The sequence below is a fragment of the Nocardioides flavus (ex Wang et al. 2016) genome (genome assembly GCF_014653115.1).
Lineage (GTDB): Bacteria > Actinomycetota > Actinomycetes > Propionibacteriales > Nocardioidaceae > Nocardioides > Nocardioides flavus.
Genome location: NZ_BNAD01000019.1, coordinates 1 through 50,964 on the forward strand (window position 1 = coordinate 1; position 50,964 = coordinate 50,964).

Consider the following 50,964-nt stretch of genomic DNA (forward strand, 5'->3'; position numbering starts at 1 on the left):
CGTGATGGTCCTCGAGGATTCGGTAGAAGGTTGACTCGAAGGATCACGCGGTGGCCGCGCCTACGTCCGACGTACACGCCGGTGACGATCTCGGCGACCGCGCTACACCACTATCGGGGACTCAACTACGACGAGCGGTCAGCCCCGCTTGCCCGCCCGCCCGCTTGACACGAGCAGACCGTTACTCAGGATTGCTCGCCACTCCGCGCTGCGGGATGACCGAGCCCGGGATGGCGGCCAGTCCCAGGAGTCAGAGCAAGAGTACGGCGGTTCGCATCGAGGTGAGCGTGCGCCAGATCCACCTGGGCTGACGGTGACCCGAGCGGCCCGACCGGGCCGAGGGTGTCCTGCGTTCATGAGCCCCTGTCGGTAGCCAACTACTATCTAGAATCGTAGGTGGTGGATCGCAGTCGCCGAGCGGCGCCCCCTGCCAGGCCAACGAAGGCGAGGGCCACGGCTGCGCGTCCGGGCCACGGCCCCCATCGCACTGCGGGCGTGAAGGTGCGGGCGAGTGGGACTTCCACGACCGCACTGGCGGTCCCTCTGATAGCCAACCTGGCGATCACCTTCCCGTCGGGACCGATGGCTCCCGAGACGCCGTTGACGGAAGCGACCACCACCGCACGGCCGGACTCAATGGCCCGAACGCGGCTGATGTCCCACTGCTGCTCCAGCTGCGTGGTGCCCAGGAACATCGCATTGCTCGTCTGGACGGTAACCAGCGATGCGCCCCGACGTACCTGTGGAGCAATGACGTCGTCGTAGGCCACATCGAAGCACAGCGCGTCGGCGACGGGGATGCCAGCCACGTCGAGGGGCGCACCTACCGTGCCCGCGACCATGTCGCGAGGGATCTCGGTCAGACGGTTCGAGAACCGAGTCGCAAGACTTCGCCACGGCACGTACTCACCGAATGGCACCAGGTGGCGTTTGGTGTAGCGCTGACCTGGTGCGCCACTGGATGACCAGACGATGCCTTGGTTGCGGGCGCCATCCGCGCCCGGCCCGTCCGTGACGGACCCGGCCAGAAGCGGTACACCCGTCGCGCGCGCGGTCTCCCGGATCGCGCGATTGGCTCGCTCGTCCGTCACCGGGTCCACGGCCGTCGCGTTCTCCGGCCAGAGCACGAAGTCAGGTGCAGGTTGGCCAGAGGCGTCACGTCGCGCGAACAGAGCCAACGTCTCGCGGGCGTGGTTGTCAGTGACCTCGCGGTGGTAGTCCACCAGCCGGTTGCCGGCACCGGGAACTCCGCCTTGCACGATTGCCACGCGCGCGTTGTCGTCGGTCCGAGGCTGCTTCGCGGCCATGGTGGCCGGCGCCATCGATGCGGCCGCCACGAGCCCTGCCACCCCGAGGGGCGCGGCGCGTGGGCCGCGAGACACGACCAGACGCCCGGTCGCGGCGCCTACCAGGGCCAGGACAAAGGTGGTGATGGTCACCCCGCCCCACTGCAACCACCCCTGCCACACGGTGTCCAGTGCGGAGAATCCGAGACGCCCCCACGGCAACCCTCCCAATGGCCACGCTGAACGCAACACCTCCACCGCCGTCCACAGAACGGCCGTCCACCACGCCACCCCTGGCAAGGAACGCACGGTCGCGATAGCGCTGCCCAGCAAGGCGAACCAGCCAGCCTGCACAGCAACCAGCGCCAGCCATGCGCCAGGGCTGATCGAACCCGAGAGCCACCAGAGCAGCGGGCCAAGGAAGCCGAGGCCGAAAGCGGCTCCGGCCAGGGCTCCGGCCCGCCACGTGCCCGACCAGGCCACCGCGCTGAATACGGCTACTGCGGGGATCGACAGCGCCGGCAGGTCCACAGGCTGGTAGGCGCCCGCAAGGAGAGCGCCCGACCCCAGGGCGAGGAGCGGCCGCACGGCGGTCCGGCCGGGTTCCGCGCCGCTCACCGTCCGTCCCGGTCGTCGGCCTCTTCGAGCACCGACTCGAGCAATGCCCTCAGGGTTGCGGCCGTCACTGCGCCGATGACACGAGCAGCAACCCGTCGCTCAGGGTCAACCACGACGGTCATCGGGACGGCGGCGGTGGTGAGCAGCCCGCCGAACGCGAGCGACACCCGGGGGGAGTCCGACGTGGTCACGCTGTCGTACGAGATCTTGAACCGTCTCTCGAAGGCGAGGGCAGCGGCGTCGTTGTCGCGCACGTTGAGACCCAGGAACTCGACGCCGCGATCGTCGTACTGCTGGGAAACCTCGCGAAGGACGGGTGCCTCGACGCGACAGGGGCCGCACCAGGAACCCCAGACGTTGACGACTGTGACCACACCGTCGAGGCGCGAGGAGCTGACCTCCGAACCGTCAAGGAGGACGGCCTCGAAGTCGTCGACCACGACACGGTCGGGCTCTGCGATTTCGACGATCGCGGGATCGGGAGACCCGGTCCGGTCGGTCGCCTCGCCGCCTGAGCAACCGGCGAGTGCACCAGCGATCACCACCACACCCACCAGGGTCACGAGAAGGCCGGGCGTTGCTCGTCGCGTCACGGCACCAGCTCGCCGGTCGATCCACGAGCTTCGACCGCATGTGCCCGCCGAGTGGCAATGGAGAAGGCCACAGCCGCAGCGACAAACACGGCGATGCTGGTCCACACGTTGAGGCGGACCCCGAGGACATGGTTGACGGTGTCGATGCGCAGGTATTCGATCCAACTGCGTGCGGCGGTGTAGCCCATGACGTACACCGCGAAGAGCTGTCCGCCGGTCATCCGGAACCGTCCTCCGACCCAGATCAGCAGTCCGGCCAGTCCGAGATTCCACATTGACTCGTACAGGAAGGTCGGGTGGAACGTCGTCTGTGCTTCGTAGCCGACCGGACGATGCTCGGGGTCTATGCGAAGACCCCACGGCAGGTCCGTGGGTCTACCGAACAGCTCCTGGTTGAACCAGTTTCCCCAGCGCCCAATGGCCTGGGCGAGCGGGATGGCGGGTGCGAGCGCCCACGCCAGCTCGGAGAAGGAGATGCCCGCGCGGCGTGCTCCGATCCACGCACCCACGGCACCCAGAGCGATTGCCCCCCAGATGCCCAGGCCTCCGCGCCAGACAGCAAAGGCGTTCCACGGGTTCTGTCCGTCAGCGAAGTACAGCTGGGGGTCGGTGATGACGTGGTAGAGGCGACCACCGACGATGCCGAAGGGAATGGCCCACAGGGAGACGTCCGAGACTGCGCCCGGCTCGCCTCCTCGTGATACCCAGCGACGCTCGGCGAGCCAGATGGCAGCGATGATGCCGATGATGATGCAGAGCGCGTACGCGCGCAGGGGCAGAGGACCGAGGTACCAGACGCCTTGCGCAGGACTTGGCAACGACAGAGGAAGCACCTGGGGCCCTCAGATCCTCGGGTTGGGGTCCAGGGCGATGGCACCTGCCACGGCGAGAACGGCCGCCATCGGGTAGCCCACCAGGAGATCCTGCCAGCCCATCGACAAGGGGAGTGGCTGGAACCCGCCATGGGCGACCACGTGCTGGACCGCGATGACCCCAGCAAGCACGAACAACGACCACGAAAGCACCCGCCGTCGCGTCCAGTTCGACAACTGTCTGTCGGCCGCGCTCTTCTGCGCTCGCCACCTCATACGTGCCATCTTGGTCCTATCCTCGGCGTCTCCTAGGGAGGATAGTAGATGGACGTCAAAGGGCGCGGACGATCCCGGTCGATTCAGAATTCTGGCGGTCGTGCTGATGCGTGTTGTCGCGGGGACTGGCTAACCGATGAGGCACATGCCTTCCCACGCCATCGCAACGACAGGCGCGGCGACCAGGGCGAGTGGCACGACGACGAGCCCTGCGATGGTCACACCGGCGACAACCGCGCGGCGTCGCGGCAAGCCGGCCTTCTGATCGGTCAGGCGTACGAGGCGGGTCTCGACGTCACTGGCGCTCGCGGCGAGCGTCCCCGACGGAGCAGGAATGCGGGCGAGGTGGAGGAGCGCCGACCGCAGAGGTGCGACTCCGACGCGCTTCCGAGCGGAGTCATCGGCGGAAAGCTCTGCGAAGAGCCGTACGTGTGGCAACGCGGTTCGGAACGCAGGGAAGAAGGGCGCGAGCGTCCCGAAAGTGATGCGACAGATCATGAGGGCCGCGTGGTGGCGCTGGCGCAGGTGAGCTGCCTCATGGGCGAGGACGGCATCGAGCTCGCACGGGTCGAGTGAGTCCAGGAGCGCACTTGTCACGACAACTCGGTGCCGCCGACCGCCGATGCAGAACGCATAAGGAGCGTGATGGTCAAGAACGAGCACCCCAGGAACGATGCCGGCGTGGCCAACCAGGTCGAGCATGGCGACGCGAGCCCGACGCTCGTTTGCATCCTGACGCCAGATCGAGAGGGTGCACCACAGGGTACGCGTCGCCAGGATGCTCAGGCTGGCCAGCCCGAGGGTCGCAACAACCGTGCCCCCGGGAGAGGCGTAACCGTGCTTGAGGTTTTCGACGCACACGTTGAAGAGCTGCGCCAGGTCGCCGCGAACATGCTGGAAACCGATCGCCAGAGCGGCGCCGGCGGCGGCGATGCTCAACAGCACCGAAGTCGCCAGCGCCTGCCACGCTGCGATCGCCAACCGTGGGGCTCGTGCGGTCCATCGTGCCTGAGTCAGCGCCGAAACTCCCCATGTACCCGCGGTTACTGCGAAGGCAACGAGGACCAGAGCGCTAGTCACCGATGGCCCGTTTCAAGCGCTCGACCTCGGCGGGCGACATCCGGTCCAGGAATCGCAACAGGGTGACCGAGCTGTCCCCACTGTCGCTGAGAAGCTCATGCATGAGATCCGCGGTGTGTTCCGCTCGACCTTTGGTCGGTCGGTAGAGGTAGGCGCGCCCCGCCTTGTCCCTGGCCAGGAAGCCCTTGCGGTGCAAGTTGTCCAGGACGGTGAGCACTGTGGTGTAGGCCAGTGGCGGCTCGCGATCCATGCGTTCCAGGACGTCGCGGACCGCTAAGGGTCGGTCGGCGGACCAGACATGCTCCATGACGACGGCTTCGAGTTCGCCCAGTGGACGCATACCGACCCCTCCTACGTGTAAGACCTCAGGTGAGGAGATCCCATTCCCCGTTCACAGACGTGTAGAGCTGCGCGCGTTCGCCAGACAGTACCGCCACGACGAGCTCGCCGTCCGAAGTGTAGGTGGCAGCGCTGGCCCCAGCGGGTACTTCGAGCAGTGTCCAGGTGGCTCCGCTGTCGTTGCTGGACTCAGACCCATCCATGCCAATCGTCACCATCCGCTGGCCGGAGGCGTCGACAGCTGCCGCCATCGAGCCCGAGGACGTGCCCATCGACGCCCACGTGGCACCGCCGTCGGTGGTCTTCACCACGCCAGATTGCATGGACGGGGCAACGGCCACGTCGGGGTTGGACGGATCGACCCATATGGTCCCCATGAAGTCCAGGCCGGCGGCGCTGGCCGACTCGAAGGTCGTTCCGCCGTCATCCGACACGACGACACCGAACTCCGGTGACGTGACGTACACGCGCTCGCCGACTGCTCCGACCGCGTGGACGTCGCTCCCGGGGAGGTCCTGGACCACATCGAACGTCGACCCGTTGTCGAGAGAGCGATAGAGCCCACCATGAGCGCCGGCCAGAAGCGACGCGCCTGCCTGCGCCCACGCCATGACGTCTTTGTCGTCCAGGGCATCGATCTGCGTCCACGCGCCGCTCGTTGCACGGTAACCGGCACCGTTGTGGCCGGCGGCAAACAGCCGATCGCCCACCTCGCCCACGGCGTGGAGGTCACCGCCGACGCGGGGCCCGTCCTCCGCTGCGCTCCCACGCGTCGCGAGCGTGCCCACAACGATCACGACCACGGTAACTGCCAGCAGGGGGTAGACGAGCCGGCGCGCCTTGGCGGACAGGCCAAGTACGCGATCACGCGGCTGAGTGGGCATGAGGCACGTCCTTCACTGCCTCCGGGTTTCGAAAGACGGAGGCTATCGGTCTAGTATCAACTACTAACGATAGTAGATGGGTGATGCTGTGGCTGGGCGCGCGAGGTCGTCAAGGGGGCCCATGGTGGCGGTGATCGTGGTCGGCCTGGTGTCGCTCGCGCTGTGGCAGGCCAGTCAGCTCAGCGGTGCGTCTTCGCGAGCAGGTTCCCCGAGCTTCGGGACGGGCACGACGCTCTATCCCGGTGAACGAGGAATCCCGCTGCCGAAGCTCGAGGGGCCGACCCTGGGGGAGGACACCACTCTCTCCGTGGCCGATCAGCTCGGACATGTCCTGGTCATCAATGTGTGGGGATCGTGGTGCGGCCCCTGTCGAGCCGAGGCCCCGGACTTGGCCGCGATCTCGCAGGAGACGGCGCGGCGGGGCGTGCGTTTCCTGGGCATCGACGTGCGCGACGAGCCGGCTGCCGCGATCAAGTTCGAGCGCACCTACGGGATCACCTATCCCAGCTTCGACGACCGGGACGGATCTCTGCTCGCCAAATTCAACGGAATAGTTCCGGTCAGCGCGGTTCCGTCGACGCTGGTGGTCGACGAAGCCGGCGTGGTCCGCGCACGGGTGATCGGTCGTGTCGATCGATCCACGTTGCGCTCGTTGATCGCGGACACGGAGAAGATCCAGTGACTCTCGCGTCTCTCGGAGAGGCTGTCGCCTACGGTCCGCTGCTGCTTGCCATTCCGATCGCAATGGTGGCGGGGCTCGTCTCCTTCGCAAGCCCGTGCTGCCTTCCCCTCGTCCCGGGCTACCTCGCCTACGTCAGCGGAGCATCAGGTGCCGACGTGGCAGCAGGGTCCGGCAGGCAAGGACGCTCGCTCACGATCATCGGCTCAGTGATGTTCGTGCTCGGATTCTCGGCCGTGTTCACCAGCTACGGGACGCTGTTCGGCGCCGCTGGCTCGACCTTGATCCAGTACCAGGACGCGATCGTGCGCGCGTTGGGGGTCGTCACGATCATGCTTGGGCTCGTCTTCGCCGGTGTGCTCGGCTTCATCCCCGGGACAGCTCGGACGTTTCGCCTTGGCTATCAACCTCAGGTGGGGATCGCGGGTGCGCCGCTGCTAGGGGTGATGTTCGGTATCGGCTGGACTCCGTGCATCGGGCCGACGCTGGCGGCCGTGCTGTCGCTCGCCACCACGAGTGGAACGGCAGGACGGGGCGCGCTGTTGTCCTTTGCCTACAGCCTGGGACTTGGCGTCCCGTTCGTGCTCGCCGCCTTCGGTGTCTCTCACGTCTTCAGGGCCTTCGCGTTCGCCCGCCGACATGCCGCAGTTGTCACGCGGGGGGGGCGGTGCGCTCTTGGTCCTGCTCGGGATCTTGCAGGTGACCGGAGTGTGGGGAGACTGGTTGGCCAGGATGAGCACTCTCATCGGCACCTGGCAAGTCCCGCTGTGAATGCCCCGGGGTGCGCGGGCTGCACCGGACCCGAGATGTCGCTCGCCCGCGTCGTTGAGCGTCGGCGAGGTGGGGCTCATGATCGCCCCGGTTGCTGACTTCGACCAGATGTTCTTGCCATGATGATCGAGCACCACTGCAGAGCCGTAGAGATGGCCAAGGCGGAGCAACAGGCTGGGCACTATCCCGACGCCGTCGCTCTCGCCGGGGACACCGAGACTGCGCAGACCAAGGAGATCGCCACAATGCAAGGGCTGTTCGACTGATGCCCGTCATGTCGTCCATCGAGCGCGCATTTTGCCGGAGCGGTCCGTGGCGGTGGGTAGCGGAGCGCTACGTGCTTTCGTGGGCATTGGACGGCGTTCGACCCACGGGCCGCGTTCTCGAGATCGGTGGCGGGAGCGGTGCAATGGCCCAAGCCATGGCGCGCGGGTTCCCGGAGGCAACGATCATCGTCACCGACGTGGATGACGTCATGGTGAGGTCCGCCTCGCAGCTGCTGCGTGGGATGTCCAACGTGAGAGTCGAACGCGCTGATGTGACGGGCCTTCCGTACGACTCGGCGTCGTTCGACGTTGTGACGTCATACCTCATGCTTCACCACGTCATAGACTGGGAGAAGGCCCTGGTGGAGGCCGCTCGGACGCTCCGGCAAGGTGGCCTGCTTGTCGGCTACGACCTCACCAGCACAGCGCTCGCTCGGCTCGTGCACCGGCTTGACGGCTCACCGCACCGAATCATCTCGCCAGTCGAGCTGACGCAGGGTTTGGATGCTGCCGGCTTGAAGGACGTGGCGGTGCGCGTTTCGGCGCAGGGCCACGTGATGCGCTTCAGCGCAGCGAAGTAGGACCCTCAGTCACGACACCGTCCCAATCCAGGTGAAGAGGCTGCCGACTTCGGTAGACGGCCGTTCAACCCTCCAGAAGGCGGAGGGCTGATCAAGAGCCGAGCACGTCCGAACCTCCGTCGAGCTAGAGAAGGCCCTTCGCCGCGAAGACGGTGAATGGATCAACCGGATCGCCGCCGCCGGGCCGGACCTCCAGATGGAGGTGGGAGCCGGTCACGTTGCCGGTCGAGCCGATCGTCCCGATCTGTTCTCCGCCACGCACCGCTTCGCCCAGGCCGACAAAGACCGCGCTCTGGTGGCCGTACCAGATTTCGGTGCCGTCCTCGAGCGTGACGACCGTCTTGTTGCCGTAGGAGCCGTCGTACCCGACCGCGGTGACCGTACCGTTGGCCACTGAGTAGATCGGATCGCCCTCATCGCCGTTGAAGTCGAGACCGGTGTGGAGGTTCGCCCATAATCCAGAGTCGCCGAAGCGAGCTGTGAGGGCGACGTAGGCGGTGGGCAATGTCCACTGATCGCGCTCAATCCTCGCCGATTGCGCAGCGGCTTGGATGGCGTACGTCTTCAAGGTCCTTGCACGCTCGAGGGACTGCTGCTCGGCAGCAGCGAGCAACGAGTTTGAGGCTGGAGCGTCGCCGCGGAGGCGACGTGAGCTGCGACTCACGACGGGCCGACGCCCGGTCGGGGCAGCCGGCATGTCGGTGGAAGGTTCTGGGCCCGCGGCGTCGAATGTCGAGTGGCCAGTCGGCGCGACATCGGCGTCTATCCCGTAGAGGACACCCACTGAAGAGGCGGTGAGAGCTATGACACCCATTGCCGCAGGGCGGAGGGCGAGACTGAGGAATCGGTAGCCCGTGCGAGATGCTCGCGGGGGAGTGGATCGCCGCCTGCCGGCGGTCGGTGTGATCGCACGGTGTCGGTTCGCCTGTGGCGCCGGCGCCTTCGCCGGTCGCCTGCGACTTCCCCGATGGCTACCCATGCAGCTGGTCCGATGCTCGTGCAGGCATGACTTCCTTGGGGTAGACGACAGGTCCCCGTGTTGATGCTCCCGCTGTTCGGGTCACGCCCATGGCTGGGCGTGACCGCGAACCACCGGAGGCTTGTCCCCGAAGAACTACTATTCAACATAGTTGCCAGCGTCTTAGCAAGTCGCATGAATGGTCCGATGCTGGCCGGTTCCGCGGCTCGGTCCGGCTTGGGCCGCGATCGACTAGGGCGTCGTAGTCCGGGCCGGGCGCTCGTAGGGCACGGATGGGTAGCCGGTGTCGAAGTGCATGTAGTCGGGGACCTTGATGTTCTGCCAGATCCAGCCCTCGGCCTCAAACAGTCGCACTACCTCGTCGCCCGGAAGGATCTTGCCGGGGCCTGGCGTACGGGCGCTGTTGCGCTTGCCCGGCACCCAGCAGTCACAGCGCAGGTCCATCCACGGGTTCTGCACCGGGTTGATGTCGACGGCCCTGCCGTTCGCGTGGGGTGATTCCAGGGGCGGGGCGTTGATCTGGTCCAACCGCCGGCAGTTGTACGCCGAGGTGTTGTTTGCTCTCAGGCTTGCGTTTGTGTCCCCGCCGAACGACTCCACGCCGGTCATCGAGGCGATGGGGAACCGTGCGTCAAAGAGGGCCGTGAAGATGCGCACGAAGGACCGTGCCGTGTCCCGGTTCACGATCAGGTGCCCGCGCTGCGCGGTGCCGTCGAAGTCGATGAAGCCGATGTCGATGCGTCGCAGCTGGCCCCGCCGCTGGACCGGACACCCTGGTCGCACCATCCCCACCGAAACCATTGCGTCCCATTGGTCGGGGGGCACCGGGCTGATGGTCGGATCTGCGCTCGGCTGTACCGGTTCGGCGGCGGTCTCGTCCGGAGAGCCTTGAACGGTCGGGGCATCCGGTTCGACATCTGTGCGCTGCGCAGAACCCGTACAGGCAGCAGTCAGAGCAACGACGAGAAGGAGGGCTGCGACCACCCGCGCCCTCATCGAACCGCGGTTACGTCGAGGTCGTACAATTCGATGCGCCTGCCGTCAAAAGTGTCTCGTTCGCGGGTGAGCTTCCATCCCAGCTGCCGATACAACTCCCCGGCCCCTGCTGTGCCGGCGCGGGTGGCCACCGAGACGGTCTGTGCCCCTGAATTCTGTGCCCGTTCTACGAATTGCAGGATCATTGAGGTGCCTAGGCCGAGCCCACGGGCCTCGGCCCTTACGGCCACATGCGAGAGCACGGCTATGGCTTCCGAACCATTACCGTTCGCTCCCGCGCGGCTCCGCAACGCGGTGAGTCGCACCGAGATTCGCCTGCGCACAAGACCGGCTGCCATGCGCGGCCGTCGTGCGAGTGCGGCGGTGGCGTGCCATGCGAGGCGGCGGGAGTGGAACTTGCGCACCAGGCGACGATGCTCCCGAACGTCCAGGATGCCGACCAGGTAGCCCACTCGTGAACCTTCCGCCACGGTGACCACCGCTTCCGCGTGCGGCCCGTCGAGGAAGGTTCGGTAGTACTCGGTGAGGAAGCGGCGCCCCATCTGGCCGAACACGTTGTCAGGAAAGTGTGCGAGGTGCTCGTCAACGACGAACTCGAGATCGGCCAGGCCCATACGTCTGATCAGTACCTGGCTGGCGGGGAGGGCGGTTGAGGCGCTCATTCCTCTACGTTACGACGCAATGTAGAAATAATGTAGACGCCTCGCCGTTACACGGACGTGCCTGCGTCCAGCATGGGATGTGTTGGCGTGTCCACGACGCGTGGTACAAGAAGGTATGCGATCTTTCGGGGACCTCGAAGCCAGGATCATGGACGCCATCTGGCGCGCCGATGAGCCACTCACTGTCCAACAGGTCGTCGACGCATTGGCCGCCGCACATCACGAAGTGGCGTACACCACCGCCATCACCGTCATCGAGCGCCTCAGGGCGAAGGGATGGCTTGATCGCGAACGCAAGGGGCGGTCATTCCTTTACGGAGCAACCCGCGACGAGGCTCAGTACACCGCCTGGCTCATGGAGCAGGCTCTCGACACCACCTCCGACCGCTCGGCTGCGCTGCTCATGTTCACCGGGACTTTGAACGAGGCCGAGGTTGAGGCGCTCCGGACCGCTCTGCACGGGATGGACGAATCGAACCGAGGTAGCCTATGAGTCTCGTCATCGCTGCCGCGCTCCTGGTGCTTCTGCTGGCAGCCGGTCTGGGTGGAGACCGCTTTCTCGCGTCCGTCGAGTGGGCAGTGCGGCATCCGGGGCTTGCCCTTCGCGCCTGGATGGGACTCGCTCTCACGTGCTATCTCGCCGTCCCCGCTGCCCTGCTCGTCCTCGCGCACGACGTCCTTGAGCGCGCCCTCATGTGGGCCTTGCACGCGGACAAGGAACAACTCCACAGTCAGTACGCCAGTGGTGCAGTCAGTGTTGCTTGGAACGGAACCGCCCTCGTGGCAGTGGGTCTGGCGACGGTGGTCATGGGCGTAGTGGTGACGGAACAAGCACGAGTGGTTCGCGACCGGCGGGCCCTGCGCGGCGCACCGACGGCGCGAGAGATTGACCACGCCGGCTGCTCGGGTGCGCCGCTCTTGGTGGTGCCTGGTCCGCGCCCGGCGGCGTGGTGCTGTCCGGGGCGTTACCGCGCGGTGTATGTCACTGAGAGTGCTGCGACTTCACTACCCGGCGCTGCTCTTGATGCGCTCATTGCACACGAGTCCGCTCATCTGGAGCGCCGCCATCACCGCTACATCTTTGGCGCAGACGTCGCTGGCAGGCTGGCAGTCCGTGTTGGTTTGCTGCGTAACATGCGTGCGCAGGTCCGACTCCTCGTCGAGCTCGAGGCCGACGACGTGGCCGTGGGTAGGCACGGTCGAAAGGCCGTCATGCGAGCGCTGCTCGCAGTGTCGAGCCCGGGTGGGTCGGTCCCCGTTCCGCGCGGTGCCATCCTGTTGATGGCGGGATCTGTTGGGCCGCGCGTGCACCGGCTGGTTTTCGATCCGCTGGTGGGTGAGCGTCAACTCGCGTGGTGGCAGCGCCAGCTCGCGCAGTCGCTGGTCGTCACGATGGCTGCGTCGCCGGTCGTCGCATTGCTGCTGCCAGGCCTGCTTGTGGCCGGGACGGCGCACTGACCCACGTCGTCGGGATCGGGGGGCGGGCGCCGGATCCGGGGGAAAATCGGGCGCCCGCCCGGTGACTACTATGCATCATAGTCTCAATCTATGCACCCTCGGACTCGGCGGTTCTCCAGGGAACGGCTCGCGCACCCGTTCGACCCGGCTGATGGCCTGCGCGTGCGTGCGCGCAGTGTTCGAGTCCGATGGTGAAACGATGAGAGGCGGTCGTGTCACCGGATTTCAACGCGTGAGCGCGAGGCGGAGGGCGGGACCAGGTCGGTGCCCGCGTAGCGCACGATCAACGGCTCGGTGCCGGGCCTGAGATTCCGGACGACCAGTCGTGCGAGCCCGTCGATGAGCTGGCCCTCAACGGTTCGGTTGCCGACCGTGACGGTGATGCCGCCCGTCGGGGCGGGCACTCCGGGTGCCTTCACCCTGACCTCCACCGCAACGCGCCCCCGGGCGGCTTCGGTGCGGACTCTCATGGTCGCGACACTGGTGACCGGGCCCGCCACCGGAACGGTCTCGGTGACGTCGCGGAAGTTGGTGTGGGTCAGCGTGACCTGGACAGACAGGCTGCGGCCGATGTCCTTCCGCCGGACGGTGTAGGCTTGGTTGGTCGCCTTGGCGATGGGCTTGCCGTCACGCAACCACGTGTAGGCCGCCGAGGCGTTGCTCGGCCGGACGTCGCCCGCCTTGGCAACGAGGACGCTTGCCAGGCGGGGTCGGCCCTGGATCGCGAAGGATCGTGTGACCCTGATGGCCTTGGCGAGGACGGGTTCGGTGTCCGGCGCTGATGCTGTGAGCTTGCGGTAGGCCTTCGCGCTGCCGGTGATGCGTGCACTGATGCGCCTGCCGATGTGGTCTCGGCCGAGCACGAGGGTCGTGCCTGTCGCTCCGTCGATCGGTACGCCGTCGGCGTACCACTGCGTGGTCGTCCTCGAGGGTTGCGGCGACCACGTGGCGTCGCTGAGCGTCAGGGTCTGGCCGACCTCCGGGGTGCCTTGGATGGTCGGCGGCGCGGTGGCTTGGAGGGTTCCGGGCGCCACCGGTGCGGTGGCGAGAGCCGCCCGGCCGGGGGTGTAGTTGTCTCGCTCAGCCGTGACCTCCGCGGTGAGGGTCTTGCCCTTGACCTCGGGGGTGGGCACGTAACCAGCGGTAGTGGCACCGGGGATGGCGACACCGTCGGCCAGCCAGCGGACGGTCACGCTCGTGGGGGTGGGAGTCCACGCCCCTACTCCGACCTCCAGCGCGGAGCCCACCGCGGGAGTGCCGGAGATAACGGGAGGTGTCGTGGGCTCGATCGCAGCATCATTGAAGTGGATGAAGCCGCTCGGCCAGCCGCCCCCGGTCTTGGTTATCCGGCGCCAGTGGAAGTCCCCGCCCCAATAGGCCTCCGAAACAATGATCTCGGTGTCAGAGACCACCTCTTCCACGTACGCGACGTGTCCGGCCGAACCTGCGGGAGTGACGTGGGGCTTGTACCAAGCCGCAGCACCGACGCGGGGGGTCTGGTCGGTGATCGACGCCATCTCGACTCCCCAGTTCGAGGCGTTGCCGCTGCCCTCCCAAGGGCGGGTATCGGGCATGCCGTTCCGGATGAGCCGGTACGCCACGTAATTGGTGCAGTTGTACCCCGTGAACATCCGCCAGTAAGACGTGGATGCAGCCGACCGGTATCCGCCATTCCCGTAGCCAGCGGCTTGGCAACTCGCGTAGCCGGTGCACAAGTATGTAGAGGTAGTCAGTCGAAACGCGCCGGCGGAGTTCGGCATCGCCAGCCCGAACAGAGCAACCAGCACGGTGAGCAAGCGTGCCGTTCGGCTGGCGCGCCATAGGGCGCTCCGCAGCGTCATCGGGCGGACTGGCGGCGTGTGTGACAGGAGTGACCACTGGTGCTGTTGTTCCACGATGGAAGATAGTAGAAGGCTCCTGTCAAGCGCGCCACGCTGATGGTAGAAGAACAATTGTGTAATTCGATTGGCGTTACCCCGCCTGTGGATCGGATAAGCAGGCGTGTGGCCGCGCTTGTGCCCCCCTCGGACTGGTCCCTGGGGCGTGCCCATCGCAGCGACGGGGGACGTTGCCAGTCGACACTCTCCCGCCCGCGGTCTGTCGTCCGAACCTTCATGGAACGTTGACCGGGACCGCATCAGCTCTCCACCGAGGCGTCGCAGTGTTGAACGTGAGGGAGCACAGGCGGCACGCCAGATGCCCCACATTCAGGAGGGAAGACGATGTTGGAGTTCCTCAGCAACAACTGGCTCTGGATCCTGCTCATCGGAGGCATGCTGTTCATGCATCTGGGCCACGGTGGCCACGGCGGAGGCGGCGGACAGTCCGGTCACACCGGCCACGGCGGTTGCGGGGGTCACCAGCACTCGGGTGACCACGACCAGGCCCCGGCCGATCAGACGCCCGGGCAACCTCACGAGCACCGGACGGACGACTCGTCGTCGCGGTGATCTGACCTGCGCCCGACGCGACGAGCCGTTCCGGGGAGTGGTTGATCTATCGCGACGTGGTGGGGACAGTCGTGCACTCCCAGGGTGCAGATCAGGCGGCACCGAAGCGACACGCAGCCAGGCAGTCCCGGGGCGTCGACCCACCGGCCGAACCCGGAGGACCACAGCACGGTGGCGATCTCTTGGAGTCGCCTCCACTGCACGATCGGAGTTAGCGCGGTGCTGATCGGCGACGTGCTTGACCGCCACGATGTCGTCACGACCTCCCACCCGTCGATTTCGTGTGAGAGAGGATGCCGCGCAGCTGGTCCATCACGGCCGCCGTCATCCGGCCGAGCGAGGCCGGCTCTGCGCCATCGACCGCGGGTGTCGAGCCGTGGAAGCGCGAGACGTCGCCGAGGGCGCCCCAGTCGGCGAAGTTCAGTAACGGAACGTGGTGGAGCGCGGTTACTTCGGCGTGGTTGACCGAGCCGGTCAGGACGGGATCGGTGGACCAGGCCAGGACGGGATACACGAGGAAGCCGCTGCGGGGCAGCGCCATGGGCTCCATGAGTCCGATCAGCTCCACGCTGTGGGGGTCGAGGCCGATCTCTTCGTGGGCCTCGCGGAGGGCGGCAGCCACCGGGCCGCTGTCACAGGCGTCCACTGCGCCGCCCGGAAACACGAGCTGGCTGGGGTAGTCGGTCAGGTCGGCTGCGCGCTCGGGGAGAAGCACACCCGGTCCGCTGGGTCCGCCGGTGAGCAGGACAAGGACCGCGGCGGGCCGGAGTTGGACGGTCTCTCCGGATCCAGAGGGATGTGCGCCCGGGATGTGGGTCCGTCGCTCGAGTGCGGCCAGCCAAGGGGGTCGCGAGCCCGGTGTGGGTGAACTGCTACGCGGAGCTGCGGCCGGCGGCATTCGTGTGGGACGAGTCCGGGGTAGCCACGTGATCGCCGCGGAACGCACTGTCAGAAGTGCAACGCCGGGGCCGGGGTCGGGGGTTTGCACCAGTCGGCTCTGCTGGCCCAGCCCGGGATGCCCGAACAGCGCCCGCGCCGGTCGTCCGGAAACGCCATGAGCCTCGTCGGCCCATTCGCCGGGGTTGTTCGCGACGGCGACCAGTGCCTGGCGGGTCCCGACCAGGTGGGCGACCGGGCCGCCGAAGGGCATCAGGGTCTCACTCATGGCGGGGACGAGAACAAGATTCGCGCCTGCTTCGGAGAGCGCGTTGACTGCCTGAGGGTTGAGCAGGTCGCGGCAGATCGCGAGGGTCAGGTGCCAGCCGTCGGCGGTGACGTAGACGCGCAGCTCGGGCCAGCCGTCGGGTTGGATGTCCTCGACCACTGGCCGATCGGCCGGCGAGTACTTGTCGTGGGTCAGCGGGTAGTCGTGGCCGCGGACCCACGCGATCGCGGTGTTGCGCCGCCGGCTGGACGCGTCGTCGACAGGAGTCTGTTGGTGGTAGCTGCCGGCGACCAGGACCCGGGGACCGTCGGGTCGTCGTACCCACTCGTGCAGTCCCTCGGCCAGCACCTCGGTGACGCTCAGCTCAGGAAGCACCACGATCGAGGCCCCGGCGCCCGTCGCCTGCTCGATCAGGTGGTCGATCTCGGTGCGTTGCCGACCCGCCTCGCGCGGGCGAACCGGGAAGGTGCGATCCGAGGTGCCACCGGTCAGGTTGAACTCCCTGAGGTCGCGGTTGGGGTGGCAGGTGGCGATCACGGTGTCCGCATTGACGGCCCCGGACAGGATGTCGAACAGGCTGTAGTCGAATACCACCCGGAACTGGACGACCCATTCACCCGCGAGACGGACATGGCGGGTCTCATCGAGTCGGTGGGCCAGCCGCCAGGGCGGTGAGGTGGAGCGCATCGCCGTCACCTGACGCAGGTCGGGGGTGTCGAGTGGCACCGGGTCCCCGACGGCGGGTTGGTACGGGCTGCGGCGACGAAACCAGGGGGCGAAGGTGTGGCCGTAGCGTTCGTCGATGAGCCCGGCGAGGGCTCGCGCGATGAGGACCGGCGGGATGCCGTCGGCCTGCTCCAGCGCAGCGACCAGCGCTTCCCGGACCGACGGCTCAAGAACGGTGGCCGTCCCTGGCGGCGGCAGCTTGTCGGCCACCTTGCTCACCAGCGCCATAACCACGCCCGCGCTGTGGGGATCACCCGATCGCTCCCACAGGACCCGGTGCTCGTCGCGACACAGGTGCAGAAGATGGGTCAGGGTGACGACCGGCTCGGTTTCGTGTGCGACCGCGGCCAGCATCGCAGCCATCCGGTCGGCCGGTACCGCCAGCTGAGCCACGCATGGCGCACACCCCTCACCTTCAGGTGCACATGACGCGTCCGGTAATCCAAGGAGGTCGCCCCCGACTTGTCCCTCCTTGTTTCCCTCCTGGTTCGACGTCCGCCCCAGTGTCGCGCCTGCGTTCACGCCACGCCTCCGATGCTGACCAGACCCATATTCCTGATGGTGGGAGATTCGGTGCGTCGCGTGACAGCGGCGAGGACCGCTGGTGCCAGCACGTCAGCGATCCGGGAGTAACCGGCCCCGGACGGGTGAAAGCGGTCGCGGCTCATCAGCTCGGAATTGGTCAGGAACTCGCGGCCCACCAGCCCCCTCACGTCCACAAGGTCAACACCACTTCCCGCGTCGAGGACCGCACGCACGTGAACTCTCCGGACCACGCCAGCTCGGAGCCGCAGGACCGCCCGCAGAACAGCCGGCACTGATCGCATGGCTCCGAACTCCGGCAAGCTGCTCATCACCACCGGCGCGCCGAGCTGGTGCAGTCGTGCCAGCAGATTGGCCGTGTCCTCGGCGAGCTGACGGGTCCGCGTCAGGTGCGTCACATCGTTCGCGCCGACAAGGAGGACGACTACATCGGGCAGTCCGAGTCCCGGCGTCAGCTGCTTGGTGAGCACGTCGTAGGTGCGCGCGCCGGGTTGAGCGTGGCTGACCACGTGCACGGGTCGACCCGTGCGCGCCGCCACCCGTTGCGCGATCTGGGCCGGCAAGGCTGCGGCTGGCTGTGTGACTCCGACCCCGGCCATGCCCGAGTCGCCGAGTGCCAGCAGCTCGAGGGGCTTGCCGTCGGCCAGGGTGGGGTCTGGCGGCGCAACAGTGAGGTCGATGGTCCCCGGATAGCTTGCTTGACTCCCGTAGCGCCGGCGCGCCTCGTGCAGCTGCAGCGCACTCACCGCAGCCGCTGCCGCGGCCATGCCTGCGAGGGAGAGCACGAAATTGCTGACGAGCACCGGACGAGGACCGGGCCGGCGTGCACCGCTGTGTTCATGGGGTGCGCACGCATGGAGGTGCTGGTCGCTCATGTGTCCACGGTCGCGCTGGCAGATGGCGGTTCTGGTGTGCTCAGGTCAAGTTCACATGAAGATCGTTGGTCCGCCGTCCTGGGCGCCAGCAGGCCCACGGATCAGGGTCTAGGGTCGAAGCGGATCCGGGAAATCTATCGATCGAGAAGGTGAGCGTCGATGACATCCGACCTCGACCGCGCGCGACCTGCAGCTGACCTGGTGGAGCGGCTGGCCCGTCCCGTCCCCAGTGAGGTGGCGTCGATGGACGCCTGGTGGCGTGCCAACAACTACCTGACCATCGGACAGATCTACCTCCTGGACAATCCGCTGCTGCGAGAACCGCTGACCTCTGACCACATCAAGCCCCGCTTGCTGGGCCATTGGGGCACCAGCCCCGGTCTGTCGTTCATCTACACCCCACGCTAGCCGTCTGATCCAGCACACGGGCCAGGAGATGGTCTACCTTGCCGGGCCCGGACACGGAGGCCCCGCGCTGGTCGCAGCCGGGTACCTCGAGGGCACCTACTCCGAGGTGTATCCCCGTGTCGGTCAGGACGAACGGGGCCTACGTCAGCTGTTCCGGCAGTTCTCGGCCCCGGGTGGGATCCCCAGCCACGTGTCGGTGACGACGCCAGGTTCGATCCACGAGGGCGGAGAGCTCGGTTACGTGCTCGTCCACGCCTTCGGCGCGGTGATGGACAACCCGGACCTCATCGCTCTGGCTGTGGTCGGTGACGGTGAGGCGGAGACCGCTCCTCTCGAGGGGTCGTGGAAGGGCATCTCGTTCCTCAACCCCGAGCGCGACGGCGCCGTACTCCCGATCCTGCACCTCAACGGCGCGAAGATCTCCGGACCGACGGTGCTGGCGCGCAAGGACCCGGGCGAGGTCCGCGCGTTGCTCACCGGGCACGGGTACGAGGTGATCGAGGTCGAGGGTGATGACCTGCCGGGGATGCACCACCGATTCGCCGCGGCCCTCGCCCATGCCTGGGGCAAGATCCGCGCGATCCAGGCAGCGGCGCGCGGCGGGGAGTGGGACGGATCCCGGCCGCGGTGGCCACTGATCATTCTGCGGACCCCGAAGGGATGGACCGGCCCCGAGAGCGTCGACGGCGTACGGGTGACCGGGACCTGGCGTTCTCACCAGGTTCCGTTGTCGGGTGTGAAGGGGAACGAGGAGCATCTGCGGGTGCTCGAGACCTGGCTGCGGTCCTACCGCCCCGAGGAGCTGTTCGACGACGACGGCGCCCCGACCGCAATCGTCCGGAGCGCCAACCCCGACGGTGCGCTGCGGATGAGCGCAAACCTCCACGCCAACGGGGGACTGTTGACCCGGGACCTCGACGTCCCCGATTTCCGCGACTACGCCATTGCCGTCTCGCACCCGGGTGCTGGCCGTGCCGAGTCCACCAGGAAGCTCGGCGAGCTGATGCGCGACCTGTACCGGGACAATCCCGACCGGTTCCGCCTGTTCTGCCCGGACGAGACCAACAGCAACCGGCTCGGTGCGGTCTTCGAGGCCTCCGACCGCGGCTTCGCCGAGCGAACCGATCCCGACGATGTCGGCATCTCTCGCAACGGACGCGTCATGGAAGTGCTCTCGGAGCACAACTGCCACGGCTGGCTCGAGGGGTACACGCTGACCGGGCGGCATGGCTGGTTCGCCACCTACGAAGCCTTCGCCATGGTCAGCGCCTCACAGACAGTTCAGCACGCCAAGTGGCTGGAAGAGGCCGAGAAGATACCGTGGCGTGCCAAGGTACCCAGCCTCAACATCCTGCTGACCTCCACGGCCTGGCGCAACGACCACAACGGCTTCAGCCACCAGGGCCCGGGACTGATCCAGAACGTCATCACCCAACGCGGCACCGTGGGGCGTGTCTACTTCCCACCCGACGCCAACTGTCTGCTGTCCGTGGCCGACCACTGCCTGCGGTCCCGCTCGTACCTGAACCTAGTCGTGATCGACAAACAACCGCAGCTGCAATGGCTGCCGATCGAGCAGGCCATCGACCACTGTGCCCGCGGTGCCGGCGTCTGGTCGTGGGCGGGCACCGACGACGGGAGCGCCGACCCCGACATCGTCCTGGCCTGCGCGGGCGACGTCGTCACCATGGAGACCGTCGCCGCCGCCGCGATCTTGCGAGAACACCTCCCGCACTTCCGCACCCGCGTCGTCAACGTGGTCGACCTCATGACGCTGACACGTCGAAAGGACCACCCACACGGGATGGACGAGACCCGTTTCAAGGAGCTGTTCACCGACCACGTGGACGTGGTCTTCGCCTTCCACGGATACCCCGGGGCCGTGCACCAGCTCGTCCACGGCCGTCCGGATGCCGACCGGTTCCGCGTCCGCGGCTTCATCGAGGAGGGCACCACCACGACACCCTTCGACATGGTCGTGCGCAACAGGGCATCGCGCTACCACCTCGTGATGGACGCCCTCAACAACGCCCGACGCACACCTCCGGGAGCCAGCGACCTCAAGGCATGGTGCCAGCAGAGACTGGCAGAGCACGAGACCTACGTCATAGAGCACCTCGAGGACATGCCCGACATCCGCGAGTGGGTCCTGGGCGACTGGGCAGACCAAGGCTGAGGCGCGCGCCGGAAGCGTCCAAGTGCGCGCATCGTGCGTGGTTGGGGTCGTCCGACTCTGCTGCGGACACGGTGGGTTGCGCCATGCTGAGGACCAAAGCACCCCGATGGTTGACCTGAGGAGATATTTCCGTGCCCATCTCACCGCGCCCTCCCAGTGAGCTGGCGACGGGCACCCACCGGCTTCACCCGGACCCTTCGATCAACTTCCAGCTCGACCGGTGGATTGCTTGGACCCGGGGGACGCGCGCTGGGCGACATCCGCAGGATCGCTCCGCAGCTCACGGACTACGAGACGAATCGGCGCCTGTCCCTGGAGCTGGCCCACACTGCATACGGCGAGGGTGACCTGCTCCGGGCCGCATTCACGTGCGGGCGGCCGAGTTCTTCGTTCGTGGTGACGATCCTGACAAGCTGCCGTTGAGGGCGCGGTTCGTCGACCTGGTCCTACGCAGCCGGTCGATGGCGGCCGGGGACCGCGACCGCATCCCCTACGGTGATGGGTGGTTGCCGGCCTACCGGTTCCTGGAACCAGCACACGGGCAGCCTCGGCCTTCGCATCGACCCTTGCCGCCACGTCGCCCTCAACATCGTCAGTGAGCACGCCGAGCGGGAGACGTTGCAACAGGCTGCGGTGGCGTCGCTTGGCCCTAGTCGTGTTGCGAACAACGTTGTGCGCAACGCCGAACACCCATGCAAGACCCGCGGACTCGGCGCGCAGCGTCGCGCGCAGCCGCCAAGCCTCAAGAAACACCAGCGAGGTGCAGTCTTGCGCCGTTTCCCACTCGCCGGTGCGTCTCAAACAGAACCCGAACACGGGATCAGACAGCTCGGCGTAGAGCGTCTCGAAAGCAATCGCGTCGCCAGCACGCACGCCGGACCACAGTTCGCACCCGTCGATCTGTCGCTCGGTCACATCAGTTAGTGTCCGCGCCTCGGCAAGGGTTCCAGAAACCGGCCGCAGATCTTGAAGCGATCAGGCAGTCAAGCAGGCGCTCATGCTCGCATCGGTAGCGGGGCCCACCTCTAATCTTGAGCTGGACGAATCTGGCCTCCATGGCGGCGCCACTGGTCCACCCCACAGGAATGCCGCAACTGAAGGGGCCTTGGGATAACTCCCTGGTGCCAAGTCAGACCGTCACACCGGGGCCAGTTGCGGTTGACAAACTCACCCAGCGGCGTTCCTGAAGATGGCGACACGCTTCCAGACCGCGTCGTACTCTCCCCGCGTAGCCGCCGACTGCCTCCTGTTGGCAGCGGCGGAGGACCACTATGTCCCCCCTGACCCAGTTCCATCAGCAGTTCGCCACCCTGACCGGTGCCCGGTCAGTGACCGGTCATGTCCTCACCCGAGCCGACAACGCCCAGGCCCACTGCCACGTCGGCAACATCGATCTCTCCGTGGCGCTGATCAGCAGCTGGCTGGACCAGATGGCCGGACTGGACCAGGCACGAGATCAGTCAGCTCGGCGGGCTGACCCGGACCGTCCGGCGGGCCTCACGGACAGTACCGACGGAACTTCATAGAACCTTCACCGGCGCCATGCAGAACCCTCATCGGGCCGCGGTTACCTGAAAGACACCAAGGCATACCACACCCCGGTACGGTCCACGTATCCGACGGGATGCGGGTTGCCCCCACCGATGGGAGGAGAACCGCCATGGCGAGCGGCAGCAGCGTGCAGCGAGAGCTGATCAATCGGCTGAGCCGCATCGAGGGTCAGGTGCGGGGCATCTCGCGGATGGTGGATGAGGACAAGTACTGCATCGACATCCTCACCCAGGTGTCGGCGGCGTCTCGTGCCCTGCAGTGTGTGGCCCTGCAGCTGTTGGAGGACCACATGCAGCATTGCCTGATCGACGCGGCACGGGCAGGCGGCCCGGAGCGCGACGACAAGCTCAAGGAGGCCTCGGCAGCGATCGGCCGGCTCGTTCGCAGTTAGCGGACCGCCGGCGTGAGCACGATCCGCTCCACCAAGCCCAACAGCCCACGCACACCAACCGATCAGAACGAAGGAGAGCTCTCGTGACTCAGGACGTGATTCGCGTGGCGGTCAACGGCTACGGGGTGATCGGCAAACGGGTCGTGGACGCGGTCTGCACCATGCCGGACATGGAGCTGGTCGGCGTCGCCGATGTAGTCGGGGACTGGCGCATTCGCGCCGCGGTCGGGCAGAACATCGCGGTCTTCGCCTCGACCGGTCAGGCCGACGCCGCGATGCGTGCCGCCGGCGTGCCGGTGGCGGGGAGCCTGGAGGACCTGCTTGCCACGGTCGATGTGGTGGTGGACACCACCCCGAAGAAGATCGCGACGGCCAACGTGCCTGCCTACCGGGCGGCTGGGGTGAAGGCGGTGTTCCAGGGTGGTGAGGCTCATGCCACCACTGGGCACTCCTTCGTTGCGCAGGCCAACTACGCCACCGCGGTCGGGCGGGACATGACCCGGGTCGTGTCGTGCAACACCACCAGTGTGGTCCGGGTGCTGGGCGCGTTGCAGGACGCCAGCCTGCTGGCACGCGCCCGGGGCGTGCTGATCCGGCGTGCCACCGACCCGGGGGAGTCCCACCTGGGCGGGGTGATGAACACCGTCGTGCCTGAGGCGTCCATTCCTTCCCACCAAGGCCCGGACGCACTTACGGTACGACCAGACCTGGACGTGGTGACCATGGCCGCAAAGGCGGCGCATACCCAGACCCACAACCACTACTGGACCCTGCAGCTGACGCGTCGCGCCAGTCGGGAAGAGGTGCTGGAGGCGTTGCGAGCCGCCCCGCGGATCGCCTTCATCAAGATGGCGGACGGACTGACCGGGTTGAACACCACCGTCGAGCTCATGCGGGACCTCGGCCGTCCCCGCGGCGACATGTGGGAGGTCGCGATCTGGGAGGACGTGCTGGCGGTGCAGGATGACGAGGCGTTCTTGACCTACCAGGTCTACAACGAGGCAATCGTGATCCCAGAGACGATCGACGCGATCCGAGCCTTGACCGGCAGCGTGCCCGACGGAGCGACGTCGATCGCGATGACCGACCAGGCCCTGGGCATGCGCAGAGAGTTCCTCCCGCAGCCGGTGCGGGCACTCACCGACGGCTGATCACCAGCACGGCGGCGCGACCATCGGTCGCCCCGGGACAGGCACAGCGGCTGAGCCGCAGAAGGAGACGACATGAACAGCCAGACCACCGTCCTCGAAGTGGGCGGACTGCACTGGGCCACCTCACAATCGGTGGTCGAGAAGGCGCTCGCGCGCCGCCCCGGCGTGCTTGGAGTGGAGGCGAACGCGGTCAGTCAGACCGCGACCATCACCTACGACCCGACCCGAACCTCGCTCGCCGAGCTCACGGGCTGGGTCCGCGACTGCGGCTACCACTGCGCGGGCCGTGCGGTGCCGGAGCACGTGTGCGACCCCATGGACGAACCGGACGGGAGCCACTCCACGCACCACCCGACCCGCAAGCACCACCCCGCCGGCCACGAGACGCAGCTGGTGGACGAACCGCAGACCGGTGACCAGCCAGGGCATGAAGGTCACGAGGGACGGTCGGCGCAGGAGGTCATGGGCCACGGCGGGCACCACGGCGCCATGTCGATGGAGGACATGACCAGGGACATGCGCAACCGTTTCGCCTTGGCTGCGCTGCTGTCGATCCCGATCACCATGTGGTCACCGATCGGCCGGGACCTCCTCGGATTCACCGCGTCGGCACCGTTCGGGCTGCGCGACGACGTGTTCACGCTGATCTTGTCGTTGCCGGTGATCCTCTACTCGGCGTGGATCTTCTTCGACGGCGCCTACCGGGCCCTGCGGGCCAAGACGCTGGACATGATGGTGCTGGTCGCCGTCGCGGTCGGCACCGGCTGGTTGTACAGCCTCGCGGTCACGTTGACCGGCGGTGGGGAGGTCTTCTACGAGGCAGCCACGGTCCTGACCAGCTTCGTGCTGCTCGGCCACTGGTTCGAGATGCGGGCCCGCGGCGGGGCGAACGAGGCAGTGCGCACCCTGTTGGAGCTGGCACCGCCCATGGCGGTGGTGCTCCGCGACGGGACCGAGGTGGAGGTGCCCACCGCCGAGGTCGTCGTCGGCGACCTGCTACTGGTGAGGCCGGGTTCGAAGATCCCCGTGGACGCCGTCGTCGAGGACGGCGAGTCCGAGGTCGATGAGTCGATGGTCACCGGTGAGAGCCTGCCGGTGAGCAAGGCGCCGGGCGACGAGATCATCGGCGCGTCGATCAACACCACCGGCACGCTGCGGGCCCGGGCGACGAAGGTCGGTTCGGACACCGCGCTGGCCCAGATCGTCGCCATGGTCCAAGAGGCACAGAACTCCAAGGCGCCGGGCCAACGGCTCGCCGACAAGGCCGCGTTCTGGTTGGTGTTCGTGGCCCTCATCGGCGGCACCGGCACGTTTCTGGTGTGGTGGCTGGCAGGGGCCAGCGTGCCGACCGCAGTGTTGTATGCCATCACCGTGGTGGTGATCACCTGCCCGGACGCCCTCGGGCTGGCCACCCCGACCGCGATCATGGTCGGCACCGGGCTGGGTGCCAAGCGCGGTGTTCTCTTCAAGAATGCGACCGCCCTGGAGACCTCGGCCCGGATCGACACCGTCGTGATGGACAAGACCGGCACCCTGACCAAGGGCGAGCCGGAGGTCACCGACGTGGTGGTCCACGGGCTGAGCGAGGACGACGTCCTCGCGCTGACGGCCGCGGTGGAGCGCGAGTCGGAGCACCCGCTGGCGGCTGCGGTGGTCAGGTACGCCGAGGCCCGACAGGTCCCGCGCCTGGAGGTTGCTGGTTTCCGCAACGTGCCCGGACACGGCGCCGGCGCGCAGGTGGCGGGCCGCCGGGTGCTGGTGGGCAACCGCAAGCTGATGGTCGACGAGGGCATCGACATAGCCGCACTGGTGGCCCGCCGTGACGAGCTGGCGGCGACCGGCCGGACCGCGGTGATGGTGGCGGTGGACGGCACCGCGGCCGCGGTGATCGCCCTGGCCGATGCCGTCCGGGACACTGCAGCGCCGGCGGTGGCGGCGCTGCACGAGGCCGGCATTGAGGTGGTGATGCTCACTGGCGACAACGAGGCCACCGCCAAGCGGATCGCCGGCCAGCTCGGCATCGACACCGTGATCGCCGACGTGCTGCCCGGGGACAAGGCGGACAAGGTCGCCGAACTCCAGAGGGCCGGCAAGAAGGTGGCCATGGTGGGCGACGGCGTCAACGACGCGCCGGCGTTGGCCACCGCAGACATCGGGATCGCGATCGGTGCGGGCACGGACGTGGCGATCGAGACCGCGGACGTGGTGTTGATGCGCTCGGATCCCCTCGACGTGCCGATCGCGCTGCGGATCGGCAAGGGCACGCTTCGCAAGATGCGACAGAATCTGGGTTGGGCGATCGGCTACAACGTGATCGCGCTGCCGATCGCGGCCGGAGTCTTCGAGCCCTCCCTCGGGATCTCGTTGAGCCCCGAGCTCGCGGCCCTGTCGATGTCGGGGTCCTCGTTCATCGTCGCGGTCAACGCCCTGCATCTCAAGCGGCTTCACCTGCCTTCGGCGCCGCCGGCCGCGGCGACCGGCGCCCCGGGCCGGCGGGTGCCGGCACCGGCTGGCACGTCCTGACGCATGTCATCCTCGAGTGCCACGGATCTTCCCGCCTTGCTACCCAGTGCGGGGCGGCCCCGCCCGGGACGGATGCTGTTCGTCACCGCGGCATGGGGCGCCTGCTTCCTGGCCATCGAGTGGGGGCTGCGGGACGCACCGGTGCTCTGGTTCGCCGCACTCCGCGGACTCGTGGCGGGCGTGGCACTGTTGCTGCTCGCCGGCGCCCAGCGGCGCCCAGCGCCGCCGGGGCTCCGGGTCTGGGGACAGATCACGCTGCTGGGCCTGGTCAACGTCACGATCGCCTTCGCCGCGATGTTCGCCGGTGTCGCAGGACTGGCCACGGGCACCGCCGCGGTGCTGGCGAACGCCCAGCCGTTGCTCATCCTTCTCCCGGCGTGGTGGCTGTACGGGGAGGCGCTGTCGCGGCGGACCGTGATGGCGATGGTGTTCGGGTTCGCCGGCCTGGTGCTGGTCGCGGTGCCCGGCGGGGGTGGGGAAGGGGCGGTGTTGTCACTGACTGCGGCGACGGCGATCACAGCCGGAACGCTGCTGTCCCGCCGACTGGGTGGGCTGGACGTGATCGTGACGACCGGTTGGCACTTCGTGATCGGGGGAGTGGCCGGCGCGGCGCTCGCGGCCGCGGTGGAGGGTGCACCGCTGATCGCGTGGACGCCGCGGTTCGTCGCGGTGCTCGGATTCCTGTCCCTGATCGGCACAGCCGCCGCGTTCGTGGTGTGGTTCACCGAGGTCCAGCGTTCCAGGCTGGACCAGCTGAGCGCCTGGACCTTCCTGACCCCCGTGTTCGGCATCGCCCTCGCCGCGCTGGTGCTGGGGGAGAGGCCGGACGGCTGGACCGCGATCGGGCTGTTCACGGTGCTGGTCGCGCTCTGGATCATCCTGCGGCCGCAATCGGCCGGTTCCGCCGACGCCGACGAGGCGCTGTGAGGATGGAGAAGTGATGAAGGACCTGACGCCCACCGGTGCCGTGCCGCCCCAGGATGCGGTGATCTTCGACATGGACGGGGTGGTCACCGACACCGCTTCGGTCCACGCGCAGGCGTGGAAGAGGCTGTTCGACGCGGTGCTGAACGACGACCGGGCGCAGGCAGGCGCCGGAGGTACGCCGCGGCCCTTCGACGCCGACGCCGACTATCGCCGCTACGTGGACGGACGGTCGCGGAAGGACGGGGTCGCGGCCTTCCTGGCCGCCCGCGGTATCGACATCCCGACCGGGTCACCGCTGGACCCGCCCGGTGGCTGGACCGTGCACGGGCTTGCCGCGTCGAAGAACGAGATCTACCGCGAGCTCCTCGCCGAACACGGGGTGAGGGTGTTCGCCGGCACTGTGGAGCTGCTGGAGCGGCTGCGGGCCGGGGGTGTGCCGGTCGCCCTGGTCACCGCGAGCCGCAACGCGGAGGCGTTGCTCGCTGCGGCCGACCTCGGTGGGGTCTTCGATGTCGTGGTGGACGGCGAGGTGGCCATCGAGGCCGGGCTGCCGGGCAAACCGGACCCGGCCACTTTCTTGGAGGCCGCGCGCCGCCTGGGCGTGGCTCCAGACAGGGCCGCGGTGGTCGAGGATGCCGTGGCGGGGGTGCAGGCGGCCCGCCTCGGCGGTTTCGGGCTGGTGGTGGGTGTGGACCGGTCCGGGCACCGGGAGGCGCTGGAAGCCGCCGGTGCGGACCTGGTGGTGGAGGACGTCTCCCAGCTGGACCTCGGCGCGCTACGGGTCGACCCGTGGCTGCTGGTCTACCAGGGGTTCGACCCGGCTCATGAGGGGCACCGAGAAGCGCTGACCACACTCGGCAACGGCTACATGGGAACCCGGGGTGCGGCCCCGGAGCGGTCCGCGGACGGCGTGCACTACCCCGGTACCTACCTGGCCGGGGTCTACAACCGGCTCACCTCCACCGTGCACGGCCGGGAGGTGGAGGACGAGCACCTGGTCAACGCCCCGAACTGGCTGTGCCTGGACATTCGTCCCGGTGAAGGATCGTGGTGGTCGCAGGGCGGCCTGTCGGTGTCGGACGAGCGCCGGGAGCTCGACCTGCGAAGGGCGGTGCTGACCCGGCACGCGGTGCTCACCGACCCTGCCGGTCGGCGACTGCGGTTGACCCAGCGGCGGTTGGTCTCAATGGCCCGGCCCCACCTGGCCGCCCTGGAGACCACCCTGGTCGCCGACGGTTGGAGCGGCACGGTGAGCATCGTCTGTGGCATCGACGGCGGGGTACGCAACGGCAACGTAGCGGAGTACCGGCCTCTGGCCGATCAGCACCTGCGCACGGTCTCCGACGAGGAGGTCGATCCGGGCACCCTGCTGGTGGAGGTCGAGACGATCCAGAGCCGGATCGGCATCGCCACCGCAGCCCGCACCACCGTGACCACGACGGGAGTGACCCGTACCGGTGCCGTCGGCTCAACCACCACGAACGAGTCGCGGGCGGGGCACGGCTTCGAGCTGACGTTGAGAGACGGGGTACCGGTGACGGTGGACAAGACCGTCGCGGTGTTCACTTCTCGCGACCGGGCGAGCGCCTCGCCGCGGCTCGCGGCGCTCGCGGAGCTGGCCTGGGCACCGAACGGACTCGGTGACCTGCTGCCCGCCCATGAGGCGGCATGGCAACGGCTGTGGGACCGGTTCGCCATCGAGCTGGATGCTGACCGGCAGACCCAGCTGACGCTCAACCTGCACCTGTTCCACCTGCTGCAGTCGCTCTCCCCGCACACAGCCGGCCTGGATGCCGGAGTGCCGGCCCGAGGCCTGCACGGGGAGGGCTACCGGGGGCACGTGTTCTGGGACGAGCTGTTCGTGCTGCCGGTGCTCAGCTCGCACCTGCCCTCGGTGACCCGCGCGCTGCTCGACTACCGGCACCTCCGTCTCGACGCAGCCCGCCGCGCTGCCACCGCCGCAGGTCTGGCCGGCGCAATGTTCCCGTGGCAGAGCGGCAGTGACGGCCGCGAGGAGACGCCCGACCAGCTGTTCAACCTGCTTTCGGGTCGGTGGATGGCCGACAACTCCCGACGTCAACGCCACGTCGGGCTCGCGGTCGCCTACAACGCCTGGCAGTACTACCAGGCCACCGGCGACGTCGACTGGCTGTCCCACCGTGGCGCCGACCTGATCATCGAGGTGGCCCGCCTGTTCACCAGCCTGGCCACCTACGATGTTGACGAGGACCGGTTCCACATCGTCGGGGTGATGGGGCCCGACGAGTACCACGACGGCTACCCCGGCGCCCCCGGCGAGGGGCTGCGGGACAACGCCTACACGAACGTCCTCACCGCCTGGGTCTGCCAACGTGCCGTGGACGTTCTGGGCCTGGCAGTCGGACACGACTGCGACGCACTGCACTCGCGCCTCAGCATCGGGCCCGACGAGCCGGCCCGCTGGGAGCACCTGAGCCGCCGCCTCGCGGTGCCCTTCCACGACGGGGTGATCAGCCAGTTCGCCGGCTACGAGTCGTTGGCGGAGCTGGACTGGGACCGCTACCGGGTCACCTACGGCAACGTCGGGCGGCTCGACCTGATCCTGGAGGCTGAGGGTGACACCACCAACCGGTACAAGCTCGCCAAGCAGGCTGACGTCCTCATGCTGGTCTACCTCTTCGGCCCCGACGGGCTCGCCGAGATGCTGCGCCGCCTCGGCTACCCCGACCGCCCAGGCCTCGTCGAGGACACCGTGGAGTACTACTTGGGACGGACCGCGCACGGCTCGACGCTGAGCCGCGTCGTGCACGCCTCGGTGCTCGCGCGTATGGACCCTGCGCGCGGGTGGCGCACCTTCCGGGAGGCGCTGGCCGCCGATCTGGACGACACTCAGGGCGGAACCACCCGCGAAGGCATCCACCTGGGGGCGATGGCCGGGACCATCGACATCATCACCCGCGCCTTCGCCGGGATCCGCAGCGAGGACGATGTGGTGGTGTTCGAGCCGCGCCTGCCAGAAGGATTGCGGTCGGCTCGGTTCACCATCGTGCACCGGGGCCAACGACTGCGGGTGGTGGTCACCCCAGACGTGCTGGAGGTGCACGCCCAGCTCTGCGCCACCAGAACGGAGGTCCGGATCCGGGTTGGAGGTGAGAACCTGGCCGTGGCCCCAGGGGAGCGCGTGGTGCTTCGGTGGACGCCGCGAACAGGTGCGCGGCCGGGCCGGATGCGCTGATCACGATGGTCGGGTCCGAACACGACCTGATCGTGCCGACCTTCACGGGATCTTCACCCAACGTCCAGTGGGGTTATACCTCTCGCTTGTTGAGTGGATACCAGTTACCCGCACGGGGTATGAGAGCGGTTGCCGCGGCAGCCGGGAGGTGTGAACAAGTCATGAGCGTGCAAGATTGGCTCGTCGTGGGGGCAGCGGCTGCGTTGACTGCCCTTCTCGGCTGGTACTTCTTCGGCCCGAAGAGCAGCCGACGGGCAGACCTCAGCGATGGCGTACAAGTCGCCACCGTCACCGTGAAGGGCGGCTACAGCCCCAGCTTGGTCGAGGTGCAGGCCGGAACGCCGGTGCGGCTACTCTTCGACCGGCAGGAGAGCGGCGACTGCTCCTCCCGCGTGGTGTTTGCGGACTTCAAGATCAACCAGACCTTGCCCGCCTACGCCACCACTGCAGTGGAGTTCACGCCGACCGAACCTGGTGAATTCGAGTTCGCCTGCGGTATGAACATGCTGCACGGCCGCCTCCGCGTCGCGGCAGCGTCGAGCGCCACCTCTCCTAGCGCCGACCCCTTGGGCGTCACGGCTGTCCTGGTCCGGTCGGATCCAACGGCCGATAGTGTCGAGCCAGCCGTCAGCACCGTTGGTCCGGCAACTTCGGCGACCGGAGTTCCGCGAGCTGGTGACGGGTCGGTCGGCTCCATGCATGGGTCGTCGACGCAGCCGGAGTCGGAGGGGGACGCTGAGGAGCGGGAGCGCGCAGCCGAGATCACGGATCTGCGGCGCGCCGGGTGGTCTTCGGTGCGGTTCTCACTGTTCCAGTGCTCCTGGCGGTAATGCTCACCGAGTTCTTCGACGTCACCTGGGTGCCGGACCTGCTGATGAACCCGTGGCTCCAGCTGGCGCTCATCAGCCCGGTGATGGGTTACACCGGCTGGCCGATCCACAAGACAGGCTGGCTGGCACTGGCGCACCGCAGCGCCGACATGAATTCCCTGATCACGTTGGGCACCATCGCGGCCTTCGGCTACAGCCTGGTGGTGACGTTCGTCCCCGGCGTCCTGCCTCTGGACGTCCGCGAGGTCTACTACGAGGCCGTCGGGGTGATCATCACCCTGATCCTGCTCGGCAGGCTCCTGGAGACCAAGGCCAAGGCCGGCACCGGCGAGGCGATCAGGACCCTGATCGGCCTGCAACCGCGGACCGCGCGGATCGTCCGAGATGGCGTGGAGCTGGAGGTGGCCATCGACGACGTCAGGCTCGCCGACGTCGTGGTGGTTCGACCGGGCGAGAAGCTGCCCGTGGACGGGGAGGTCCTCGAGGGCAGCTCGTCGGTCGACGAGTCGATGGTCACCGGAGAACCGATCCCGGTCACCAAGAAGCCCGGCGACGCCGTCATCGGGGCCACGATCAATCAGACCGGAACCTTCCGGTACAACGCCACCAAGGTCGGGGCCGACACCATGCTGGCTCAGATCATCAACCTGGTGCGCCAGGCCCAGGGGTCCAAGGCGCCCATCCAGCGTCTGGTGGACAGGGTGTCCAGCTACTTCGTCCCTGCCGTCATCGGCATCGCGATCTGGACCTTCGTCATCTGGGCGCTCGTTGGGCCGCCGCCCGCCTTCGTCTTCGCCCTCGTCGCCGCCGTCTCCGTCCTGATCATCGCCTGCCCGTGCGCACTCGGACTGGCCACACCGCTGTCGATCACCGTGGGCACTGGCAAGGGGGCCACCGCAGGGATCCTGATCCGATCCGCGGAGGCCTTGGAAACCGCCCACAAGCTCGACACGGTCGTGCTCGACAAGACCGGAACGATCACCAAGGGCACGCCCGCGCTGACCGACGTTCGCCCCACAGGTGGGTGCACGGAGGACCAGCTCCTCGCTCTCGTCGCTGCAGTTGAGCGCTCCTCAGAGCACCCACTGGCCGCAGCCATCGTCGCGGGCGCCCACGCCCGGGACTTGGACCTTCCCGAAGTCATAGCTTTCGACTCGGTGACAGGGCAAGGCGTGCGCGCGCTCGTCGAGGGCCGCGAGGTGCTGGTCGGCAACCACCGCCTGCTCGCGGGGGCCGGCATCGACATCCAAGCCCTCCAGCGCGACGTCCAGCTCCTCGCCGCCGACGGCAAGACCCCGATGTTGGCGGCCGTGGATGGTGAAGCGGCGGGTGTAATTGGGGTCGCGGACACGCTCAAGGACGGCTCAGCAGCGGCGGTGGCGGCGCTCGTGCAGCGCGGCATCGAGGTCGTCATGATGACCGGCGACAACCGCGCGACAGCCGCCGCGATCGCCCGTCAGGTGGGAATCAACCGGGTGGTGGCCGAGGTCATGCCCGAGCACAAGGCTCGGGAGGTCAAGCGCCTCCAAGGAGAAGGCCGCATCGTCGGCATGGTCGGCGACGGGATCAACGACGCCCCGGCACTGGCGCAGGCAGACGTCGGCTCCGCCATCGGCACCGGTACCGACGTGGCGATCGAGTCCTCCGACATCACCTTGATCTCCGGGGCCCTGTCTGGGCTCGTCACGGCAGTGGACCTCTCGCGCGCCACCATGCGCAACATCCGGCAGAACCTGGTGTTCGCATTCCTCTACAACGGCTTGGGGATCCCGATCGCCGCGGGGGCTCTGTACCCGACCTTCGGCTGGACACTGAGCCCGATGATCGCGGCTGGGGCCATGGCGCTGTCTTCGCTGTCCGTCGTGGCCAACGCCAACCGGCTGCGCGGATTCACCCCACAACCAGTCCACGACGTCGCCGACATTCCAGCCACCGACCCGGTGGTGGAGGTGGGAGGCGACGGAGAAGAGGAGATCACCATGTCCGAGAGCGCCACCGACCCCGTCTGTGGGATGAGCATCGATCCGACGTCCGCGGCAGCGTCCGCCGAGCACGGCGGCCGCACGTTCTACTTCTGCTCCACCCACTGCGCGGACCAGTTCCGCGCCGAGCCCGACACGTACGCCACCGCCGCCAACTAGGGAAGCAGTCGGACCCGCCACCTTTGGCCGGGTGGGGCCTGCAACACGACGGAGCGCTTCTCTGAGCAGCCGACGGTCTCCCACCGAACCTGCTCCATTCCTGCTCGCGGTCGAAGCATGCGATCCGGAGCCGAGTCCCGACTGCCGTCGCCGCCCATCCTCGCCTGAACGAGGCCGGCCGAGGGCGCCGCGGGCTAATGCCTCTCTTCGAGTGACTTGGTGCCTGTCGGCGGCACAGTGGTAGCGACTAGCCTCGCTGAGGCGCGGTCCGCGACGCCGCGGGGAGCGAGAGGAGCACCGAATGGCGCACACCACCGCCACTATCGAAACCGGGACCGGACCGCTCGACGGCGACGAGCTGCGCCATATCGACACGTGGTGGCGGGCAGCCGACGACCTCAGCGTCGGACAGATCTACCCCTGGGAGACGAGTTGCGAGCCGATCGTCGCCTTGCACGGCAAGCGACGACTGCTCTACCACTGCGGCACGACGCCGGGCACGAACGCTGTCTACGCTCACCTCAATGTGGCGGACATAGCTCGGGACATGGAAGTGGTGCAGGTCATCGGGCCGGACACGGCGATGCGGGCCAGGTGGCGTGCGCCGGGTTGCAGGGCACCCAACAGTGAGGTCCGTGCTCCCATCAGCTTGGAGGCGGTGCTACCGATGCTGCACCTCAACGGCTGCAAGATCGCCAACCCCACAATTCTTGAGCGACTTCCCAACGACGTCGACGCGCTACTGCGGGGCTGCTGGCACACCCCGCGCGTTGTGTCCGTCGACAACCCAGCCGAAGCGCACCAGGTGTTAGCGGCGACGCTCGAGCTCTGCCCGGGCGGGATCCGTGACGTCCCGGCGGCAGCTCACCCCGGCGAAATCACGGAGTTGGCGTCCGCGCGTGCCCGGTGGGCGACGATTGTGCTGCGGTCACCGCACGGCGACCGCCCCGAGCGCGTGACCGACAGCGTCCCGCGGCTGAGTGTCGTCTCTGCGCACGCCCACAAGCTGATGGAGCACAAGCGCCACGTCCGCGAGCAAGGCGAGGACCTGCCAAGGATGCGCGAGTGGCAGTGGCTATCAGAGGAGCACCCGGTCATGGTGACACCGAGGCCGAGACCGAAGTTTTCGAGGGTTGAGGTACGGTGATCTCCGACCGGGTGTTGGTGGTCAACGCTGGCTCGTCGAGCCTGAAGCTCACCGTGCTGGACGGGCACAATCATCGCGTGGCAGGCACGACCGTCGAACGCTGGCAAGGCGCCGGCCACGTCGAGCCGATCGCCGACTTCCTCGAGGGTTGCGAGGAGATCTCCGCGGTCGGCCATCGAGTGGTCCACGGTGGTCCCCGGTTCGCTGGGCCGGTGGTCCTCGATCCGGAAGTGGTTGAGTACCTGGCCTCGATCACCGACTTGGCCCCGCTTCACCAGCCGCGAGCGGTCGCCGGCATCCGCGAGGTGTCCCGGCTCCTCGACGTACCAGAGGTCGCCGCGTTCGACACCGCCTTTCATGCCACGCTAAGCCCCGCTGCGCGCACCTACGCTCTGCCCCGGGAGTGGAACCATCGGTGGCATCTGCGACGCTACGGCTTCCACGGGCTGTCCCACGCGTGGGCGGTCCGTCGGGCCGCGAACCTCGTCGGTCGTCCCCTCGACGAGCTGCGGATCGTGAGCTGCCATCTGGGCGCCGGCGCCTCGCTGGCAGCGGTGAGGGCCGGCCGCTCGGTCGACACCACGATGGGCTTCACACCGCTCGCCGGCTTGGTGATGGCCACCCGTTCGGGTTCGATCGACCCCGGCTTGGTGACGTGGCTCCTCGAGCGTGGCAGCCTCGACGTGAACACGCTCACCGCGGCGCTCGAGCAGGAGTCGGGCCTGCGGGGTCTGTCCGGCACCTCCGGCGACCTGCGTGAGGTGCTCAGCGGCCGGGCTCGCGGCGATCCCGATTGTGCCCTCGCCTTCGACGTCTACGTGCACACGCTGGTGCGCGAGATCGGCGCGATGGCCGCGAGCGCCGGCGGGCTCGACGTCCTGGTCTTCACTGGCGGTGTGGGCGAGCACTCCGCTCAGGTCCGCGCCGCGGCTGCCGAGCGACTCAGCCATCTCGGCGTGGTGCTCGACGCCGGTGCGAACGACGCAGCGCGGGCAGACGCGATCATTGGGGGTGAGACTTCAACAGCCTCAACGGTAGTCGTGACCGCCGCCGAGGACGTAGAGATCGCCCGGCTTGTGCGTGAAGTTCTGGGTGCAGGCGTCTGAGCCGAGCACCGCACCAAGCGTGTTGCCGCGAACTTCATTCGTGCGGTTCTGGACGGCAGCCTTTATGCCGGGGTCGAGAAAATGGAACCGGAGAACGATGAACCCCCATTATCCCGCCCCGCGACGGGCCGATGTGTCCACGTGAACGTCGACACGAGGACAGGCCATGGTGACCACGCAGATTGGCTTGTCCCCAGGCTTGGGTCGGTGACCCAGCTGCGGTCGCTCTTCAGTCGTCAACTCCGCACCTTGGGCGCGAGCGGCCGACAGCGAGCAAGACCGAGCAATGCCACCCGCCAGCATTCGTGCAGGTCGGCGCCAGTTTCCGCATCAAAGCCCACGACTCCGCTGCGTGCTTGGTGAGTGTCGCGGGCTGAAATCGTGTCAGCCCGACCCCGCTCGGCCATACGCCTCGTCGCAACAACTGACATTATGTGGATGTGACCAAGACCCCATCTCGAGTGAACAAGGGACGAGTTCTTGATGGCCGCTGATGACGACAAGCGGCCAAGCGGGAGGACGGTTCACGACGACGACGTACCTCCGAAGATGCCGCCCTGGGTCAAGTACCTCCTCCTGGGACTGCTCGCTGCGGTCGTCGTTGCTGTGCTGACCATGCTCGGGGTGGGTGGGGAGCACGGGCCCGGGCGCCATGGTGCCTCACACTCCGCACCCGCTGGGATGGCTGGGTCGCAGGAGTGGCAGTGACCCTCGCACGGCTCTTCCGGCAACTGCTGCTAGCGGTGCACCTAGGTGCTCGATCGGCTGGATCGGCGCCGTCTGCGCGTACCTCGCGCTGGCGTTCGCTGTACCCGCGACAGGAGACCCCCAGGTAGTCCGTGCGGCGTGGATCGCGATGGCCCTGGTGGGCTGGTACGCGGTAGTGCCGCTCGCGGCAGGCGCGCTGCTCACCGGAGTGGTGATGGGTGCGGTGACGAAGTGGGGCTTGCTTCGGCACTACTGGGTCGTGATCTCGCTGGTCGGCACGATCGTATTGACCGCGGTGCTGGTCTTTCACATGCCCGACGTCAGCGCCCGAGCTGACATCGCCCGCGTCGCGGACGACGAGCACCTGCTGATGATGGGCAGCGATATCGCTCATGCCGTCATTGGGCTCGTGCTGTTGATAGGCATCTTGGTGCTGAACATCTACAAGCCCAACGGGTTGACCCGCTACGGCTGGCGGAAGGAGCGTGCGGAGCGGGCGCACGCGCCGGGACGCCGGACCGCGGCCAGCACTTGATCAACGCGGCCTTCAGCCGCCGCTCTCTCACGCGCTGGTGCACCCGGTTAGCGCGGTCGGATCCACCGCGTTGGTGCGACGCTCGGCTTCCCCATCCTCCCGCGACCCTTTTACAGCACCCGGGACCATGTTTCGCCGTCATCGCTGGACTGGAAGACGGCCGTCTCGGTTGCGGCGTACCAGCCCTGGTCGCTGATGGTGAACGCGGCCGGTTGACCATCGATCGAGCCGACCTCTCGCCAGGTTCGACCGGTGTCGGTGCTGACCTGGACGACGCCGTTGGGGTCGATACCGGCCAGGGTCCCGTCCGCAGTGGTGTCGAGGTACATCATGGGCGGTCCGCCGAGCTCACGGGTCTCGCCGGACCCGGCGTCGATGCTGACGAGTCGGCCGTTGCCGTTGGTCGCGGTCAGCGGGACGCTCTCGTCGACGGCCGCGACGCTGATCAGGGGGCCCTGGAACACCTCGTCAAAGCTCTTCCGATCCTCCGTTCGCAGCAGGCGGCCTGAGGTGGCGTCGTATGCGTAGAGGGCATCACCGGCGGGCTCGAGGATGTGGAAGTCCGCCTCGCCTTGGAGGGCGAGCGGCGTCCAGGTCTCTCCGGCATCGGTGGACTCGATCAGGCCCAGATGAGCGGGCAGGTCCTCAGTGAGGTCCGGGTGCCCGCTTCCGAGGAAGTGGCCGGGGCCGACGACGGTAAACGCCATCGTGTCCTGGTACCGGTCGGCGACGCGGCTCGGCCGACCGCTCTCGTCAATGTGGAAGAGGCCGAAGTGGGTGGCGACGTAGAGGCTGTCGTCGGCCGGGTCGACGCCGAGACCATGGATGTGGCCGACGCTCGTGTCCTCATCGGCGGTGGGCGCTGTCGTTGTGGTGCCCTTAGCGCAGGCGCCCGTTAGAAGAGCGGCGCCGAGGAGGACGGCAGTGAGGGCGGCGTTGGGTCGTTTCATGACGGCGGCTCCGGGGGAGATGTGGTGCCGGGCGGGCGGATTGGCTCCGCCCTGCCCGGCTCCAGGAACGAGATCAGGAGTTCAGCAGGTCCTGCATTGTCTGGATCTCTTCTGCCTGCGTCGCTTCAATCTCCTCGGCCATGGCGACCGCCTCGGGGAACTCACCCTCAGACTGCTCGGTCTGGGCCATCTCGATCGCACCCTCGTGGTGCTCGATCATCATGGTCAGGAACATCTGGTCGAACTCGGCGCCGGATGTCGCCTCAAGGTCGGCCATCTCGTCGTCGGTCATCATCCCAGTCATGTCGTCGGACGACATGTCGCCGTGATCCATGCCCGACATGCCCTCGTCGGGGACGTCCTCGCCCCATGACTCCAGCCACCCGGTCAGTGTCTCGATCTCAGGACCCTGCGCTGCCTCGATGTCGGCGGCGAGCTCCCTGACCTCCTCGCTTTCCGCGCGTGACTCGGCGAGTCCTGCCATCTCGATGGCCTGCTGGTGGTGGGGGATCATCTCCTGGGCGAATGTGACGTCGGCGTCGTTGTACCCGCCGGCGGTATCAGCCTCATCCTCGTTGCCACAGGCAGCGAGGATGAACAACGACGCCGCCAGGACGGCGGTAATCAGCGACTTGCGCATGAGTGTTTCTCCATCTGTGTGATCGGGTGTCTGGGTAGGCGAAACTCGAGCCGCTCAAAGGATGGGCGCCTCGTGGCGGAGGCCTGTCAGCAGCGGATCACACACAGCATGCCGAGGTCGGGCGGGTCGCGGTCGCGCCCGATGAACAGTGGGAACTGCCACGTGGGCTGCAGGGTGCGAGGGATGCGGACGCCCCTACGTTCGAGCAGAAGGGCGATTCCCAACAGCAGGCCGGCCAGCACGGCTAGGCAGAGGCCAAAAGCCCCAACTCCGCTCTCGCTGACGGGCTCCCCGGAATCCCATCCCGCTACGTGACCAGCGACGATCTGTTCGGAGATATCCGGGGCACTGGCGTCCCGTCCGGAGTGGTCATGCCAGATGGGGTCGCTCGCGGCGATCATGACGTTCGCGCTCTCGGGCATCGCTCTCATGGAGTGAGTGCCGGTATGGGAACCCCAGCCGTGCATGGACAGAAGGCCGAACAGCGCGATGGCCACCGCGGCGAGCGCGTAACTCGGGCCGCGGACCGAGGCCGGTCTTCGAAGCTCCAGCATGGGCACCATCTTAGGCAGCCACCTGGTCACGAGTTCCAAGGCACTTCAGGTGTTACGACAGAGCCCCGTGGGCGCGGACCAGAATGTCTGGCTGGATGAGGCCCACGCGAGCTACGGCTGGAGTTCTTCGATTCCATGGGCCCGCGCTGAGCACGATCGCGCTAGAGGCGAAGTGTGGTGAGAGCACGCAACTTGGAGCGGCGCGCTGGCGCGCCTCCGCCGAGCTCGCGAGAGACCTCTGATTCAGTCAGCCATCCCGGCGACGTACGACAGTAACCGGGGACCAGCGGCAAGGCACACGGCGTGAAAGAAGGACAGCAGGCCAGCAGCGAACGCGATGAGAAGTGCGATCAACATCCACCAGTCGAGGTGGCGTTCTGCGCGCCGCCCATCATGGTCGGCCTCTCGTAGCAGGGTGGACTAGTTGTGATGCCTAGTCAGGTTGTTCAACCTGGTGATGGGTGCGGCCTTCCCGATAGCTGAGTGGGGCCGGTGGTGGTTGTACTCGTGGACCCATGCTGGCAGAGCCGCGAGTCGGGCTCACTCGGAGTTGTAGAACTTCTTGAACGCCCACCCCTCGGCGAGGGTGCGCTGGAAGCGCTCGCTCTTGCCGTTGGTCTGCGGTCGGTAGGGCCGGGTCTTCTTCGGCGTGATGCCCAGGTCGCTACAGGTCTGCTTCCAGAGGTTCGACTTGTAGCAGCTGCCGTTGTCGCTGATCACCCGCTGGACGGTCACGCCCCGGTCGGCAAACCACGCGACCGCGTTGCGCAGCACCTCGGTCGCGGTCTCCTTGGTCTCATCGTCATGGGCCTCCACGTACGCGACACGTGAGTGGTCGTCGATGACGGTGTGCAGGTAGCAGGTAGCAGGTAGCAGGTAGCAGGTCCCGGTCAGCGGATTGCGCCACCTGTTGCGGGGAAGGTCGGGTGTCGCCGCCCGGTTCCGGTTGCCCTGCTTGCGGCCGACGTAGCGCCAGCCGCCGCCGTCGGGCACCCGGCCGAGCTTCTTGACGTCGACGTGGATCAAGTCGCCCGGCTTTTCGTGCTCGTAGCGGCGGATCGGCTCCCCGGTGGCGCGGTCGATGTGAGAGAGCCGGTTGAGCCGGCAGCGGACCAGCACCGCGTGCACCGTCGAGGACGGCATGCCGAGCCGGTCGCCGATCTCGACCGGACCCAGCCGCTGCTTCCACCGCAGGTGGACGATCTTCCGCACCACCGGCGCGGGAGTCCGGTTCGGCTCCTGGCGCGGCGCCGAGGACCGGTCCACCATCCCTGGTGGCCCCTCGGCCCGGTAGCGGTCAGCCCATTTCTTCGCGGTCCGCCACGACACGTCGTAGCGCTCCACGGCTCGAGCCGGTTTCCAGCCGTGATCGACGATCAGGCGCGCCAGCTTGAGCCGGGCGCGTGGGGTCAGAGCAGCGTTTGCATGGGTAGCGTGGGACACGAAGGCCTCCTGGGTGTGAAGCGGTTCCTTAGACAGCTCCACTCCACATCGGGAGGCCTTCACCCATCTACGACATCAGATCGTGTCGTCACACGTTCTCGACCAACGTGACTGGGCATCACAACTAGTAGGACCAGAAGCGTTGGGCGATCAGCCCCGCTAGCACCAGGTACGGCAGCACCACGAGGGCGCGATCGAGACGGCGCAGGCCGAGCGGGCAGACGCCGAAATCCGGACGCGACGCCGGCCGATAGGCGCGGGCGGAACCCCTGCGCGGGTTGCCGCCGACAAGCACGGGAGTCGCAACCGACGGTCGGGGTACGTACGTATCCCCGATGAGAGGAGTCCCAGCATGACCAGAAGTCTGATCAGAACCAGTCCTCCGAGCACGAGCAGCACAAGAAGCACGAGCGCAAGATGTACCTCATCTTCGCGGCTATGATCACCAACGTCGACGGTGACGATGTTCATGCTCACCGACACCAACGCGTTCATCTGGTCGCACCTGACGTTCAGCGAGGAGCGGGTCTATATGGCGATGCTCATGGGGTCGGTGATGGCGATCATCATGCTCGGCTTCATGTGGGGGATGATGTACAAGAACGTCAAGGTCAACGTCGCCATCATCGTGGCCGCGCTCGTCGTGGGAGGCTCCGCGTTGTGGCTGTCCCGGCCGCAGACGTTTGTGCAGGACGAGTTCTACATGAAGGGCATGATCCCGCACCGCTCGATCGCGATCCTCACCAGCGAGCGGTCCGAGATCGAAGACGTGCGTGTGCGCAAGCTGGCCGACGAGGTCATCAAGGCTCAGCGCATCGAGATCGACGAGATGAAGTGGCTGATCGAGGACATCGAGAAGAACGGTGCCGGCACCACCGAGGAAGAGGCCAAGCAGCGCCCCGTCCCGGACTTCGAGGCCGGCCCCTGAGCACGGATCCCCGTCCATAGCCAGCCGGTGGCGACGATCTGAACGCGAGAGGAGAGTCATGTACGCAGGGGTTGTCGCCATGGCGGGCGCCGTTGGGGTGCTCGTACTCGGGCTGTACGCGCTGCACAGGCTCACCGCCGTAGCGCCAGACTCGCTGGACGTACTTCCGTTCGAGTCGGGCTGGGCCCCCGAGCAGCACGCACTGTCGCGGTACCACGTGCGGTGGTACCTCGCCACGCTGCTCTTCCTCGCCTTCGACGTCGAGATGCTGTTCATGTACCCCTGGGCGGTCGTCGTCGCACAGGTCGGCGTAACCGCGGTCGTCGAGATGTTCCTTTTCCTGGCTGCCTTGTTCGTCGCCGTGCTCTGGGCATGGCGGGAGGGGGCACTGCGTTGGGTCTGAGTGACGCGCTCGCACGGAGCGCTTCCCGGCACGCTCACGCTCTGGTCGTCGAGGTGCCGGGCTCGTGGCGCACGCGAATGGCGGCGGAGCGCAGCCTGTTCGCGCGAGGATGGCGTCTCGCCGACTCACCCGCGGACGCCGACGTACTCGTCGTGTGCGGCGAACCCGGGCCGGAGCTCGCGGAAGCGATCGAGGGCGTCTGGCACCAGATGCCAGGACCACGGGTCCGCGTGGACGTGCACGCGGGCGACGAAGTGGGTGCTCGACTGGACGAAGCACACACCGGCCTGATCGACACCGACCACCACCGCCGCGACGCGCAGCAGCGACCCACCGCCTCCGAACTCCTCTCCGAGCAGGCCGGACCTGGAGCCGAAAGTCATGGCGGCCATGGAGACACGGACCACGGTTCAGCCGGCGGCCACGAGGGCCACGAGGGCATGGACCACGGTTCAGCCGGCGGCCACGAGGGCCACGAGGGCATGGACCACGGCGGCCACGAGGGCCACGAAGGCATGGACCACGGCGGCCACCAAGGCATGGGCCACGGTGGCCACGAAGGCATGGACCACGGCGGCCACGAGGGCATGGACCACGGCGGCCACGAGGGCATGGACCACGGCGGCCACGAAGGCCATGGCGACATGGAGATGTCCCCGGGAGGGATCCCGCTCGCGGAGGGCGGTGAGGACCGCGACGGCCTCGAGATGGACGTCTTGCAGGTGCGTTTCGGGCCTGTTCTGCCGCATTGGCCGGCCGGTCTGGTGTTGCGCTGCTCGCTGCAGGGCGATGTCCTCGTCGAGGCACAGGCCGAGCTCGTCGACGGGCCTGCCCGGCACGAGGGCGACGTCGTCGGGCCAGCGCGCGGTATCGACAACATCGCCTCGCTCCTGGCGTTGGCGGGGTGGGACGACGCCGCGGCAGAGGCCCGAAGGATCCGCGACACCGCTCTGGAGCCTGGGGACGGAGCGGCGGGGTCGGAACTCGAGCGTCTGCGCCGGAGGGTCCGTCGTTCTTGGACGTTGCGCTGGTCGCTCCGGGGCGTCAGGCGGCTGAGCGACGAGGACGCGCACGCCCGGGGGTTGCCGGCCGACGTGGTCGGTGACTCCTATGACCGGCTGATCAGGATGCTGGACCGGGCGGTCGCCGGTGTTGCCGCGACCGCCGCCGGTGACACCGGCACTCGGACGAACGACGCCGGCCGGACACTCTCGACCGACCACTTGGCACATCTGGTCATGGGTTTGGATCTGGCCACGGCACGTCTGGTCCTCGCCAGCCTCGACATCCACGAGCTGCTCGCCGGACAGGCGGAGCACGAGGTGTCCCATGGCTGACCCGATGCCGATGACGGACTCGCCGATCACCACCGTGGCACCCGGCTGGGCGATCGTCGGCTTGGCCATTCTCGGTGTGTTGGCCCTAACCGCTGCCATGTTGGACGGCGCCCTCGCCGCGCGTGCGGGGGGCGGGCCGGGCGGGACGATGGGCGGGCTGGTCCGGCCGTTCGGTGAGGCGGCCCGGCTGATGCGGCAGCGACGTCGTACCACCGTCGAGGCCGACGGGCTGTTGTGGCGCATCGGGGGGGCGGGGCTGCTGGTGACGGCGGCGCTGATGGTGACGGTCGTGCCGCTGGGGGAGTGGACCATCTTCGATCTCGACGTAGGCGTCATGTGGTTCAACGCCATGGACGTGATGGTCTGGGCGCTGGTGTGGCTGACCGGGTGGGGCGCGAACTCGGCGCACTCGCTCGTCGGCGGCTACCGGTTCCTGGCACACGGGCTGGGCTACGAGCTTCCGTTGATGTTCGCCCTGGTCGCTCCGGCGATCGCCGCCGAGAGCCTGAACGTCGGCAGGGTCGCGGCGGCACAGGACGGACTCTGGTTTGCCGTCTGGATGCCGGTGGCGTTCCTCGTCTACCTGCTCGGGGTCGCCGCCTTCGCGGTGTGGGGACCGTTCTCCCCGGCCATCGGCACGGACGTCGCCGGCGGCGCACGGGCGGAGCTGTCGGGCGTGGACCGGCTGGTGTTCGAGGTGGGGCGTTATGCGTTGCTGGCTGCCGGCGCGGCGTTCGCGGTGCCGATGTTCCTCGGGGGCGGTGCGGGCCCGCTGCTGCCGGACTGGGCCTGGGTGTTGGTGAAGACCGTTGCCTTGCTCGCGGTTCTGGTCTGGCTGCGGCGGCGGCTGCCGGTCTTCCGGCCGGACAAGTTCATGGAGGTGGGCTGGGTGGTGCTGCTTCCGGCCGTGCTGGTGCAGGATCTGGTCGTCGCCGTCATCGCTGTCGGGAGGTCTTGAACGTGCTCACCGACATCGCCTTCTGGGGGTTCGGGCTCGCCGCGGTGCTCGGCGGCGCTGCGGTCTTCTACGTCGACTCGATGGCGCGCGCGACGTACGCCCTCGCCCTGTCGTTCGTCGCGGTCGGGCTGCAGGTGCTCTTCCTGCAGCAGAACTACGTCGGCGTGGTGACGATCCTGATGATGGTCATGGAGATGGCGATCATGGCCGTCTACATGGTCATGTTCATGGGGATGAACCCGGCACTGATGCCGATGAGCATGGTGCACGGCAACAGGACCGCCGTCGCCGTCGCAGTGACCACGTTCCTGGTGCTCGCGACAGGCATCCTGATGGTGGACTGGCCTGCCCGCCGGGGCAGCCCACCGTCGGACGTCACGATGGCGTTGGGGGAGTCGTTGATGGGTCCGAAGATGCTGGTGATGGCGGTGATCAGTCCGGTGATGGTGGCCACGATCGTGGCTGGCGTCGTGCTGGCCGCGCACCGCACGCGCTACGACCGGTTGGGCGATGACCTGAAGCAGCGTCCGGCAGACGATCCTCAGCCGGGAGGTGTCGGTCGATGACCTTGGAGGCGACCCTTCTCATCGCCGCGGCGATCTTCAGCGTCGGGCTGTACGGCGCGATCTCTCAGCAGGTGGTGGTGATGGTGATGATGGGTTTGGAGCTCATGATCAACGCTGTCATCCTCGCCGCTGCCGGCGTCTGGTGGTTCCTTGCGCCCGACCCGACCGGGCAGGTCCTCCTCATGGTGATCATCGCCGCGATGACCGTGGAGATGGCGATGGGCTTCGCGGTCGCCACGTTGCTGCATCGTGAGCGTGGTGCCGACATTACCGACATGGCCACGGACCTGTCGGGGTGACCGGGCCCATGTCCGAGAGCGCTCTCTGGCTGCTCGTTCTGCTGCCCGCCGTGGTGGGCGGAGGGCTCGCCCTCTCACGGCTCGAGCGGGCGGCGGCTGCCGTGTCGCTGGCCACGGCCTTCACCACAGCCGCACTGTCGGTGGTGGTCGCCCTCGAACGGCCGAGGGTGTCGGTTCCGTTCATGGCCGGCAGCGATCTCGCCCTCGGGGTGGATGCGCTGTCGGCCTTGGTCGCACCGACGGTGGCGGTCGTGACCCTGCTCGTGTTGGTGTTCTCGGCTGGCGAGATCCGGGAGTCACAGGCCCGGTTCCACGGGCTGATGCTGCTCTTTGCCTCCGCCGCGCTCCTGACGGCGACTGCCGAGACGCTGCCCGCGCTGCTGTTCGCCTGGGAGGTGATGGGCGCGACGTCTTTCGCGCTGATCGGGTTCTGGTGGCGCGATGACCACCGAGTGTCCGCGGGCATCACGGCGTTCGTGACCACGCGCACGGCGGACGTCGGGCTGTACGTCGCGGCCGGTGCGGCGCTGGCCGGTGGAGCCGGCCTGGCGCTGGGCGACCTGCCGGTGAGCAGCGAGGGGTGGCGCCACGTGGTCGCGGCGGGTGTCCTGGTCGCAGCGCTCGGCAAGGCGGCCCAGCTGCCGTTCTCGTTCTGGCTCTCGCGCGCGATGGAGGGTCCGAGCCCGGTCAGTGCGCTGTTGCACTCCGCGGCGATGGTCGCGATGGGTGGCTACCTGCTGCTGCGCACCGAGCCGCTGTTGGCCTCGACGGGCTGGGCTGCGCCGGCTGCTGCGTGGGTGGGCGCGCTCACCGCGCTGCTGCTCGGCGCCGTCGCCGTGGCGCAGCAGGACCTCAAGCAACTCCTCGCCGCCTCCACCTCCGCCCAGCTCGGGTTCGTGGTCATGGGCGCCGGGCTGGCCTCGGTGAGCGGGGGAGCGGCACACCTCGTCGCACACGCCTCGACCAAGGCGCTGCTCTTCCTCGCCGCCGGGGCCTGGCTCACCGCGCTCGGCACCAAGCAGCTCTCCGGCCTGCGCGGCGTAGCTCGGAGGTGGCGACTGGTCGGCTGGGCCGCCACCGCCGGAGCGCTGTCCCTCGCGGGCGTAGCCCCGCTGGCACTGTGGGCGACCAAGGACGCGGTCCTCGCCGCGGCGCTGGCGGAGTCACCGTGGCTCTACGCCATCGGCCTCGCCGCGGCCGCGCTGTCGGCGGCCTACGCCGGCAAAATCCTGGTGATCCTGTGGCGACAGCTGCCCGAGCGGGAGCATGCCGAGGTCGAGGCGCATCTCGACAAGGAGGAGCCGGGCACCCGCCACGTCGGCATGCTGGAGCAGGCGCCGCTGGTCGCCCTCGCGCTCGGCGCAGTGGTCCTCGGAGTGCTCGCGCTGCCGCCGTTCGGCGACACGATCGCCCGTGCACTCGGCGAGGAGCCGCTCCACCCGACGCCCCTGGAGATGGCCGCGTCGGTCGTGATCGCACTGGGGGTGCTGGCGCTCGTGTGGTGGCGTCCGGTGCCGGAGCCGGGCTGGGCCCTGTCCTGGCTGGGCCTCGAGCGCGCAACACAGGCCCTCGTCGTACGCCCGACCCTCGCGCTGGCAGAGGCGCTGGCGCGCTTCGACGACCGCGTCCTGGACCGTGGCGTGGCCGGGTCCGCCGCGGCCGCGCTCGGTCTGGCGCGTCGGGCAGCGACCTTCGACGACCGGGTGCTGGACGGTGCGGTCGAGGCAACGTCCCGGGCGTCCTTGTGGGCCGCGGCTGGTGCGGCACGAAACGACGACCGGTGGTTCGATGGGGCGGTCGAGGGGCTCGCTGCGCAGCTGCGCCGCCTTGGCCGGCTCGCACGTCGTCCGCAGACCGGCCAGCTGCACCACTACTACATCCAGGCCGTCGCGGTGCTCGCGATCGGCGTCCTGCTCCTTGTCACGGTGAGGTGAACGTGCTCAGTCTGATCGTCTTCCTGCCCCTGGCTGCCGCTCTGGCCCTGCTCGCGCTTCCGCGGCTCGGCGCCGCGGCCGCACGGTGGACCTGGGTCGCGGTCGCAGCCGCCGACCTCGCCCTCGTGGTCGCGGCGTGGCTGCGCTACGAGACGCCCACGGCCGGACGACTCGCCTTCGAGGAGCAGGCCGAGTGGATCCCCGGCGTGAACAGCAGCTACCACCTCGGCGTCGACGGGCTGTCCCTGCCGCTGATCGCGATGACCGCGGTGATCTTCCTGGCCTGCGCGATCTTCGCGCTGCGCGAGACCGACCGCCCGCGTCTCCAGGCTGCGCTGTTCCTCTTCCTGCAGAGCGTCAGCATGGGCCTGTTCGTCGCCGCCGACCTGATCCTCTTCTTCGTCTTCTTCGACCTCTCGATCGTCGGCATGTACTTCGTGATCGCCGGCTGGGGACACGGCAACGCCGCCCGGTCGGCGATGAAGTTCTTCCTCTACACGTTTCTGGGCTCCCTGGCCCTGCTCGTCGGGTTCATCGGCCTCTACATCGCCGCCGACCCGCACACCTTCGACATGGTCGAGCTGGCCGAGCAGACCCCGCTCGCCGGGTCGTCGCTGGCCGGTGGGCTGGTGCTGGCCGCGATCCTGATCGGGCTGGCGGTGAAGACACCGACCGTGCCGTTCCACACCTGGCTGCCGCCGGCCCACACGGACGCGCCGGCGATCGGCTCGGCGGTCCTGGCGGGCGTGCTGCTGAAGATGGGCACCTACGGGTTCGTGCGGATCGCGATGCCGATGCTGCCCGAGGCGTGGCGGGACTGGGCGTGGGTGATCATCGTCGTCGGCATCGTCTCTGTCGTGTACGGCGCGCTGGTGGCGCTGGCCCAGACGAACTTCAAGCGGATGGTCGCCTACACGTCGGTGAACCACATGGGCTACATCGTCCTCGCCGTCGGCGCCGCGGGGCTCGTAGCCGACGACACCGCGCAGGCCCGGTCCGTCGCGGTCACCGGTGCCGTCACGCAGATGGTCAGCCACGGCCTGATCACCGGTGCGCTGTTCCTCCTCGCCGGGGTTCTCCAGGACCGGGCAGCGACCTATGACATGGACTCCTACGGCGGCCTGGCCGGACCCGCGCCCCGGCTCGCCGCGTTCTTCGCCGTCGGCGCATTCGCCTCCCTGGGCCTTCCTGGGCTGTCCGGCTTCATCGCGGAGTTCCAGATCTTCACCGGCAGCATCGCCGCCGCCCCCGTCACGGCCATCGCGCTCGTGGGCATCCTCCTCACCGCGGCGCTTTTCCTCCGCGCGCTGCAGCGGATCTTCACCGGCGAGACCCGCGGCCGCTCGGTCGGCTTCACCGACCTGCGCGCCGCCGAGGTCTGGTCGGTCGGCCCGCTGCTGGTGCTCTCCCTGCTCATCGGAGTGTTCCCCCGACCGCTGCTCGCCGTGATCGAGCCCGCGGCCGAGGTCGTCGTCGAGCTCGTCGGAAGGTAGGGCCGTGGGCTCCGACATGGCCATGCGGCCGCTCCTACTCCTGCCGGAGATCGTGCTGTTCCTCGGCGGGCTCGCGGTCCTGGTCAGTGGGTCCTTCCTCCCGCGGACGCGCCAGTGGGTCACCCGCGTCATCGCCGCGGTCGCGCTGGTCGCCGCCGCCATCCTGGCCGTGGTCGACCTCCCCGGCCCGGCCCAGCCGGCGATGGAGGGCACCTTCACCGTCGACACCGCCACCGGGGTGGCGCGGATCGTCGCCGCCCTCGGCACGCTGATCGTCCTCGCGCTGGCCTCCGACGAGATCGCCGGCTCGCCACGGGAGAGCGAGACCTACGCACTGCTGCTGTTCTCGACCACCGGCACGCTCGTCCTCGCCGGCGCCGACGACCTGCTCGTCGTAGTGGTCGGGTTCCTGCTCGCGAGCATCCCGCTCTACGGCCTGATCGGCATCGCGCGCACCCCCCGCGGGGCCGAGGCGGCCATGAAGACCTACCTGCTCGGTGCCCTGTTCGGCATCCTCCTGCTGCTCGGGGTCACGCTGCTCTACGGAGTCTCCGCGACCACGTCGTACGCAGACCTCACCGACCGACTTGCTGAGGCGCCGCAGGGCGTGGTCGCGGCGGGCGTCGTGGCGGTGCTGGGTGGCTTGATGTTCAAGGCCGGCGGTGTCCCGGGGCACTTCTGGGTCCCCGATGCCGCCGAGGGTGCGGGCGGGGCGGTCGCGGCCTTCCTCACCACCGTGCCCAAGATCGGCGCGATGCTCGCCGCCTACAGGCTCATCGCCATGCTCCCCGACACCCTCGCCTGGCCGCTGCTGGTCGCCGTCCTCGCGGTCGCCAGCATGACGCTCGGCAACCTTGCCGCCTACTGGCAAACCGACCCCCGGCGCCTGCTCGGCTGGTCCACGGTCAGCCAGGTCGGCTACCTCCTCGTGCCGGTCGCCGTCGCCGGGCGCAGCGACCTAGCCCTGCCCTCCCTGCTGCTCTACCTCGCCGGCTACACCGTCACGAACCTCGCGGCTTTCGCGGTGACGACCACCTTCCCTGACCGGCGCGACCTCGACTCCTACCGCGGCATGGGCCGAGCCCGGCCGTGGCTGGGCGCATCCCTCGTGGTGGCGCTGCTCGGCCTCGTCGGCACCCCGCCGACCGTGGTCTTCGCTGGCAAGCTCACCACCACCGCCGCCGCCTGGGACGGCGGACTTGCCTGGCTGGCCGTGCTGGTTTTCGTCAACACCGTGATCAGCCTCTTCTACTACCTCCGGTGGATCGCACCCGTCTACGGCCGAGTGGAGCCACCCGCGCCAACCCCGCCAGGGGCGTTCGTCGCTGCTACCTGGTCGCCGACGACGGCGGTGGTGACCGCCGGTCTAAGCCTTGCGCTCGGCATCGGAGCCGGCGCCCTCTGGAGTGTCTTCTCGGTCTGACCGGCATCCGCAGATGGAGAACCAGCTGCCACGCGCCGGAGCGTCAGCCTGGCCCTGGTCATCCTGCGTGGGGAACGAATCCGTGGTCGGCGCTGTACGACGCAAGCACATCCGGTGCCGCGGACCCGGTCTTGAGGTAGGCATGGTCCAGACGCAAGGCGAGGCTGTCGACGGCTGCCGCGAGCATGGCCGCCGACAGGCGTACCTCTTGTGAAGGTGACCTCTTTCCGGCGTCCGCGAGTTCCAAGGCGTAGGGGAGGGTTGCCGCCAGCGACAGTTCTTCCTCTTCCTCCACGAAGTAGTAGGACTCGGCGTACTGCATGAGGTCCGTCTCGGCTTGGATCACGCCTTCAGTCACGGCGTCGAGCATGCGGCTGACGATGGACGGTTCTCCACCTGCTACGACGTCCGTGGAGTGGCTTGACTGCAGAATGTCCAGACGCTTCGCAATGGACCGCCGCCTACCCAGAGCGGGATACACCTGCAGGATCCAGGAGATGGCGGCGGTCAAGAGGACGAACCCGAGCAGCGCCTCGAACGGTGTCAGCAGTCGCAGGGCGGGGTCGGCGGGGGTGATGTCGCCGAAGCCGAGCGTGGCGACGGTGACCAAGGACAGATATAGCGCAGCCAAGACATCGGACGACTCCTCGGGCCGCAATGCAGACCCGAAGTAGAAACCCTGCTGCATGTGAGGCAGATACACCAGCGTCCAACCGACGACCACCAAGCCAGTCCACAACATGACGGTTCCGAGGATTCCGAACGGCCCGGCGAGATGCCGCGTGTGACTGGGCAGCACACGCTTGGTGGCCCCCCAGACGACCTGGAACACCGAATGAGCGATGCGGCCGAATCCGCCCGGGTGCCACAGCGTGTGGAATATGTCCCACAGCGCCACCAAGACAACGAGGAGGCCTGCCGAGCTAATGATCCATCCCATCCGGGCGACTTTAGTGCCAACGGCGGGGGGCTCGGATCGGCGGTGTAGTGGGACGCCGGCCACGATCGGTCCGACTTCACCGTGCGTGACGCCGCAGTCACCGTGTCCGCGTCGGTGCCCGAAGTTGAGTCCCCGATAGTGGTGTAGCGCGGTCGTCGAGGTCGTCCCCGGCGTGTACGTCGGACGCAGGCGCGGCCACCGCGTGATCCTTCGAGTCAACCTTCTACCGAATCCTCGAGGACCATCACG

General features: G+C 68.0%; 48 protein-coding genes and 1 pseudogene. 28 read left to right on the forward strand and 21 right to left on the reverse strand.

The genetic code is table 11. From position 1 onward, the window contains the following. Positions 1-380: 380 nt before the first annotated feature. The 7 genes from lnt to IE200_RS18950 form a co-directional block, all read right to left on the reverse strand. The gene (gene lnt, locus IE200_RS18925; protein ID WP_191281049.1) at positions 381-1,904 is read right to left on the reverse strand and encodes an apolipoprotein N-acyltransferase; all 1,524 of its coding nucleotides are present in this window, start codon (positions 1,902-1,904) and stop codon (positions 381-383) included. Continuing rightward, positions 1,901-2,452: a TlpA family protein disulfide reductase gene (locus IE200_RS18930; RefSeq protein ID WP_191281050.1), complete on the reverse strand. Its 552-nt coding sequence runs from the start codon at positions 2,450-2,452 to the stop codon at positions 1,901-1,903. Before IE200_RS18930 ends, lnt begins: the two co-directional genes overlap by 4 nt. A gap of 41 nt (positions 2,453-2,493) precedes the next feature. Then, the gene (gene lgt / locus IE200_RS18935; protein ID WP_191281051.1) at positions 2,494-3,330 is read right to left on the reverse strand and encodes a prolipoprotein diacylglyceryl transferase; all 837 of its coding nucleotides are present in this window, start codon (positions 3,328-3,330) and stop codon (positions 2,494-2,496) included. Between the two features lie 9 nt (positions 3,331-3,339). Then, positions 3,340-3,594 carry a hypothetical protein gene (locus tag IE200_RS20920; protein ID WP_229856817.1) on the reverse strand — a complete coding sequence of 85 codons (255 nt, stop codon included), beginning with the start codon at positions 3,592-3,594 and terminating at the stop codon, positions 3,340-3,342. Between the two features lie 120 nt (positions 3,595-3,714). Beyond that, positions 3,715-4,566, reverse strand: a complete 852-nt coding sequence (locus tag IE200_RS18940) for a M56 family metallopeptidase (protein WP_191281052.1) — start codon at positions 4,564-4,566, stop codon at positions 3,715-3,717. 91 nt (positions 4,567-4,657) lie between these two features. After that, positions 4,658-5,005, reverse strand: coding sequence for a BlaI/MecI/CopY family transcriptional regulator (locus IE200_RS18945; protein ID WP_191281053.1), 348 nt, complete (start codon positions 5,003-5,005; stop codon positions 4,658-4,660). A 25-nt stretch (positions 5,006-5,030) separates the two neighbouring features. Next, entirely contained in the window at positions 5,031-5,888 is an 858-nt protein-coding gene (locus IE200_RS18950; protein ID WP_191281054.1) for a WD40/YVTN/BNR-like repeat-containing protein, read from the reverse strand. Positions 5,889-6,009: 121 nt separating this feature from the next. Here IE200_RS18950 and IE200_RS18955 point away from each other — a divergent pair, with 121 nt between their 5' ends. Genes IE200_RS18955 through IE200_RS18970 form a run of 4 tightly spaced genes read left to right on the forward strand, consistent with a single transcriptional unit; the run spans position 6,010 to position 8,185 of the window. Further along, positions 6,010-6,570, forward strand: a complete 561-nt coding sequence (locus IE200_RS18955) for a TlpA family protein disulfide reductase (RefSeq protein WP_191281055.1) — start codon at positions 6,010-6,012, stop codon at positions 6,568-6,570. Further along, a complete protein-coding gene (locus tag IE200_RS18960; RefSeq protein ID WP_308433033.1) occupies positions 6,567-7,436 on the forward strand; it encodes a cytochrome c biogenesis CcdA family protein in 870 nt (289 codons plus the stop codon). The genes IE200_RS18955 and IE200_RS18960 overlap by 4 nt, the downstream gene beginning before the upstream one ends. A gap of 21 nt (positions 7,437-7,457) precedes the next feature. Next, on the forward strand, positions 7,458-7,604 hold the full coding sequence (locus IE200_RS20925) for a DUF305 domain-containing protein (protein WP_229856819.1): 147 nt from the start codon (positions 7,458-7,460) through the stop codon (positions 7,602-7,604). 8 nt (positions 7,605-7,612) lie between these two features. Further along, positions 7,613-8,185 carry a class I SAM-dependent methyltransferase gene (locus IE200_RS18970; protein ID WP_229856820.1) on the forward strand — a complete coding sequence of 191 codons (573 nt, stop codon included), beginning with the start codon at positions 7,613-7,615 and terminating at the stop codon, positions 8,183-8,185. 124 nt (positions 8,186-8,309) lie between these two features. Here IE200_RS18970 and IE200_RS18975 read toward each other — a convergent pair whose 3' ends face one another. The 3 genes from IE200_RS18975 to IE200_RS18985 all read right to left on the reverse strand — a co-directional run bounded on the left by IE200_RS18975 (position 8,310) and on the right by IE200_RS18985 (position 10,822). Continuing rightward, positions 8,310-8,798, reverse strand: coding sequence for a M23 family metallopeptidase (locus tag IE200_RS18975; protein ID WP_191281057.1), 489 nt, complete (start codon positions 8,796-8,798; stop codon positions 8,310-8,312). A gap of 597 nt (positions 8,799-9,395) precedes the next feature. Next, positions 9,396-10,148 (reverse strand): M15 family metallopeptidase, encoded by a 753-nt coding sequence (locus tag IE200_RS18980; RefSeq protein ID WP_229856821.1) that lies wholly within the window; start codon positions 10,146-10,148, stop codon positions 9,396-9,398. A gap of 8 nt (positions 10,149-10,156) precedes the next feature. Further along, positions 10,157-10,822: a GNAT family N-acetyltransferase gene (locus IE200_RS18985; RefSeq protein WP_191281059.1), complete on the reverse strand. Its 666-nt coding sequence runs from the start codon at positions 10,820-10,822 to the stop codon at positions 10,157-10,159. 115 nt (positions 10,823-10,937) lie between these two features. Between IE200_RS18985 and IE200_RS18990 the strand changes: the two genes are divergently transcribed. Beyond that, the gene (locus IE200_RS18990; RefSeq protein ID WP_191281060.1) at positions 10,938-11,315 is read left to right on the forward strand and encodes a BlaI/MecI/CopY family transcriptional regulator; all 378 of its coding nucleotides are present in this window, start codon (positions 10,938-10,940) and stop codon (positions 11,313-11,315) included. Beyond that, positions 11,312-12,280, forward strand: a complete 969-nt coding sequence (locus tag IE200_RS18995; protein ID WP_191281061.1) for a M56 family metallopeptidase — start codon at positions 11,312-11,314, stop codon at positions 12,278-12,280. Before IE200_RS18990 ends, IE200_RS18995 begins: the two co-directional genes overlap by 4 nt. Positions 12,281-12,495: 215 nt before the next feature. Here the strand turns inward: IE200_RS18995 and IE200_RS19000 are convergent, their stop codons facing one another. The 3 genes from IE200_RS19000 to IE200_RS19010 all read right to left on the reverse strand — a co-directional run bounded on the left by IE200_RS19000 (position 12,496) and on the right by IE200_RS19010 (position 18,039). Further along, entirely contained in the window at positions 12,496-14,175 is a 1,680-nt protein-coding gene (locus IE200_RS19000) for a CHAP domain-containing protein (protein WP_191281062.1), read from the reverse strand. 811 nt (positions 14,176-14,986) lie between these two features. Further along, complete coding sequence (locus IE200_RS19005) at positions 14,987-16,984, reverse strand: NUDIX domain-containing protein (protein WP_191281063.1); 1,998 nt, start codon at positions 16,982-16,984, stop codon at positions 14,987-14,989. A 155-nt stretch (positions 16,985-17,139) separates the two neighbouring features. After that, complete coding sequence (locus tag IE200_RS19010; protein ID WP_191281064.1) at positions 17,140-18,039, reverse strand: SGNH/GDSL hydrolase family protein; 900 nt, start codon at positions 18,037-18,039, stop codon at positions 17,140-17,142. A 159-nt stretch (positions 18,040-18,198) separates the two neighbouring features. Here IE200_RS19010 and IE200_RS21075 point away from each other — a divergent pair, with 159 nt between their 5' ends. Next, positions 18,199-18,447, forward strand: coding sequence for a phosphoketolase family protein (locus IE200_RS21075; RefSeq protein WP_268245565.1), 249 nt, complete (start codon positions 18,199-18,201; stop codon positions 18,445-18,447). 28 nt (positions 18,448-18,475) lie between these two features. Next, a complete protein-coding gene (locus tag IE200_RS19015) occupies positions 18,476-20,623 on the forward strand; it encodes a phosphoketolase family protein (RefSeq protein WP_268245566.1) in 2,148 nt (715 codons plus the stop codon). Positions 20,624-20,824: 201 nt separating this feature from the next. Here IE200_RS19015 and IE200_RS21250 read toward each other — a convergent pair whose 3' ends face one another. Next, the gene (locus IE200_RS21250; RefSeq protein ID WP_191281065.1) at positions 20,825-21,538 is read right to left on the reverse strand and encodes an RNA polymerase sigma factor; all 714 of its coding nucleotides are present in this window, start codon (positions 21,536-21,538) and stop codon (positions 20,825-20,827) included. A gap of 356 nt (positions 21,539-21,894) precedes the next feature. Here IE200_RS21250 and IE200_RS19025 point away from each other — a divergent pair, with 356 nt between their 5' ends. The 11 genes from IE200_RS19025 (at position 21,895) to IE200_RS19070 (ending at position 36,847) form a co-directional block, all read left to right on the forward strand. After that, positions 21,895-22,149 (forward strand): hypothetical protein, encoded by a 255-nt coding sequence (locus IE200_RS19025; protein ID WP_191281066.1) that lies wholly within the window; start codon positions 21,895-21,897, stop codon positions 22,147-22,149. A 134-nt stretch (positions 22,150-22,283) separates the two neighbouring features. Further along, positions 22,284-22,565 (forward strand): metal-sensitive transcriptional regulator, encoded by a 282-nt coding sequence (locus tag IE200_RS19030; RefSeq protein ID WP_191281067.1) that lies wholly within the window; start codon positions 22,284-22,286, stop codon positions 22,563-22,565. A gap of 83 nt (positions 22,566-22,648) precedes the next feature. Beyond that, positions 22,649-23,716, forward strand: a complete 1,068-nt coding sequence (locus IE200_RS19035) for a type II glyceraldehyde-3-phosphate dehydrogenase (protein ID WP_229856824.1) — start codon at positions 22,649-22,651, stop codon at positions 23,714-23,716. A gap of 72 nt (positions 23,717-23,788) precedes the next feature. After that, entirely contained in the window at positions 23,789-26,239 is a 2,451-nt protein-coding gene (locus IE200_RS19040; protein WP_191281068.1) for a heavy metal translocating P-type ATPase, read from the forward strand. Positions 26,240-26,311: 72 nt separating this feature from the next. After that, a complete protein-coding gene (locus tag IE200_RS19045) occupies positions 26,312-27,166 on the forward strand; it encodes a DMT family transporter (protein WP_229856826.1) in 855 nt (284 codons plus the stop codon). 13 nt (positions 27,167-27,179) lie between these two features. Next, complete coding sequence (locus IE200_RS19050; protein ID WP_191281083.1) at positions 27,180-30,380, forward strand: beta-phosphoglucomutase family hydrolase; 3,201 nt, start codon at positions 27,180-27,182, stop codon at positions 30,378-30,380. 161 nt (positions 30,381-30,541) lie between these two features. Then, the gene (locus IE200_RS20930) at positions 30,542-31,210 is read left to right on the forward strand and encodes a cupredoxin domain-containing protein (RefSeq protein WP_229856828.1); all 669 of its coding nucleotides are present in this window, start codon (positions 30,542-30,544) and stop codon (positions 31,208-31,210) included. Further along, entirely contained in the window at positions 31,195-33,351 is a 2,157-nt protein-coding gene (locus IE200_RS19055; RefSeq protein ID WP_229856829.1) for a heavy metal translocating P-type ATPase, read from the forward strand. The genes IE200_RS20930 and IE200_RS19055 overlap by 16 nt, the downstream gene beginning before the upstream one ends. Before the next feature lie 301 nt (positions 33,352-33,652). Further along, complete coding sequence (locus IE200_RS19060) at positions 33,653-34,498, forward strand: phosphoketolase family protein (RefSeq protein ID WP_191281070.1); 846 nt, start codon at positions 33,653-33,655, stop codon at positions 34,496-34,498. Beyond that, entirely contained in the window at positions 34,495-35,604 is a 1,110-nt protein-coding gene (locus tag IE200_RS19065) for an acetate/propionate family kinase (protein WP_191281071.1), read from the forward strand. Before IE200_RS19060 ends, IE200_RS19065 begins: the two co-directional genes overlap by 4 nt. Before the next feature lie 856 nt (positions 35,605-36,460). After that, positions 36,461-36,847, forward strand: coding sequence for a DUF2269 domain-containing protein (locus IE200_RS19070; RefSeq protein ID WP_229856832.1), 387 nt, complete (start codon positions 36,461-36,463; stop codon positions 36,845-36,847). 110 nt (positions 36,848-36,957) lie between these two features. Here the strand turns inward: IE200_RS19070 and IE200_RS19075 are convergent, their stop codons facing one another. From IE200_RS19075 to IE200_RS19090, 4 genes and pseudogenes are all read right to left on the reverse strand, one after another. Beyond that, positions 36,958-37,797 (reverse strand): F510_1955 family glycosylhydrolase, encoded by an 840-nt coding sequence (locus tag IE200_RS19075; RefSeq protein WP_191281072.1) that lies wholly within the window; start codon positions 37,795-37,797, stop codon positions 36,958-36,960. A 73-nt stretch (positions 37,798-37,870) separates the two neighbouring features. Beyond that, on the reverse strand, positions 37,871-38,437 hold the full coding sequence (locus tag IE200_RS19080; RefSeq protein ID WP_191281073.1) for a DUF305 domain-containing protein: 567 nt from the start codon (positions 38,435-38,437) through the stop codon (positions 37,871-37,873). An 86-nt stretch (positions 38,438-38,523) separates the two neighbouring features. Continuing rightward, a complete protein-coding gene (locus IE200_RS19085; RefSeq protein ID WP_191281074.1) occupies positions 38,524-38,991 on the reverse strand; it encodes a DUF6153 family protein in 468 nt (155 codons plus the stop codon). Between the two features lie 420 nt (positions 38,992-39,411). Continuing rightward, positions 39,412-40,434 (reverse strand): annotated as a pseudogene (locus IE200_RS19090) (IS481 family transposase). Between the two features lie 463 nt (positions 40,435-40,897). Between IE200_RS19090 and IE200_RS19095 the strand changes: the two are divergent. Further along, positions 40,898-41,362: a DUF305 domain-containing protein gene (locus tag IE200_RS19095; protein WP_191281085.1), complete on the forward strand. Its 465-nt coding sequence runs from the start codon at positions 40,898-40,900 to the stop codon at positions 41,360-41,362. A gap of 58 nt (positions 41,363-41,420) precedes the next feature. Continuing rightward, positions 41,421-41,765 (forward strand): NADH-quinone oxidoreductase subunit A, encoded by a 345-nt coding sequence (locus tag IE200_RS19100; RefSeq protein ID WP_191281075.1) that lies wholly within the window; start codon positions 41,421-41,423, stop codon positions 41,763-41,765. A 125-nt stretch (positions 41,766-41,890) separates the two neighbouring features. On the opposite strand, the gene IE200_RS20935 is transcribed toward IE200_RS19100, so the two are convergent. After that, positions 41,891-42,157: a hypothetical protein gene (locus tag IE200_RS20935; protein ID WP_229856834.1), complete on the reverse strand. Its 267-nt coding sequence runs from the start codon at positions 42,155-42,157 to the stop codon at positions 41,891-41,893. Positions 42,158-42,217: 60 nt separating this feature from the next. Beyond that, complete coding sequence (locus IE200_RS20940) at positions 42,218-42,403, reverse strand: hypothetical protein (RefSeq protein ID WP_229856836.1); 186 nt, start codon at positions 42,401-42,403, stop codon at positions 42,218-42,220. A gap of 6 nt (positions 42,404-42,409) precedes the next feature. Here IE200_RS20940 and IE200_RS20945 point away from each other — a divergent pair, with 6 nt between their 5' ends. Genes IE200_RS20945 through IE200_RS19135 form a run of 7 tightly spaced genes read left to right on the forward strand, consistent with a single transcriptional unit; the run spans position 42,410 to position 49,775 of the window. Next, positions 42,410-43,102 carry a hypothetical protein gene (locus tag IE200_RS20945; protein ID WP_229856838.1) on the forward strand — a complete coding sequence of 231 codons (693 nt, stop codon included), beginning with the start codon at positions 42,410-42,412 and terminating at the stop codon, positions 43,100-43,102. Continuing rightward, a complete protein-coding gene (locus tag IE200_RS19110; protein WP_207084838.1) occupies positions 43,095-44,060 on the forward strand; it encodes a complex I subunit 1 family protein in 966 nt (321 codons plus the stop codon). Before IE200_RS20945 ends, IE200_RS19110 begins: the two co-directional genes overlap by 8 nt. A 2-nt stretch (positions 44,061-44,062) precedes the next feature. After that, positions 44,063-44,626: an NADH-quinone oxidoreductase subunit J gene (locus IE200_RS19115; RefSeq protein WP_191281077.1), complete on the forward strand. Its 564-nt coding sequence runs from the start codon at positions 44,063-44,065 to the stop codon at positions 44,624-44,626. Further along, a complete protein-coding gene (locus IE200_RS19120) occupies positions 44,623-44,925 on the forward strand; it encodes an NADH-quinone oxidoreductase subunit NuoK (protein WP_191281078.1) in 303 nt (100 codons plus the stop codon). The genes IE200_RS19115 and IE200_RS19120 overlap by 4 nt, the downstream gene beginning before the upstream one ends. A gap of 8 nt (positions 44,926-44,933) precedes the next feature. Beyond that, positions 44,934-46,859 (forward strand): proton-conducting transporter transmembrane domain-containing protein, encoded by a 1,926-nt coding sequence (locus IE200_RS19125; protein ID WP_191281079.1) that lies wholly within the window; start codon positions 44,934-44,936, stop codon positions 46,857-46,859. Positions 46,860-46,861: 2 nt separating this feature from the next. Further along, the gene (locus IE200_RS19130) at positions 46,862-48,352 is read left to right on the forward strand and encodes a complex I subunit 4 family protein (protein WP_191281080.1); all 1,491 of its coding nucleotides are present in this window, start codon (positions 46,862-46,864) and stop codon (positions 48,350-48,352) included. A 4-nt stretch (positions 48,353-48,356) separates the two neighbouring features. Then, positions 48,357-49,775 carry an NADH-quinone oxidoreductase subunit N gene (locus IE200_RS19135; RefSeq protein ID WP_229856840.1) on the forward strand — a complete coding sequence of 473 codons (1,419 nt, stop codon included), beginning with the start codon at positions 48,357-48,359 and terminating at the stop codon, positions 49,773-49,775. 58 nt (positions 49,776-49,833) lie between these two features. Here IE200_RS19135 and IE200_RS19140 read toward each other — a convergent pair whose 3' ends face one another. Further along, positions 49,834-50,715, reverse strand: coding sequence for a potassium channel family protein (locus tag IE200_RS19140; RefSeq protein WP_191281081.1), 882 nt, complete (start codon positions 50,713-50,715; stop codon positions 49,834-49,836). Positions 50,716-50,964: the final 249 nt, after the last annotated feature.

Coding starts and splice junctions, on each gene's coding strand:
- IE200_RS20920 (WP_229856817.1), bottom strand. CDS start 3,594: ATGGCACGTATGAGGTGGCGAGCGCAGAAGAGCGCGGCCGACAGACAG.
- IE200_RS18945 (WP_191281053.1), bottom strand. CDS start 5,005: ATGCGTCCACTGGGCGAACTCGAAGCCGTCGTCATGGAGCATGTCTGG.
- IE200_RS18950 (WP_191281054.1), bottom strand. CDS start 5,888: ATGCCCACTCAGCCGCGTGATCGCGTACTTGGCCTGTCCGCCAAGGCG.
- IE200_RS18955 (WP_191281055.1), top strand. CDS start 6,010: ATGGTGGCGGTGATCGTGGTCGGCCTGGTGTCGCTCGCGCTGTGGCAG.
- IE200_RS20925 (WP_229856819.1), top strand. CDS start 7,458: ATGATGATCGAGCACCACTGCAGAGCCGTAGAGATGGCCAAGGCGGAG.
- IE200_RS18970 (WP_229856820.1), top strand. CDS start 7,613: ATGTCGTCCATCGAGCGCGCATTTTGCCGGAGCGGTCCGTGGCGGTGG.
- IE200_RS18985 (WP_191281059.1), bottom strand. CDS start 10,822: ATGAGCGCCTCAACCGCCCTCCCCGCCAGCCAGGTACTGATCAGACGT.
- IE200_RS18990 (WP_191281060.1), top strand. CDS start 10,938: ATGCGATCTTTCGGGGACCTCGAAGCCAGGATCATGGACGCCATCTGG.
- IE200_RS18995 (WP_191281061.1), top strand. CDS start 11,312: ATGAGTCTCGTCATCGCTGCCGCGCTCCTGGTGCTTCTGCTGGCAGCC.
- IE200_RS19005 (WP_191281063.1), bottom strand. CDS start 16,984: ATGGCTGCGATGCTGGCCGCGGTCGCACACGAAACCGAGCCGGTCGTC.
- IE200_RS19010 (WP_191281064.1), bottom strand. CDS start 18,039: ATGAGCGACCAGCACCTCCATGCGTGCGCACCCCATGAACACAGCGGT.
- IE200_RS21075 (WP_268245565.1), top strand. CDS start 18,199: ATGACATCCGACCTCGACCGCGCGCGACCTGCAGCTGACCTGGTGGAG.
- IE200_RS19015 (WP_268245566.1), top strand. CDS start 18,476: ATGGTCTACCTTGCCGGGCCCGGACACGGAGGCCCCGCGCTGGTCGCA.
- IE200_RS19025 (WP_191281066.1), top strand. CDS start 21,895: ATGTCCCCCCTGACCCAGTTCCATCAGCAGTTCGCCACCCTGACCGGT.
- IE200_RS19030 (WP_191281067.1), top strand. CDS start 22,284: ATGGCGAGCGGCAGCAGCGTGCAGCGAGAGCTGATCAATCGGCTGAGC.
- IE200_RS19040 (WP_191281068.1), top strand. CDS start 23,789: ATGAACAGCCAGACCACCGTCCTCGAAGTGGGCGGACTGCACTGGGCC.
- IE200_RS19045 (WP_229856826.1), top strand. CDS start 26,312: ATGCTGTTCGTCACCGCGGCATGGGGCGCCTGCTTCCTGGCCATCGAG.
- IE200_RS19050 (WP_191281083.1), top strand. CDS start 27,180: ATGAAGGACCTGACGCCCACCGGTGCCGTGCCGCCCCAGGATGCGGTG.
- IE200_RS20930 (WP_229856828.1), top strand. CDS start 30,542: ATGAGCGTGCAAGATTGGCTCGTCGTGGGGGCAGCGGCTGCGTTGACT.
- IE200_RS19060 (WP_191281070.1), top strand. CDS start 33,653: ATGGCGCACACCACCGCCACTATCGAAACCGGGACCGGACCGCTCGAC.
- IE200_RS19070 (WP_229856832.1), top strand. CDS start 36,461: ATGGCCCTGGTGGGCTGGTACGCGGTAGTGCCGCTCGCGGCAGGCGCG.
- IE200_RS19075 (WP_191281072.1), bottom strand. CDS start 37,797: ATGAAACGACCCAACGCCGCCCTCACTGCCGTCCTCCTCGGCGCCGCT.
- IE200_RS19080 (WP_191281073.1), bottom strand. CDS start 38,437: ATGCGCAAGTCGCTGATTACCGCCGTCCTGGCGGCGTCGTTGTTCATC.
- IE200_RS19085 (WP_191281074.1), bottom strand. CDS start 38,991: ATGCTGGAGCTTCGAAGACCGGCCTCGGTCCGCGGCCCGAGTTACGCG.
- IE200_RS19095 (WP_191281085.1), top strand. CDS start 40,898: ATGTTCATGCTCACCGACACCAACGCGTTCATCTGGTCGCACCTGACG.
- IE200_RS19100 (WP_191281075.1), top strand. CDS start 41,421: ATGTACGCAGGGGTTGTCGCCATGGCGGGCGCCGTTGGGGTGCTCGTA.
- IE200_RS20935 (WP_229856834.1), bottom strand. CDS start 42,157: ATGGCCGCCATGACTTTCGGCTCCAGGTCCGGCCTGCTCGGAGAGGAG.
- IE200_RS20940 (WP_229856836.1), bottom strand. CDS start 42,403: ATGGCCTTCGTGGCCGCCGTGGTCCATGCCCTCGTGGCCGCCGTGGTC.
- IE200_RS20945 (WP_229856838.1), top strand. CDS start 42,410: ATGGAGATGTCCCCGGGAGGGATCCCGCTCGCGGAGGGCGGTGAGGAC.
- IE200_RS19110 (WP_207084838.1), top strand. CDS start 43,095: ATGGCTGACCCGATGCCGATGACGGACTCGCCGATCACCACCGTGGCA.
- IE200_RS19120 (WP_191281078.1), top strand. CDS start 44,623: ATGACCTTGGAGGCGACCCTTCTCATCGCCGCGGCGATCTTCAGCGTC.
- IE200_RS19125 (WP_191281079.1), top strand. CDS start 44,934: ATGTCCGAGAGCGCTCTCTGGCTGCTCGTTCTGCTGCCCGCCGTGGTG.
- IE200_RS19140 (WP_191281081.1), bottom strand. CDS start 50,715: ATGGGATGGATCATTAGCTCGGCAGGCCTCCTCGTTGTCTTGGTGGCG.